The organism is Streptomyces sp. NPDC029164, from assembly GCF_055563995.1.
Window position 1 is genome coordinate 57,672 of sequence record NZ_JBVHWW010000032.1, and the last position, 47,594, is coordinate 105,265.

General features: G+C 72.0%; 39 protein-coding genes (1 of these 39 only partly in view). 28 read left to right on the forward strand and 11 right to left on the reverse strand.

From position 1 onward, the window contains the following. From dxr to ACZ4VT_RS27940, 6 genes are all read left to right on the forward strand, one after another. Positions 1 to 353: the end of a 1-deoxy-D-xylulose-5-phosphate reductoisomerase gene (dxr, locus tag ACZ4VT_RS27915; protein WP_467953684.1), read on the forward strand. 901 nt of this gene lie to the left of the window's left edge; 353 of the gene's 1,254 nt are visible here — the last part of the coding sequence; its start codon lies off the left edge, out of view; its stop codon occupies positions 351 to 353. Beyond that, complete coding sequence (locus tag ACZ4VT_RS27920; protein WP_467953686.1) at positions 350 to 1,651, forward strand: M50 family metallopeptidase; 1,302 nt, start codon at positions 350 to 352, stop codon at positions 1,649 to 1,651. Before dxr ends, ACZ4VT_RS27920 begins: the two co-directional genes overlap by 4 nt. 176 nt (positions 1,652 to 1,827) lie before the next feature. Further along, positions 1,828 to 2,985 (forward strand): flavodoxin-dependent (E)-4-hydroxy-3-methylbut-2-enyl-diphosphate synthase, encoded by a 1,158-nt coding sequence (gene ispG / locus ACZ4VT_RS27925; RefSeq protein WP_362804243.1) that lies wholly within the window; start codon positions 1,828 to 1,830, stop codon positions 2,983 to 2,985. 152 nt (positions 2,986 to 3,137) lie between these two features. Continuing rightward, a complete protein-coding gene (locus ACZ4VT_RS27930) occupies positions 3,138 to 3,983 on the forward strand; it encodes a GNAT family N-acetyltransferase (RefSeq protein WP_467953688.1) in 846 nt (281 codons plus the stop codon). A 98-nt stretch (positions 3,984 to 4,081) separates the two neighbouring features. Next, positions 4,082 to 4,624 carry a GNAT family N-acetyltransferase gene (locus ACZ4VT_RS27935; RefSeq protein WP_467953690.1) on the forward strand — a complete coding sequence of 181 codons (543 nt, stop codon included), beginning with the start codon at positions 4,082 to 4,084 and terminating at the stop codon, positions 4,622 to 4,624. Positions 4,625 to 4,666: 42 nt separating this feature from the next. After that, positions 4,667 to 6,364, forward strand: a complete 1,698-nt coding sequence (locus tag ACZ4VT_RS27940; protein WP_467953692.1) for a proline--tRNA ligase — start codon at positions 4,667 to 4,669, stop codon at positions 6,362 to 6,364. 134 nt (positions 6,365 to 6,498) lie between these two features. Here the strand turns inward: ACZ4VT_RS27940 and ACZ4VT_RS27945 are convergent, their stop codons facing one another. From ACZ4VT_RS27945 to ACZ4VT_RS27960, 4 genes are read right to left on the reverse strand one after another with little or no spacing between them, the layout of a single operon-like run. After that, positions 6,499 to 7,428, reverse strand: a complete 930-nt coding sequence (locus tag ACZ4VT_RS27945) for a slipin family protein (RefSeq protein ID WP_467953694.1) — start codon at positions 7,426 to 7,428, stop codon at positions 6,499 to 6,501. 42 nt (positions 7,429 to 7,470) lie between these two features. After that, positions 7,471 to 8,373: an aminoglycoside phosphotransferase family protein gene (locus ACZ4VT_RS27950; RefSeq protein WP_467953696.1), complete on the reverse strand. Its 903-nt coding sequence runs from the start codon at positions 8,371 to 8,373 to the stop codon at positions 7,471 to 7,473. A gap of 16 nt (positions 8,374 to 8,389) precedes the next feature. Further along, positions 8,390 to 8,857 (reverse strand): ferritin-like domain-containing protein, encoded by a 468-nt coding sequence (locus ACZ4VT_RS27955; RefSeq protein ID WP_362804226.1) that lies wholly within the window; start codon positions 8,855 to 8,857, stop codon positions 8,390 to 8,392. Further along, positions 8,854 to 9,396, reverse strand: coding sequence for a hypothetical protein (locus ACZ4VT_RS27960; RefSeq protein ID WP_467953699.1), 543 nt, complete (start codon positions 9,394 to 9,396; stop codon positions 8,854 to 8,856). Before ACZ4VT_RS27960 ends, ACZ4VT_RS27955 begins: the two co-directional genes overlap by 4 nt. 156 nt (positions 9,397 to 9,552) lie before the next feature. Here ACZ4VT_RS27960 and rimP point away from each other — a divergent pair, with 156 nt between their 5' ends. From rimP to ACZ4VT_RS28005, 9 genes are all read left to right on the forward strand, one after another. Then, a complete protein-coding gene (rimP, locus tag ACZ4VT_RS27965; RefSeq protein WP_401613145.1) occupies positions 9,553 to 10,065 on the forward strand; it encodes a ribosome maturation factor RimP in 513 nt (170 codons plus the stop codon). A gap of 2 nt (positions 10,066 to 10,067) precedes the next feature. After that, positions 10,068 to 11,108: a transcription termination factor NusA gene (gene nusA / locus ACZ4VT_RS27970; protein ID WP_467953701.1), complete on the forward strand. Its 1,041-nt coding sequence runs from the start codon at positions 10,068 to 10,070 to the stop codon at positions 11,106 to 11,108. Positions 11,109 to 11,276: 168 nt separating this feature from the next. After that, a complete protein-coding gene (locus tag ACZ4VT_RS27975) occupies positions 11,277 to 11,564 on the forward strand; it encodes a YlxR family protein (protein WP_351288780.1) in 288 nt (95 codons plus the stop codon). A 148-nt stretch (positions 11,565 to 11,712) separates the two neighbouring features. Then, positions 11,713 to 14,844: a translation initiation factor IF-2 gene (infB, locus tag ACZ4VT_RS27980; RefSeq protein ID WP_467953703.1), complete on the forward strand. Its 3,132-nt coding sequence runs from the start codon at positions 11,713 to 11,715 to the stop codon at positions 14,842 to 14,844. Positions 14,845 to 15,004: 160 nt separating this feature from the next. Further along, positions 15,005 to 15,298, forward strand: a complete 294-nt coding sequence (locus tag ACZ4VT_RS27985; RefSeq protein ID WP_030651158.1) for a DUF503 domain-containing protein — start codon at positions 15,005 to 15,007, stop codon at positions 15,296 to 15,298. A 28-nt stretch (positions 15,299 to 15,326) separates the two neighbouring features. Beyond that, positions 15,327 to 15,779 carry a 30S ribosome-binding factor RbfA gene (gene rbfA / locus ACZ4VT_RS27990; RefSeq protein ID WP_281211222.1) on the forward strand — a complete coding sequence of 151 codons (453 nt, stop codon included), beginning with the start codon at positions 15,327 to 15,329 and terminating at the stop codon, positions 15,777 to 15,779. After that, positions 15,776 to 16,684 (forward strand): tRNA pseudouridine(55) synthase TruB, encoded by a 909-nt coding sequence (gene truB, locus ACZ4VT_RS27995; protein ID WP_351593368.1) that lies wholly within the window; start codon positions 15,776 to 15,778, stop codon positions 16,682 to 16,684. Before rbfA ends, truB begins: the two co-directional genes overlap by 4 nt. A gap of 225 nt (positions 16,685 to 16,909) precedes the next feature. Further along, positions 16,910 to 20,719 (forward strand): hypothetical protein, encoded by a 3,810-nt coding sequence (locus tag ACZ4VT_RS28000; RefSeq protein WP_467953706.1) that lies wholly within the window; start codon positions 16,910 to 16,912, stop codon positions 20,717 to 20,719. A gap of 129 nt (positions 20,720 to 20,848) precedes the next feature. Next, positions 20,849 to 21,805, forward strand: a complete 957-nt coding sequence (locus ACZ4VT_RS28005) for a bifunctional riboflavin kinase/FAD synthetase (protein WP_467953708.1) — start codon at positions 20,849 to 20,851, stop codon at positions 21,803 to 21,805. 112 nt (positions 21,806 to 21,917) lie between these two features. On the opposite strand, the gene ACZ4VT_RS28010 is transcribed toward ACZ4VT_RS28005, so the two are convergent. From ACZ4VT_RS28010 to eccE, 3 genes are all read right to left on the reverse strand, one after another. Beyond that, positions 21,918 to 24,434 (reverse strand): SCO5717 family growth-regulating ATPase, encoded by a 2,517-nt coding sequence (locus tag ACZ4VT_RS28010; RefSeq protein WP_467953710.1) that lies wholly within the window; start codon positions 24,432 to 24,434, stop codon positions 21,918 to 21,920. Positions 24,435 to 24,541: 107 nt separating this feature from the next. Further along, complete coding sequence (locus ACZ4VT_RS28015) at positions 24,542 to 25,240, reverse strand: hypothetical protein (protein ID WP_351288767.1); 699 nt, start codon at positions 25,238 to 25,240, stop codon at positions 24,542 to 24,544. After that, positions 25,237 to 26,517: a type VII secretion protein EccE gene (eccE, locus tag ACZ4VT_RS28020; protein ID WP_467953713.1), complete on the reverse strand. Its 1,281-nt coding sequence runs from the start codon at positions 26,515 to 26,517 to the stop codon at positions 25,237 to 25,239. The genes ACZ4VT_RS28015 and eccE overlap by 4 nt, the downstream gene beginning before the upstream one ends. Positions 26,518 to 26,802: 285 nt before the next feature. Here eccE and eccB point away from each other — a divergent pair, with 285 nt between their 5' ends. From eccB to ACZ4VT_RS28040, 4 genes are all read left to right on the forward strand, one after another. Continuing rightward, complete coding sequence (gene eccB, locus ACZ4VT_RS28025) at positions 26,803 to 28,386, forward strand: type VII secretion protein EccB (protein ID WP_467953715.1); 1,584 nt, start codon at positions 26,803 to 26,805, stop codon at positions 28,384 to 28,386. 11 nt (positions 28,387 to 28,397) lie between these two features. Beyond that, positions 28,398 to 29,654 carry a type VII secretion-associated serine protease mycosin gene (gene mycP / locus ACZ4VT_RS28030; RefSeq protein WP_467953717.1) on the forward strand — a complete coding sequence of 419 codons (1,257 nt, stop codon included), beginning with the start codon at positions 28,398 to 28,400 and terminating at the stop codon, positions 29,652 to 29,654. Positions 29,655 to 29,870: 216 nt separating this feature from the next. Next, positions 29,871 to 30,212 carry a hypothetical protein gene (locus ACZ4VT_RS28035; RefSeq protein ID WP_467953719.1) on the forward strand — a complete coding sequence of 114 codons (342 nt, stop codon included), beginning with the start codon at positions 29,871 to 29,873 and terminating at the stop codon, positions 30,210 to 30,212. Positions 30,213 to 30,261: 49 nt separating this feature from the next. After that, the gene (locus tag ACZ4VT_RS28040) at positions 30,262 to 30,573 is read left to right on the forward strand and encodes a WXG100 family type VII secretion target (RefSeq protein ID WP_467953721.1); all 312 of its coding nucleotides are present in this window, start codon (positions 30,262 to 30,264) and stop codon (positions 30,571 to 30,573) included. Between the two features lie 121 nt (positions 30,574 to 30,694). Here the strand turns inward: ACZ4VT_RS28040 and ACZ4VT_RS28045 are convergent, their stop codons facing one another. Next, positions 30,695 to 30,940, reverse strand: a complete 246-nt coding sequence (locus ACZ4VT_RS28045; protein WP_030708695.1) for a DUF397 domain-containing protein — start codon at positions 30,938 to 30,940, stop codon at positions 30,695 to 30,697. A 142-nt stretch (positions 30,941 to 31,082) separates the two neighbouring features. Further along, positions 31,083 to 35,039: a type VII secretion protein EccCa gene (gene eccCa / locus ACZ4VT_RS28050; protein ID WP_467953724.1), complete on the reverse strand. Its 3,957-nt coding sequence runs from the start codon at positions 35,037 to 35,039 to the stop codon at positions 31,083 to 31,085. 195 nt (positions 35,040 to 35,234) lie between these two features. On the opposite strand from eccCa, the gene eccD reads away from it, so the two are divergent. The 6 genes from eccD to ACZ4VT_RS28080 all read left to right on the forward strand — a co-directional run bounded on the left by eccD (position 35,235) and on the right by ACZ4VT_RS28080 (position 42,353). After that, entirely contained in the window at positions 35,235 to 36,740 is a 1,506-nt protein-coding gene (gene eccD, locus ACZ4VT_RS28055) for a type VII secretion integral membrane protein EccD (RefSeq protein WP_467953726.1), read from the forward strand. 183 nt (positions 36,741 to 36,923) lie between these two features. Next, the gene (rpsO, locus tag ACZ4VT_RS28060; protein ID WP_030011220.1) at positions 36,924 to 37,211 is read left to right on the forward strand and encodes a 30S ribosomal protein S15; all 288 of its coding nucleotides are present in this window, start codon (positions 36,924 to 36,926) and stop codon (positions 37,209 to 37,211) included. A 305-nt stretch (positions 37,212 to 37,516) separates the two neighbouring features. Continuing rightward, a complete protein-coding gene (locus ACZ4VT_RS28065) occupies positions 37,517 to 39,739 on the forward strand; it encodes a polyribonucleotide nucleotidyltransferase (RefSeq protein ID WP_467953742.1) in 2,223 nt (740 codons plus the stop codon). Then, positions 39,736 to 41,115: a M16 family metallopeptidase gene (locus ACZ4VT_RS28070; RefSeq protein ID WP_467953728.1), complete on the forward strand. Its 1,380-nt coding sequence runs from the start codon at positions 39,736 to 39,738 to the stop codon at positions 41,113 to 41,115. Before ACZ4VT_RS28065 ends, ACZ4VT_RS28070 begins: the two co-directional genes overlap by 4 nt. A 25-nt stretch (positions 41,116 to 41,140) precedes the next feature. Next, entirely contained in the window at positions 41,141 to 41,893 is a 753-nt protein-coding gene (gene dapB / locus ACZ4VT_RS28075; RefSeq protein WP_361766140.1) for a 4-hydroxy-tetrahydrodipicolinate reductase, read from the forward strand. A 7-nt stretch (positions 41,894 to 41,900) separates the two neighbouring features. Then, positions 41,901 to 42,353, forward strand: a complete 453-nt coding sequence (locus tag ACZ4VT_RS28080; RefSeq protein WP_362804174.1) for a tetratricopeptide repeat protein — start codon at positions 41,901 to 41,903, stop codon at positions 42,351 to 42,353. 35 nt (positions 42,354 to 42,388) lie between these two features. Here ACZ4VT_RS28080 and ACZ4VT_RS28085 read toward each other — a convergent pair whose 3' ends face one another. Both ACZ4VT_RS28085 and ACZ4VT_RS28090 read right to left on the reverse strand, forming a co-directional pair. Then, complete coding sequence (locus ACZ4VT_RS28085; RefSeq protein ID WP_467953731.1) at positions 42,389 to 42,961, reverse strand: hypothetical protein; 573 nt, start codon at positions 42,959 to 42,961, stop codon at positions 42,389 to 42,391. 48 nt (positions 42,962 to 43,009) lie between these two features. Then, the gene (locus tag ACZ4VT_RS28090) at positions 43,010 to 43,249 is read right to left on the reverse strand and encodes a hypothetical protein (RefSeq protein ID WP_467953733.1); all 240 of its coding nucleotides are present in this window, start codon (positions 43,247 to 43,249) and stop codon (positions 43,010 to 43,012) included. 212 nt (positions 43,250 to 43,461) lie between these two features. On the opposite strand from ACZ4VT_RS28090, the gene thyX reads away from it, so the two are divergent. The 3 genes from thyX (at position 43,462) to ACZ4VT_RS28105 (ending at position 47,139) form a co-directional block, all read left to right on the forward strand. Continuing rightward, a complete protein-coding gene (thyX, locus tag ACZ4VT_RS28095; RefSeq protein ID WP_362804169.1) occupies positions 43,462 to 44,202 on the forward strand; it encodes an FAD-dependent thymidylate synthase in 741 nt (246 codons plus the stop codon). Between the two features lie 229 nt (positions 44,203 to 44,431). Then, positions 44,432 to 45,331, forward strand: coding sequence for a 4-hydroxy-tetrahydrodipicolinate synthase (dapA, locus tag ACZ4VT_RS28100; protein WP_467953735.1), 900 nt, complete (start codon positions 44,432 to 44,434; stop codon positions 45,329 to 45,331). Positions 45,332 to 45,453: 122 nt separating this feature from the next. After that, entirely contained in the window at positions 45,454 to 47,139 is a 1,686-nt protein-coding gene (locus tag ACZ4VT_RS28105; RefSeq protein ID WP_362804164.1) for a ribonuclease J, read from the forward strand. The last annotated feature ends 455 nt before the right edge of the window (positions 47,140 to 47,594 follow it).

Below are 47,594 nucleotides of genomic sequence, written 5' to 3' on the forward strand. Positions count from 1 at the left end.
GGATCCCGGACGCGGCCCCCGCCTTCGACTGGACCAAGGCCTCCACCTGGGAGTTCTTCCCCCTGGACACCGAGGCCTTCCCCGCCGTGGACCTGGCCCGGCACGTGGGCACCCTGGGCGGCACCGCCCCGGCCGTGTTCAACGCGGCCAACGAGGAGTGCGTGGAGGCGTTCCTGACCGGGCGGCTGCCGTTCACAGCAATCATGGATACCGTCTCTGCCGTGGTCGATGAGCACGGGACACCGGAGTCGGGAACTTCCCTGACCGTCCAGGACGTCCTTGAAGCTGAGGCCTGGGCCAGGGCCCGGGCGCGGGAGATGGCGGCGCGGGCCGCCGTGGAGGCGCGCGCATGACACTACTGATGACGGTGCTCGGGGTCGTGGTCTTCGCGGTCGGCCTGCTGGTCTCCATCGCCTGGCACGAGCTGGGGCACCTGTCCACGGCCAAGCTCTTCGGCATCCGCGTGCCGCAGTACATGGTGGGCTTCGGCCCGACCATCTGGTCGCGGCGCAGGGGCGAGACCGAGTACGGGATCAAGGCCATCCCCATGGGCGGCTACATCCGCATGATCGGGATGTTCCCGCCCGGCGAGGACGGCAAGGTCACCGCCCGCTCCACCTCGCCGTTCCGGTCGATGATCGAGGACGCGCGCTCGGCCGCGTACGAGGAGCTCCAGCCCGGGGACGAGAGCCGGCTCTTCTACACGCGCAAGCCGTGGAAGCGCGTGATCGTGATGTTCGCCGGCCCCTTCATGAACCTGATCCTGGCCGTGGCGATCTTCCTCACCACGCTGATGGCCTTCGGGCTGAACACCCAGACCACCTCGGTCGCCACCGTCTCGGACTGCGTCATCCAGCAGAGCGAGAAGCGCGACAAGTGCGCCCCCGGGGACCCGGCCGCCCCCGCCAAGGCAGCGGGCCTCAAGGCCGGCGACAAGATCGTCGCCTTCGACGGCCGCGCGGTCCGGGACTGGTCCGCCCTGCAGAAGGACATCCGCGCCACCGTCGGCCCCGCCACGATCACCGTGGAGCGGGCCGGGGAGCGCGTGGACCTCACGGCGAACCTGATCGAGAACAAGGTCGCCAAGACCGACGGCAGCGGCCGCTACGTCAAGGACGAGTACGTCACCGCCGGCTTCCTCGGCTTCGCCCCCGCCTCCGGCTACGTCCCGCAGTCCTTCGGCCAGTCCGTCGACCGCATGGGCGAGATGATGGAGGCCGGCGTGCAGTCGCTGGTCCAGCTGCCGTCCAAGGTCCCGGACCTGTGGAACGCGGCCTTCAACGGGGCCGAGCGCAAGCAGGACAGCCCGATGGGCGTCGTCGGCGCGGCGCGGGTCAGCGGTGAGATCTTCACCCTCGACATTCCCGCCCAGCACCAGCTGGTGTTCTTCCTCAACCTGCTGGCCGGTTTCAACCTCTCGCTGTTCCTCTTCAACATGCTGCCGCTGCTCCCCCTCGACGGCGGGCACATCGCCGGCGCCCTGTGGGAGTCGCTGCGGCGGGGCGTCGCGCGGGTCTTCCGGCGTCCCGACCCCGGCCCCTTCGACGTGGCGAAGCTGATGCCCGTCGCGTACGTGGTCGCCGGTCTGTTCATCTGCTTCACCCTGCTGGTGATGGTCGCGGACGTCGTGAACCCCATCAAGATCACCTAGTCGGCGCGGGGCCGTACCCCCCATCCACGGGAGCCGGGCACACATCGTGCCCGGCTCCCTACGTTCGGGTGGCTCACCCCCTCGGATGCACGGGGCGCCCCGTGCTTGGCGTAATCTCGAAGCCTGGAGCCCGCCGAATTCGGGACCTTGATCCACACCTTGGGGTTGCACAGCAGATGACTGCCATCTCTCTCGGAATGCCGGCCGTGCCGACGAAGCTTGCCGACCGCAGGGTCAGCCGCAAGATCCAGGTCGGCAAGGTGGCCGTCGGTGGCGACGCACAGATTTCCGTGCAGTCGATGACCACCACCAGGACCTCGGACATCGGGGCGACGCTCCAGCAGATCGCCGAGCTGACCGCCTCCGGCTGCGACATCGTCCGCGTGGCGTGCCCGACGCAGGACGACGCCGACGCCCTCGCGGTGATCGCGAAGAAGTCGCAGATCCCGGTGATCGCCGACATCCACTTCCAGCCCAAGTACGTGTTCGCCGCGATCGACGCCGGCTGCGCCGCGGTCCGCGTGAACCCGGGCAACATCAAGCAGTTCGACGACAAGGTCAAGGAGATCGCGCGGGCCGCCAAGGACGCGGGCACCCCGATCCGGATCGGTGTCAACGCGGGCTCGCTCGACGCGCGACTGCTGAAGAAGTACGGCAAGGCCACCCCCGAGGCGCTGGTCGAGTCCGCGCTGTGGGAGGCCTCCCTCTTCGAGGAGCACGGCTTCAGCGACATCAAGATCTCGGTCAAGCACAACGACCCGGTCGTCATGGTCAACGCCTACCGCCAGCTCGCCGCCGCCTGTGACTACCCGCTGCACCTGGGCGTCACCGAGGCAGGCCCCGCCTTCCAGGGCACCATCAAGTCCGCCGTCGCCTTCGGCGCGCTGCTCTCCGAGGGCATCGGCGACACCATCCGCGTCTCCCTCTCGGCCCCGCCGGTCGAGGAGATCAAGGTCGGCATCCAGATCCTGGAGTCGCTCAACCTCAAGCCGCGCCGCCTGGAGATCGTCTCCTGCCCGTCCTGCGGGCGCGCCCAGGTGGACGTCTACAAGCTGGCCGAGGAGGTCACGGCGGGCCTGGAGGGCATGGAGGTCCCGCTGCGCGTCGCGGTCATGGGCTGCGTCGTCAACGGCCCGGGCGAGGCCCGCGAGGCCGACCTCGGCGTCGCCTCCGGCAACGGCAAGGGCCAGATCTTCGTGAAGGGCGAGGTCATCAAGACCGTCCCCGAGTCGAAGATCGTGGAGACCCTCATCGAAGAGGCGATGAAGATCGCCGAGCAGATGGAGAAGGACGGCGTCGCGAGCGGCGAGCCCAGCGTCGCCATCGGAGTCTGAGCATCGGAGCCTGAGCACCCGAAGCTGCCGCCCCGGCCCCGTTCCCGCAGTTCGCGGGCGGGGCCGGGGCCTTTACGTGACCTGCGACGCGGCATCGCCAGGCATCGCCGGGTACAGTGCGGAGATCAGCAGACTTGCATGGTGAGGCCCCAGTGTTGACGCAGACCACCACCCGGGTCCTTGAGCCCAGTGATCTCGACGCCGCGCTCGACATCCTCGGACGCGAGCCGGTCGAGAACGCCTTCGTCACTTCCCGGGTCCAGGTCGCCGGACTCGACCCCTGGCGCCTGGGCGGCGAGATGTGGGGCTGGTACGCCGACGGCGAGCTCCGCTCGCTCTGCTACGCCGGCGCCAACCTGGTCCCCGTCTGCGCAGAGCCCGACGCCGTACGCGCCTTCGCCGACCGCGCCCGCCGCACCGGCCGCCGCTGCTCGTCCATCGTCGGCCCCGCCGAGGCCACCCGGCTGCTGTGGCAGCTCCTGGAACCCAGCTGGGGACCGGCCCGCGAGGTCCGCTCCCACCAGCCGCTCATGGTCATCGAGCGCCCGTCCACCACGGTCGAGGCCGACCCGTGGGTCCGCCGGATCCGCAAGGACGAGATGGACCTGATCATGCCCGCCTGCGTGGCCATGTTCACCGAGGAGGTCGGCATCTCGCCGATGGCCGGGGACGGCGGGCTGCTCTACCAGGCCCGCGTCGCCGAGCTCGTCGCCGGCGGCCGCTCCTTCGCGCACGTCGACGACGGCAAGGTCGTCTTCAAGGCGGAGATCGGCGCCGCCACCGCCCGCGCCTGCCAGATCCAGGGTGTGTGGGTGGCCCCCGAGTTCCGCGGCCGCGGGCACTCCGAGACCGGGATGGCCGCCGTCGTCGCCTACGCGCTGCGGGACGTCGCTCCCGTGGTCAGCCTCTACGTGAACGACTTCAACACCGCAGCGCGGGCCGCCTACCGGCGGGTCGGCTTCCGCGAGGTCGGCGCGTTCATGAGCGTGCTGTTCTGAGCGGGCCACCGGCTCCCGACCGCCCTGATCGAAAGGGCGGCCCCCGGACCCCGCCGGTGGCATTCCGGCACGCCCCTACCGCGAAGTAAGGTCGCCGCATGCTGCCTTCCGGACTCCGCATCGGCCCCCTCGACCTCGCCGCCCGCGTGGACGAGGCCCTGCGCGTGCAGGCCGTCGCCTTCGGCCTCAGCGAGGAGGAGGTGGGCATCCGGCGCTACATCGTCCAGCGCCACATGACCTGCCGCGGCGCCCGCGCCCTCGGGGCGTTCGCCGAGGACGGGGCGCTCACCGGGTTCGTGTACGGGATGCCGAACGACCGGACCCACTGGTGGTCCACCATCGTCGAGCCCTACCTGCGCGCCGGCGGACACGAGGGCTGGCTCGACGACTCCTTCGTGATCACCGAACTGCACGTCCACCCCGGCTTCCAGGGCCACGGAGTGGGCCGCGAGCTGATCACCCGGATCACCGACGCCGCGGTCGAGCCGCGCTCGATCCTCTCCGCGATCGACACCGAGAGCCCCGCCCGCGGGCTCTACCGGGCCCTCGGTTACACCGACCTCGCCCGCCAGGTCCACTTCCCGAGCGCGAGCCTCCCGTACGCCGTCATGGGCGCCACACTGCCGCTGAGCAGGCACTGAATTGATTACCGGGGCCCGCGCGGGCCCCGGTAACCTCCCGGCATGTCTACGCAACACGTGCAGCGCATGTCCCGCCTGATGGCCAAGACCCTCCGCGAGGACCCGGCCGACGCCGAAACCCTCAGCCACCGGCTCCTGGTCCGCGCCGGCTACGTCCGGCGCAGCTCGGCCGGGGTGTGGACGTGGCTGCCGCTCGGCAAGCGGGTCCTCGACAGCGTCTCGCGCATCGTCCGCGAGGAGATGGACGCCATCGGCGCCCAGGAAGTGCTGCTGCCCGCGCTGCTGCCGAAGGAGCCGTACGAGGTCAGCGGGCGCTGGTCGGAGTACGGCGACCTGCTGTTCCGGCTCAAGGACCGCAAGGGCGCCGACTACCTCCTCGGCCCCACCCACGAGGAGATCTTCACCCTGGTCGTGAAGGACCAGTGCACCTCGTACAAGGACCTGCCGGTCATGCTGTACCAGATCCAGACCAAGTACCGCGACGAGGCGCGGCCCCGGTCCGGCGTGCTGCGCGGGCGCGAGTTCCAGATGAAGGACTCGTACTCCTTCGACGTGTCCGACGAGGGGCTGGAGGAGTCCTACCGGCTCCACCGCGAGGCGTACGTCCGCATCTTCGAGCGGCTCGGCCTCGACCACCGGATCGTGTCGGCGGTGTCGGGGGCGATGGGCGGCTCCGCGTCGGAGGAGTTCCTGGCCCCGGCCGGTGCCGGCGAGGACACCTTCGTGGACTGCCCGTCCTGCGACTACGCGGCGAACACCGAGGCCGTGACCTTCGCCCTGACCCCCGTCAGCGCCGAGCACCCGGCACTGGAGGAGGTGGACACCCCGGACACCCCGACCATCGAGACCCTCGCGGCGCACCTGGGCGTCCCCGCCTCGGCGACCCTGAAGAACCTCCTCGTGAAGGTGGACGGCGAGATCGTGGCCGTGGGCGTGCCGGGGGACCGCGAGGTGGACCTCGGCAAGCTGGGCGAGCACCTGGCCCCGGCGGTGGTCGAACTGGTCACGGCCGAGGACTTCACGGACCGGCCCGACCTCGTACGCGGCTACGTGGGCCCGCAGGGCCTGGACAAGGTCCGCTACCTGGCCGACCCGCGGGTCGCGCCCGGCACGGCCTGGGTGACCGGGGCCAACCGGGCGGACACGCACGCGCGGAACGTGGTCTGCGGCCGCGACTTCGAGGTGGACCGGTACCTCGACGTGGTCGTCGTCGAGCCCGGCGACCCCTGCCCGAACTGCGGCGCCGGACTGCGCCTGGACCGGGCCATCGAGATCGGCCACATCTTCCAGCTGGGCCGCAAGTACGCGGACGCCTTCGGCCTCGACGTCCTCGGCAAGGAGGGCAAGCCGGTCCGCGTCACCATGGGGTCCTACGGCATCGGCGTCTCGCGGGCGGTGGCGGCGCTGGCCGAGCAGACGGCGGACGAGCGGGGGCTGTGCTGGCCGGCGGCGGTGGCCCCGGCCGACGTCCACGTGGTGGCGGCGGGCAAGGCCGTGCCGCTGGCGCTGGCGGAGGAGGCGGCGACGGCCCTGGCGGGCTCCGGCCTGCGGGTCCTGCTGGACGACCGGCCCGGGCTGTCGCCGGGCGTGAAGCTGACGGACGCGGAGCTGATCGGCGTGCCGTGGATCCTCGTGGCGGGCAGGCGCTCCGCGGAGTCGGTGGTCGAGCTCCAGGACCGCGCGTCCGGCACCCGCGAGGAACTCCCCCTGGCCGAAGCCCTCGCCCGCCTGACGTCGTAACGCCGGGCGCGGCCGGGCTCCCGGGCCGCCGCCCAGGACCCCGCGCCTCACACGCCGGCGGGGCTGGATCTTTCAGCCCGTCCGGCGTTTGGGGGCCGGGTCCGGGCAGCGCCCTGGGGGCACCTCCCCGCGGACTACGGGGGCGACTCGTCCGGGTCCGGCGGCGGGGCGTCCGGCACGAGGCCGGGCTCCGGGGCGTCGAGCGCGGCAGGCGGCGGCGCGTCGGCGACCTCGGCCGGCCCGGGGCCTTCGGAAGCCGGGCCGGCCGGGGCCGGTTCTTCGGGCGCGGCCGTCGCCGGAGGCGAAGGGGCCGCGCGTTCCAGGAACCGCAGCAGTTCCACCGGAAACGGCAGCACCAGCGTCGAGTTCTTCTCGGCGGCGACCGCCACGACCGTCTGCAGCAGCCTCAGCTGCAACGCCGCCGGCTGCTCCGACATGACCTCCGCCGCCTCGGCCAGCTTGTGCGAGGCCTGCAGCTCCGCGTCCGCGTTGATCACGCGCGCCCGCCGCTCACGGTCGGCCTCCGCCTGCCGGGCCATCGACCGCTTCATCGTCTCCGGCAGGGAGACGTCCTTGATCTCGACCCGGTCGATCTGCACGCCCCAGCCCACCGCCGGGCTGTCGATCATCAGCTCCAGACCCTGGTTCAGCATCTCCCGGTTGGACAGCAGATCGTCCAGGTCCGACTTTCCGATGATCGACCTGAGCGAGGTCTGCGCCATCTGCGAGACCGCGAACCGGTAGTCCTCCACGGCCACGATCGCGTTCGCCGGGTCGACGACCTTGAAGTACACGACCGCGTCCACCCGCACGGTGACGTTGTCCCGGGTGATGCCCTCCTGCGCGGGCACCGGCAGCGTCACGATCTGCATGTTCACCTTGTGGAGCCGGTCGATGACCGGAACCACCATCGCGAAGCCGGGCGGCCGGATCTCCTCGCGCAGCCTGCCGAAGCGGAAGACCAGGCCCCGCTCGTACTGCTTCACCACCCGGGCCGCCGCGCCCACGTAGACGGCGACGCCCACACTTGCGGCGATCGCCGCTGTCAGCAGTTCTTCGACCATGACGGCCCCCTGCCGGACATACCCTGTTATCTACGGTATGCCCTACAACCAGGCCGCGAACTCCAGCAGCAGCTCCGCGTCCCGGCGCCGTCCGGCGGCCAGGGCCCGGTTGCCCGACTCCACCGCCCGGAACAGCGTCCAGCCCCGCAGCCGGTCCCGGTCCACCTCCAAGGCGTCGGCCAGCTTGTTCACCCGGCGCCGGGCGCCCGCAGCGCCCGCCGAGGAGGCCACCTGGTCCTCCAGCCGGTCCCGGACCAGCCGCGCCAGGTCGTACGCCCGCTCGCCGACCAGCGGATCGGGGCCCACCGTCAGCCACGGCGCCCGCTCGCCCGCGAGGACCTTGCCCTGCCGGAAGTTGCCGTGCAGCAGCAGCTCCTCCGGCGGGGCCGCGACCAGTTCCTCACGCATCGTCAGCGCCGTGTCGGCCAGGGCCCGCACCTCCGCCGGCGCCGCGCGCAGCGCCGCCGCCTGCTGCCCGGTGCGCTCCGCCACCGTCTCCCAGACGTGCCCGGCCGGCGGGGCCACCCACAGCCTGCGCAGGGTGCCGCTGGCCTCCAGCAGCGCCTTCGCCTCGGGCAACGACCGCAGCGACACCTCCGGGTGCAGCCGCTCCAGCAGCAGCGCCCCGTCGTCCTCGTGATGCCGGGTGTCGAGGATCCGTACGGCGCCGAAACCGCCCCAGTGGGCCAGCGCGGCCAGTTCCCGGTCGGGCCGGGCGTGCGGCGGCGCCAGCTTCAGCGCGGCCGGGGTCCCGTCCGCGTACGTGACGAGGACCACCAGGCTGCTGCGGCCGCCCGGGGCCTGCACGCGCTGCGCGCGTACCCCGCGCCGGGACAGCGCGGCCTCGGTGAGTCGGGGCAACTGCCCCAGCCAGTCCTCGTCCTGCGCCGTTTCCGGCATCTCGCCGAGCGCCCGTACAAGCCGCTGCGGCGGTTCGAAAGCCATGCGTGCGTGGTCCCTTTCAGCTGTGCTGGGCCCGTTGCGCCTCGTCAGCGCGTTCCGCGAGCCCAGGGAAGGCTACGCCGACACCGCGCCAGCGTGCCGCGCGCACGGCCGCGGCGCTCAGCGCGTCGGCCGCCTCGCGGCGCAGCGGACCCTCCGCCGCGCGCACCAGATCGGAGTACGCGCCCGCCACCCGGTCCTCGACCACGGCGGCCAGCCGCTCGGCGTCGGCCTGGCCGCGCACCTCGAACGGCAGCGTGTACGCCGCCTCCGCGGGCCGGGGCGCACCGCCCAGTTCCCGTACGGTCCGGGCGAGCGCGTCACGGCGCGCGAGGTGGGCGCCGTACGCCTCCCGGGCCTCGTTCGCGCGGGCGCCGGTGCTGCGGGCGCCGATCACCCCGTAGCCGTAGGCGGCCGCGTGCTCGGCGGCGAGTGCGGCCTGGGCGGCCTCCAGGGCCCGGCCGGCGGCGGGGGGTTCGGGCTTCACGACGCGGCTCCGGGGGTCGAGGTCAGCAGGTACGCGTGGACGGCGCCGCAGGCGGCGACCGAGGCCAGCATCCGGGCCAGCTCGCCCGGGGCCCCGGCCAGATCGATGGTGCGGGCCTGCGACAGGCTCCGCTCGGCGTCCGCGAGGGCGGTCAGGGCTTCCGCGGGCTTCGGGGGCACCGGCTCGCCGCCCGCCGAGGGCGCGGCGGCCCCCGTACCGCCCGACGGGGAAGCGGAGGGCGGGCGCGAGCCCGCCGGGGCGAGGGCCAGGGCCGCGGAGTGCGCGGCGACGGCGGCGCGCAGCGGCGCCAGCCGGGCTGCCAGGGCCGGATGGGCGGCGGCCGTGGCGTCGTAACGTTCCAGCAGGCGCGCACTGTCACGAACGGCCGCCTCCCGCATCCGCCGTTCGAGTGGAATCCCGCTCTCGCCGCCGGCCGGGCGGTCGTCGGAGCACCCCGTCAGCAGCGCGGCGCCGGCCACGCCGGCGGCTCCGGCGAGCAGGCTCCGGCGCGAGGGTCTCGAAGGCAGAGTCCAGGGCACGGCGACGTCCTCGGGGGTGATGGCGGGGCAGGGTGTGATCACGGTACCCGGGGCCCCGTCCACAGGGCGGACGGCAACACCCTCCGACACCGGATACCCTTTGACCTGACACACGACGGAAATCACAACAGCACACGCGGCCGAGGAGTCACCCGGATGAGCACCACCCAGAGCGACAGGCTGCGCGGACTGCTGGAGCCGCTCGTCGCCGCCAAGGGCCTGGACCTCGAAGAGATCGAGATGTCGCGGGCGGGCAAGCGCCGGATGCTGCGGATCATCGTGGACTCCGACGAGGGCGTGGAGCTGGACGCGTGTGCCGAGCTGAGTCGCGAGGTCTCCGACAAGCTCGACGAAACCGATGTGATGGGTGAGGACGAGTACGTCCTCGAAGTGAGCTCGCCGGGCGCCGACCGCCCGCTGACCGAGCACCGTCACTACGTACGGGCCATCGGCCGTCTCGTGAAGTTCCAGCTGTCCGCCGAGGACGACAAGGCCGCCGGGGAACTGGTCGCCCGCATCCTCGACGTCGACGACGAGGGACTGGACCTCGAAGTCCCGGGCGTGAAGGGCCGCAAGGCGACCGCCCGCCGTATTGCTTTCACCGACATCGCCAAGGCGCGTGTCGAGATCGAGTTCAACCGCAAGGACAAGAAGGAAGAGGAGGCGTAGCCGTGGACATCGACATGAGTGCCCTGCGGGGTCTGGTCCGGGAGAAGGAGATCTCCTTCGACCTGCTCGTCGAGGCGATCGAGTCGGCCCTCCTCATCGCGTACCACCGGACCGAGGGGAGCTTCCGCCGCGCTCGCGTCGTGCTGGACCGCACCAACGGTCACGTGGTCGTGTGGGCGACGGAAGACCCGAGGGATCTCGAAGAGGGCCAGGAGCCCAAGGAGTTCGACGACACCCCGTCGGACTTCGGCCGGATCGCCGCGACGACCGCCAAGCAGGTGATCCTGCAGCGTCTGCGCGACGCCGAGGACGACCTGACCTTCGGCGAGTTCGCCGGCCGTGAGGGCGACGTCATCACCGGAGTGGTGCAGCAGGGCAAGGACCCGAAGAACGTCCTCGTCGACATCGGCAAGCTGGAGGCCATCCTGCCGGTGCAGGAGCAGGTCCCCGGTGAGGAGTACACGCACGGTCTGCGCCTGAAGGCGTACGTCGTGCGGGTGGCGAAGGGTGTCCGCGGTCCGTCCGTGACCCTCTCCCGCACCCACCCCAACCTGGTGAAGAAGCTCTTCTCGCTGGAGGTCCCGGAGATCGCCGACGGCAGCGTCGAGATCTCGGCGATCGCACGTGAGGCCGGTCACCGCACCAAGATCGCCGTACGGTCCACCCGCTCGGGCCTGAACCCCAAGGGCGCCTGCATCGGCCCGATGGGCAGCCGTGTGCGCAACGTGATGGCCGAGCTGCACGGCGAGAAGATCGACATCGTCGACTGGTCGGACGACCCGGCGGAGATGGTCGCGAACGCGCTGTCACCCGCCCGGGTGAGCAAGGTCGAGGTCGTCGACTGGGACACCCGGTCCGCCCGGGTGACCGTGCCGGACTACCAGCTGTCGCTGGCCATCGGCAAGGAGGGCCAGAACGCCCGCCTCGCCGCGCGGCTCACCGGCTGGCGCATCGACATCCGCCCCGACACCGAGGTGTCCCCGGACGCCGACCGGGACCGGGACCGGGACCGGGACCGGGACCGGAACCGGGACGGGGAATAAACCGGTACCGGCCGGGGCTACCCGGACGGTAGACAGGGCGTACGGCCGCCGCCGAGGCGGTGCCGTACGGCCGCTGCGAAGGCAGCGGATCAAGACAACACAACAGCCGTTCGATCTCTCGCCCGCACTTGTCGGGAGAGAGGTCGGTGCGGGGAGGTAGACTTAGGCGTGTCTGGCCGGACGCAAGCCCGCGCATGCCCCGAACGCACCTGTGTGGGGTGTCGGGAGCGAGCGGCCAAGAGCGATCTGCTGCGCATCGTGGCGATCGAGGACGAATGCGTCCCCGATCCTCGCGGTACGCTGCCCGGCCGGGGTGCCTACGTGCACCCCGCCGTGGTCTGCCTCGACCAGGCGGTCCGCCGCCGAGCGTTCCCCCGGGCCCTTCGGTCCGCCGGAGCACTCGACACGGCGGAACTGCGCAAAGCCCTGGTCGACGAGGCCGGGGCCACACCGTAAGACGTAGAACGGCACGGATACCCCGTGCGGTCAGGTACCTCGCGAGTTGGAAGTAGGTCGAGATTGCGATGAGCACTCGATGAGTACGCGATGAGTACGCCCATGAAGTAGCAACGGTCCGGCGTAACCCGGACCTAAAAGGAGCGAAGTGGCTAAGGTCCGGGTATACGAACTCGCCAAGGAGTTCGGAGTTGAGAGCAAGGTCGTCATGGCCAAGCTCCAGGAACTCGGTGAGTTCGTCCGTTCGGCGTCCTCGACGATCGAGGCGCCGGTTGTGCGCAAGTTGACCGATGCACTGCAGGGGCCCGGCGGCAACGCCGGCAAGTCCGCTGCCAAGCCTGGTGCGCCCCGCAAGGCGGCGCCCGCCAAGCCCGGGGCTCCGACCCCGGGTGCCGTTGCACGTCCCGCTGCGCCGAAGCCCGGCGCACCGGCCCCCAAGCCGGTCGTCGCGGAGGCTCCGGCCGCCGCAGCGCCCGCCCCGGTGACTCCGGCCGCCTCCGGCCCGCGTCCCGGCCCGAAGGCTCCGGCCGCCCCGAAGCCCGCTCCGGCGGCGCCCGTGGCGACCGAGTTCTCCGCGCCTCCGGCGGCTCCGGCCGCCCCGGCGCGCACCGAGCGTCCCGCCGCCGCGGCTCCCGGTCCCCGTCCGGCGCAGCAGCGTCCGGCCCAGGGTGGCCAGGCCGGCGCCCGTCCCGGCGCCCCGCGCCCGGCCGGCGCCACCCCCGGTGGCCAGGGCCAGCGGTCCGCCGGTGCTCCCGGCTCCGGCGCCCCGCGTCCCCAGGGCGCCCGTCCGGCCGGTCCCCGTCCGGGCAACAACCCCTTCACCTCTGGTGGCTCCACCGGCATGGCGCGCCCGCAGGCGCCCCGTCCGGCCGGCGCTCCCCGTCCCGGTGCCCCCGGCGCCGGTGGCGGCCAGGGTGCTCCCCGCCCGCAGGGCGGCCCCGGCGGCGCCCCGCGTCCGCAGGGTCCCGGCGGCGCCCGTCCGACCCCGGGCGGCATGCCGCGTCCGCAGGCCGGCGCCCCGCGTCCGGGTGGTGCCCCCGGTGGCAACCGTCCGAACCCGGGCATGATGCCGCAGCGTCCCGCTGCCGGTGGTCCCGGTCCCCGTCCCGGTGGCGGCCCCGGTGGCCGTGGTCCCGGTGCGGGCGGCGCCCGTCCCGGTGGCGGCGCTGGTCGTCCCGCGGGCGGCGGCTTCGCCGGCCGTCCGGCCGGTCCGGGCTCGCGTCCCGGCGGCGGTGGCGGCTTCGGTGGCCCCCGTCCCGGTGGCGGCGGCTTCGGTGGCGGTCCGGCCGGTGCCGGTGGCGGCGGTCGTCCCGGCTTCGGTGGTCGTCCCGGCGGTCCCGGTGCCCGTGGTGGCACGCAGGGTGCCTTCGGCCGTCCCGGTGGTCCGGCCCGTCGTGGTCGCAAGTCCAAGCGTCAGAGGCGCCAGGAGTACGAGGCCATGCAGGCCCCGTCCGTCGGCGGCGTGATGCTGCCCCGCGGTGGCGGCGAGACCGTTCGCCTGTCGCGCGGTGCGTCCCTCACCGACTTCGCGGAGAAGATCAACGCCAACCCGGCGTCGCTCGTCGCCGTGATGATGAACCTCGGCGAGATGGTCACTGCCACGCAGTCCGTCTCCGACGAGACGCTCGAGATGCTGGCCGGCGAGATGAACTACGTCGTCCAGATCGTCAGCCCGGAGGAAGAGGACCGCGAGCTCCTCGAGGGCTTCGACATCGAGTTCGGCGAGGACGAGGGCGGCGAGGAATACCTCATGCCGCGTCCGCCGGTCGTGACCGTCATGGGTCACGTCGACCACGGTAAGACCCGACTGCTCGACGCCATCCGCAAGACGAACGTCGTTGCGGGCGAGGCCGGCGGCATCACGCAGCACATCGGTGCGTACCAGGTCTCCACCGAGGTCAACGACGAAGAGCGTCGCATCACCTTCATCGACACCCCGGGTCACGAGGCGTTCACCGCCATGCGTGCCCGTGGTGCGAAGTCGACCGACATCGCGATCCTCGTGGTCGCGGCCAACGACGGCGTCATGCCGCAGACGATCGAGGCGCTCAACCACGCCAAGGCCGCCGGCGTCCCGATCGTCGTCGCGGTCAACAAGATCGACGTCGAAGGTGCCGACCCGGTCAAGGTGCGCGGTCAGCTCACCGAGTTCGGTCTGGTCGCCGAGGAGTACGGCGGCGACACGATGTTCGTCGACATCTCCGCCAAGCAGGGTCTGCACATCGACTCCCTGCTGGAGGCCGTCGTCCTCACCGCCGACGCCTCGCTCGACCTCCGCGCCAACCCGGAGCAGGACGCTCAGGGTATTGCGATCGAGTCCCACCTCGACCGCGGCCGCGGTGCCGTCGCCACCGTCCTCGTCCAGCGCGGTACCCTCCGCGTCGGCGACACGATGGTCGTGGGCGACGCCTACGGCCGAGTGCGCGCCATGCTCGACGACAAGGGCAACAACGTCGAGGAAGCGGGTCCGTCGACCCCCGTCCTGGTCCTGGGTCTCACCAACGTCCCCGGCGCCGGCGACAACTTCCTCGTCGTCGACGAGGACCGTACGGCCCGTCAGATCGCCGAGAAGCGTGCTGCGCGTGAGCGCAACGCCAACTTCGCCAAGCGCGTCCGTCGCGTGTCCCTCGAGGACCTCGACTCCGTGCTCAAGGCCGGTCTGGTCCAGGAACTCAACCTCATCATCAAGGGCGACGCGTCCGGTGCGGTCGAGGCTCTCGAGTCCTCGCTGCTCCAGCTCGACGTCGGTGAAGAGGTCGACATCCGGGTCCTGCACCGCGGTGTGGGTGCGGTCACCGAGTCCGACATCTCGCTGGCGATGGGCTCCGACGCCATCGTCATCGGTTACAACGTCCGTGCGGCCGGCCGTGCCGCGCAGATGGCGGACCGCGAGGGCGTCGACGTCCGTTACTACTCGGTGATCTACCAGGCCATCGAGGAGATCGAGGCGGCCCTGAAGGGTCTCCTCAAGCCGGAGTACGAAGAGGTCGAGCTCGGTACGGCGGAGGTCCGCGAGGTCTTCCGCTCGTCCAAGCTGGGCAACATCGCCGGTGTCCTCATCCGGTCCGGCGAGGTCAAGCGCAACACCAAGGCGCGGCTCCTGCGCGATGGCAAGGTCATCGCCGAGAACCTCACCATCTCCGGTCTGCGCCGCTTCAAGGACGACGTCACCGAGATTCGCGAAGGCTTCGAGGGCGGTATCAACCTCGGCAGCTACAACGACATCAAGATCGACGACGTCATCGCGACGTACGAGATGCGCGAGAAGCCCCGCGCGTAAGCGCGAGGCGGTTCGCACCGTGTCGTAACTCGTAACACCGGGGCCGGTCGGCGGAATATCCGTCGATCGGCCCCGGCCGTTGCGTGTACGGTTCTGGTGACCCTGCCGAGCGACGGCCGGCAGGCCACCGAACCCGCACCGGCGGGATATCCGGAACTGCATGTACGTGGGGACTCTGTCCTTCGATCTGCTCCTCGGCGACGTTCACTCGCTGAAGGAGAAACGCTCCGTCGTCCGGCCCATCGTCGCCGAGCTCCAACGCAAGTTCTCCGTGAGCGCGGCTGAAGTGGGCGACCAGGACCTGCACCGAAGGGCCCGTATAGGGGTCGCTCTGGTGAGCGGGGACGCGGGGTTCCTCTCGGATGTACTGGACCGCTGCGAGCGGCTGGTCGCGGCACGTCCGGAAGTGGAGCTGCTGTCCGTACGACGGCGCCTCCACGGTGATGAAGACTGACAGCAAGACATAAGAAGGAGACGGACCAGTGGCCGACAATGCGCGGGCGAAGAAGCTGGCGGACCTCATCCGGGAGGTGGTGGCGGAGAAGCTGCAGCGTGGTGTCAAGGACCCACGCCTCGGTACGCACGTGACCATCACGGACACCAGGGTCACCGGCGACCTGCGGGAGGCCACGGTCTTCTACACGGTCTACGGCGACGACGAGGACCGTGCCAGCGCGGCAGCGGGCCTGGAGAGCGCCAAGGGCGTCCTGCGCTCCGCGGTCGGCCGGGCGGCGGGCACCAAGTTCACGCCCACCCTGACCTTCGTCGCGGACGCCCTCCCGGAGAACGCCAAGACCATCGAGGACCTCCTCGAGAAGGCGCGCACCTCCGACGCCCAGGTGCGCGAGGTGTCCTCCGGCGCGAAGTACGCCGGCGACGCCGACCCGTACAAGAAGCCGGGCGACGAGGACGACGAGGACGCAGCCGCGGAATGAGCACCAACGCAGGAAAGACGCCGGACGGCCTTGTCATCGTCGACAAGCCGTCCGGCTTCACTTCGCACGACGTGGTCGCCAAGATGCGCGGGATCGCCAGGACCCGCCGCGTCGGCCACGCCGGCACGCTCGACCCGATGGCGACGGGCGTGCTGGTCCTGGGCGTGGAGAAGGCCACCAAGCTCCTCGGCCACCTGGCGCTCACGGAGAAGGAGTACCTCGGCACGATCCGCCTGGGCCAGAACACCCTGACGGACGACGCCGAAGGCGAGATCACCTCCTCCACGGACGCCACCGGGGTCACCCGGGACGCCGTGGACGCGGGCATCGCCAAGCTGTCCGGCGAGATCATGCAGGTCCCGTCCAAGGTCAGCGCCATCAAGATCAAGGGCGTGCGCTCCTACAAGCGCGCCCGGGACGGCGAGGACTTCGAGATCCCGGCCCGTCCGGTGACCGTCTCCTCCTTCCAGGTGTACGACATGCGGGAGGCGGAGGCCGAGGACGGCACCAAGGTCGTCGACCTCGTCGTCTCCGTCGTCTGCTCCAGCGGTACGTACATCCGCGCCCTCGCCCGCGACCTGGGCGCCGACCTCGGCGTCGGCGGGCACCTGACCGCGCTGCGGCGCACCCGGGTGGGCCCGTACAAGCTCGACCGGGCGCGGACCCTGGACCAGCTCCAGGAGGAGCTGACCGTCATGCCCATCGGCGAGGCGGCCGCCGCTGCCTTCCCGCGCTGGGACCTGGACGCCCGGCGGGCCTCGCTGCTCGCCAACGGCGTGCGGATCGACATGCCGGAGGAGTACGAGGCCGGCCGCACCGTCGCGGTCTTCGGACCGCAGGGCCAACTGCTGGGCCTCGTCGAGAGCAAGAACGGGAAGGCGAAGTCCCTCGCGGTCTTCGTCTGATCCCTTGACGTGGAGCGGTGAGCGCACATGGACTGTGCTCACCGCTCCACGACCCCCCTCGGGTAGGTCTCTATCCACCCGGACCCCCGTATTCACCCGTCCGAGCAGGCGCTCGGAGTGAATGGAGGGAGCGTAAGGGGGCGCGTTCGCCTCACGTGCTTTTCGTGCTGATCTTCACCTGCCTACCGTCGTGACCACGGGGCGTTGCGGGGGAGTGGTGCGGCCATGGCGGAGCTCGTCAAGATCAGCGATCCCGCCGGGCGGGTGCGCGGCAGTGGATTCGTCGCCGACGACCGAGGCACGGTGATCACCAGCCACGAGGCCGTCGCCGGCCTGACCCGGGTGCTCCTGCACGGCCCCGGACGGACCTGGCTGGCCGAGGCGGCCGACGTGACCGCGCTGCCGGGGCTGGCGCTGGCGCTCGTACGGACCGACGGGCTCGGCATGCGGCCGCTGCCGGTGGCGATGCGCGAGGCGATCGATCCCGGGACCTACGTACGGCTGCCCGCGCGCGGCTGGCGCCAGGCGCGGGTGCTGGGGGGCGCGGAGGCCGCGTACCCGGCGGTGGAGCTGGCGATCGGCACGGACGGCCGGGACGCGCTGCTGCTCGGCGGGGAGGCCTGCGGGGGCCCGGTCCTCGACGCCGCGACCGGAGCGGTGCTCGCGGTCCTGGGCTCCGCTCTCCCGGCGGAACACCGCTCGGCCCCCCTCGCGGTGGCCCTCCGCACGGCCGCCGCTGCCGACCCCTCCGGCCCCCTGGCCGCCCTGCTGGAGCGCAACGCCGCCACCGTGCCGGGCCACGGCCCCGACCTGAACCTCGCCGGGGCACTGGAACTCACCGCGACCACCCTGGAGCCGCCCTCCCCGCATCCGGTGGAACGACCGGGAATCACCTCCGCACTGACGGAATTCACGGAGGGCGACAGGCCGGTCCTGGCCCTGGTCGGAGACCCCGGCTCGGGCCGCACCACCACACTCGCGGCCCTGGCCGCACGCCGAGCCCACGGCCCCCGCCCCGCCCCGACCCTCTGGCTCCGCGGCGCGGACCTCCACCCCACCGACACCTCCCTGTCCGAAGCCCTCACCCGAGCCCTGACCACAGCCACGTCCGACGGGTCGCAGGGCGGTTCCGGCGGGGCCGGGTATGTGTCGGGACGCCCCCCGCAGGGCGCCCGCAACGAGCCCGGGCTGTCCGACCCCCTGGGCGGTTCCGGCGGGGCCGGGTGCGTGTCGGGGCGATCCCCGCAGGGCGCCGAACGCAACGAGCCCGGGCTGTCCGACCCCCTGGGTGGTTCCGGTGGGGCCGGGTGTGTGTCGGGACGATCCCCGCAGGGCGCCGCCCGCAACGAGCCCGGGCTGTCCGACCCCCTGGGAGGTTCCGGTGGGGCCGGGTGTGTGTCGGGGCGATCCCCGCAGGGCGCCGAACGCAACGAGGCTCCGCTCCCCGACCCCTCGTCACGTTCGGCGTCCGAGGAGACGTCCCGGCGCGCGCCCGGCCCCACCGGAACCGCCCCCGCCCCGCCCGGCAGGGCAACCGGCGGGCCCGGCCCCGCCGGAACCGCCCCCGCCCCGCCCGGCAGGGCAACCGGCGGGCCCGGCCCCGCCGGAACCGCCCCCACCGAACCCGGCCCCGCTCCGTCGGCGGCACCCGCCGGAACCGACCCGGCCGCGCACCTGGCCCACGTGGCCGCCCGCGCCGGACGCCCCCTGCTCGTCGTACTCGACGCCCCCGAGGAGATGCCGCCGGAACTCGCCCACCGCCTCGGGCCCTGGACCGAGGCCACCACCGCCTGGCTGCGCGGCACCGGCGCCCGCCTCGTCGTCGCCGCCCGGCCCGAGTACTGGGAGCGGGCCGGCGCCCTCTACCCGCCCGACGCACTGCACACCCCGCCCCGCCCGGCCCGCCGGCTGCCACCCGCGCTCCCGATCGGCGACCTCACCCCCGCCGAGGCCGAGACCCTCCGCGACCGCCTCGGCGTCCCCGCCGACGCCGTCCACGCCGCCGACGCCCGCCACCCGCTCACCCTCGGCCTGCTGGCCGGCATCCGCGCCGCCGGGGTCACCGCCGGCCGCCCCGGCCGGGACGAGGTCTTCGCCGCCCACCTGGACCTGCTGTGCCTGCGCACAGCCCTCCGCACCGCCGCGGTCTGCGTCGGCGCCGGCGGAGCCAGGGTGCACGGCCCCGGGATCCGCCGGCTCGCCGCGCGCATCGCCGGCAGCGTCCACGAGGCCGCGCGCCGCTGCCTGGGGCCCGGGCAGGGGCAGCTGGACCGGGCCGCCTTCGAGGAGCTGTTCCCGTGGCGCACCGGCTGGGCCTCCGCCGTGCTCGCCGAGGGCCTGCTGGTGTCCGCCGGATCCGGCTACCGCTTCGCCCACGAGGAGCTGTCCGACTGGATCCAGGCCGGCCACCTGGACGTCCCGACGGCCCTCGGCCACCTCGTGCACGGCCCCGCCGGGCCGGGCCTGCCCGTGCCCCGGCACCGGATCGGCCCCGTCCTGGAGGCCCTGCGCAGGCTCGCTCCGGACCGGCTGCGCCACGAGCTCACCCGGCTGGTGCACGCCCTGAACGGCTTCGCCGAGGAACCGGCGCAGGCCGGCCCGGACCGCGTCTGGTGGGCCACCCGGCTGCTCCGCGAGAGTCTGCTCCGGGCCCACGACGCGCACCCCCACCTGCCCGTCCTGCACGCCCTCGCCGAACACGTGGCCCGCGCCGGCCCGGGGGAGTTCGGCGGCTGGTTCTGGAACCGGCTCCGGCTGCCCGAGCCCGACCGCCTCGACCTGCTGCGCCGCCTGCTGCCCGCCGACCCCGCCGAGGCGGTCCCCGGCGACCGCTACCTCGACGCCGCGGCCCGCCGCCTCGCCCGGGACCCGCGGCGCGCGCAGCCGCTGCTCTGCGCCTGGTTCGCCGACGGCCGCCGGCTGCGCGGCCGCCCCGGGGCCACCGTCGCCACCGCCGCGCAGGCCCTGCTGCACACCCACCGCCGCCTCGCCGTGGACGACCTCACGGAGGCGCTCGTCACGGCCGCGCACCCCCGCGCCGACGAGCTGCTGGCCGTACTCGCCGAGGAGGAGCCTTCCGCGATGTCCCGGGCCGTGGACCGGTGGGCGCACGACGAACGGCCCGGGCGACGGGTCGCGGCGGCCGCCTACGGGCTCGCCACCGCCCCGCACGTGCGCACCCCCGCCGACCGCGACCTGCTGCGCTACGCCGCCCAGGCGCTGCTCGCCCGGCCCGCGGACGCCACCCTGCACGCAAGCGCCCTCGCCGTGCTGCTGCGCGACCCGCACGTGCGCGGCCGCTACCTGCCCGAGGCCCTCGCCTGCTTCCGCGACCCCGAGCACGGCTCCCGGCTGCCCGCGGCGGCGCTGGTCGCGGCCCTGCCCGTACTGCCCGACCCGGACGCGGTGTTCGCCGCCCTGCGGGCCCGGGCCGACGGGGAGGTGGTGCGCGCCCTGGCCGCGCTCACCACGCCGGGGCTGGCCCGCCGCGCGGGTGACCTCGTACGGGAACACCTCGCGCGGCGGCCCGGGGACGCACCGCACGCCGCCGTCTTCGTGGACCGGCGGCTCGAACAGGGCCCGGCCGCCGGTCCCGTGCTGCGCCCGCTGGTCCTGGACCTGCTGCGGAACGCCCCGGCGGGGGTCAGGGCGGAGCTCGCCGCCGTGCTGGCCGCGCCGGGCGGGGAGTGCTCGTATCCGCTGCGGGGCGAGCTGGCCGGCGTGCTGCTGCGCGAGGAGGCCGATCCGCAGGTCCTCGGCGCGTTCCTCGCGGGGCTCGCGGCCGGGACCTCCGGGCGCCCGGAGGCCCGTACGCGGGAACTGCTGCGGCGCACCGGGCGGCAGCTGCTGCGGGCCCCCGGCGGGCCGGCGGTCTTCGAGCGGCGGACGGTGGAGCTGGCCCGCGCCGAACCGGCCTTCGGGGCGCTGGTCGCCCGCTGGCTGGCGGAGGCGCGCGCGGAGGCCGCGGCCCTGCTGGGGCCGAGCGCGCGGCGGACGGTGGAGACCCTCAGCAGGACGGCGCCGGACGTGACGTGACGATATGCCGCGGCGGCGGACCCCACCCCCGACGCCGATGCGGGGCACCGGCCACCGGCATGGCAGTCTTAGACCTGCAATCGGCAATCAGTTCAAGGACCAACCGGGTTCGGGCGAGGAGCGGTCACAGTGCAGCGCTGGCGTGGCTTGGAGGACATCCCCCAGGACTGGGGACGCAGCGTCGTCACCATCGGCTCCTACGACGGCGTGCACCGGGGACATCAGCTGATCATCGGACGGGCCGTGGCCACGGCGCGTGAGCTCGGCGTCCCGTCCGTCGTGGTCACCTTCGACCCGCACCCGAGCGAGGTCGTCCGCCCCGGCAGCCACCCGCCGATCCTGGCCCCGTACGACCGGCGCGCCGAGCTGATGGCCGGGCTGGGCGTGGACGCGCTGCTGATCCTGCCGTTCACGGCGGAGTTCTCGCAGCTGTCCCCGGCCGACTTCATCGTGAAGGTGCTCGTCGACAAGCTGCACGCGCGGTCCGTCATCGAGGGCCCGAACTTCCGCTTCGGCCACCGGGCCGCCGGGAACGTCGACTTCCTGCGCGAGCTGGGCGCCACGTACGACTACGAGGTCGATGTCGTGGACCTGGTCGAGCGGGGCGCGGCGGGCGGCGGCGTGCCGTTCTCCTCGACGCTGGCGCGCCGGCTGGTCGCCGAGGGCGACATGGACGGCGCGGCCGAGATCCTGGGACGCCCGCACCGGGTCGAGGGCGTGGTGGTGCGCGGTGCGCAGCGCGGGCGCGAGCTCGGCTACCCGACGGCGAACGTGGAGACGGCGCCGCACACCGCGATCCCGGCGGACGGGGTCTACGCGGGCTGGCTGACGGCGGACGGCGAGCGGATGCCGGCGGCGATCTCGGTGGGGACGAACGTGCAGTTCGACGCCACCGAGCGGACCGTGGAGGCGTATGCGATCGACCGGGTCGGGCTGGACCTGTACGGGAAGCACGTGGCCGTCGACTTCCTCGCGTACGTGCGGGGGATGGCGAGGTTCGAGTCGCTGGACGGGCTGCTGGAGGCGATCGCGGACGACGTGAAGCGGGCGCGGGTACTGACGGACACGTACGACCTGCGCCGCTGACGGACGGACGTACGGGCGAGGGCCCGTACTGCCCCGGGACCGGATCCTTCTCGATCCTGCCCGGGGCGGTACGGGCCCTTCCCGTTGTGCCGCTCCGCTCCGCCGGCTCCGCTCAGCCGAGGCGCGGGTCGCGCGGGGGCTGCGGCGGCTGCTGCGTGGCCGGGGGCTGCTGCCAGGGCTGGCCGGGCTGCGGGTAGGGCTGGCCGTACGGCTGCGGCTGCTGAGGCGGCTGCTGGTACGGGGGCTGGCCCTGGGGCTGTCCGTACGGCTGCGGCTGCTGGTGGGGCTGCGGCTGCGGCGGCTGGGGGTGCGGGTGCGGGTGCGGGGAACGCTGGGGCTGCTGGGGTGCGCCCCAGTGGCCCTGCGGGGCCTGCTGCTGGGCCCGCAGGAAGTCCTCGGCCACGAGCGCGGAGAGGTTGAAGTACGCCTCGCGCGTCTTGGGCCGCATCATGTCGAGATCGACCTCGGCGCCGGCCGCGAGGTGTTCGTCGAACGGCACCACGACGACACCGCGGCAGCGGGTCTCGAAGTGCTGCACGATGTCCTCGATCTTGATCATCTTGCTCGTCTCGCGGACCCCCGAGATGACGGTGAGGGAGCGGGAGACGAGGTCCGCGTACCCGTGTGCGGAGAGCCAGTCGAGGGTGGTGCTCGCACTGCTGGCGCCGTCCACGGACGGGGTCGAGATGATGATCAGCTGATCGGCCAGGTCCAGGACCCCGCGCATGGCGGAGTAGAGGAGGCCGGTGCCCGAGTCGGTGAGGATGATCGGGTACTGGCGGCCCAGCGTCTCTATGACGCGGCGGTAGTCCTCGTCGTTGAAGGTCGTGGACACGGCCGGGTCCACGTCGTTGGCGATGATCTCCAGACCGGAGGGCGCCTGCGAGGTGAACCGGCGGATGTCCATGTACGAGTGCAGGTACGGGATCGCCTGGACCAGGTCGCGGATGGTGGCACCGGTCTCGCGGCGCACGCGGCGGCCGAGGGTACCGGCGTCGGGGTTCGCGTCGATGGCCAGGATCTTGTCCTGGCGCTCGGTGGCGAGGGTGGCGCCGAGCGCGGTGGTGGTCGTGGTCTTGCCGACGCCGCCCTTGAGGCTGATGACGGCGATGCGGTAACAGGACATGACCGGGGTGCGGATCAGCTCCAGCTTGCGCTGGCGCTCCGCTTCGGCCGCCTTGCCGCCGAAGCGGAAGCGGCCGCCGACGTTGCTGTTGTTCTTGGGCTTCTGCTTGTTGCGCAGCAGGCGGTCCGAGGACAGCTCGACCGCGGCGGTGTAGCCGAGCGGCGCCCCGCCGCCGGTCGGGCCGGCCGAGTAACGCGGGTCGTGCGGCTGGGGCGGCTGTTGCTGCTGCTGGCCGGGTCCCACGGGCCACTGCCCGGCGGCACGGGGGTCGTAGTGCTGTGGCTGTGGCTGCGGCTGGGAAGGCTGAGGCTGCTGCTGCGGGGCAGGTGCCGGCGGCTGGAAGGGGTAGGCGTCCTGCGTCGCGAACGAGGGCGGCAGAGACGGCGGTTCACCGACGGGCGCCCCGAACGGGTTCTCCTCGCCGGTCTGTGCCGGAGCCGGAGCCGTCGCCTGCTCGGCGGGAGGCAGCACGGGCACCCCGTCGGCGGGGGTGTCCCGCGGACCGGCCCAGCCTCCGGACGAAGCCTGCGCCGCCGGGGCCGCGAACGGCGCCGGCGCGTCGGGCGCCGGCCGAACGTCTTCGGCCGGAGCGGAAGCCGGAGTCACGGTCTCGCGAGGTGCCGGTTCCAGGGCGGGGGCCGCGAACGGCGCGGGGGCGTCGAGCGCGGGCCGGGCGTCCTCGACCGGGGCCGGAGCCTCGAACGGTGCCGGGTCCGGTACGGGAGCCGCGTGGGGCGGAGCCGCTTCGGCGGGAGGGCCGAACGGCGCGACGGGGGCCGGGGCGTCGGGAGCGGGCAGGGCGCTCTCGGCCGGAGGAGCAGGAGCAGGAGCCGGGGCCGAAGCCTCGACGGGGGCCGGGGCCGGGTCCGTGTAAGGGGACACCGGAGCCGGGTACGCCGGGAGCGCGTCGGCCGAAGCCGCCGCCTCGGTCGGAGCCGGAGGCTCGGCAGGCGCCGGAGCCGGGGCCGGATACGGGGGAAGGGCGCCGACCGGGGCTGGAGCAGGAGCCTCGGCAGCCGCCGGGCCCGGAGCCTCGATCGGAGGCAGCGCCGCAAGAGGCGCCTCGATCGGCGCCGGAGCAGGAGCAGGAGCAGGAGCAGGAGCGGGGGTCGGCGCCGGCGCCGGGTACGGCGGGACGGCGTCGAGCGGGGCCGGGGCGGAGGCCTCGAACGGGGCCGGGGCCGGGGCCGGAAGAGGGGGCTCGGCCGGCGCGGGCGCCGGGAACGGGACGGGCAGGCCCGCACCGTCGGACGGGGTGCGCGGCGCCGGCGGAGCGACCCGCATCGTCGAGGGGGACTCCACGTCCGAAGGCCGGTGCGGCTCGAAGCCGCTGCCCTCGGGGAGCCCCGGCACCTGCGCGGCCGGGGCCGCGCCCTGCGTGTACCAGGCCGGCGGGGTGTAGTCGATGGTGAACTCGCCCGTCAGCTCGGGCTCCGCATCGGACTGATCGTCCGTCGGGACGTCCCACGTCCCGCCGCGCCTCTCGTTCCGATCGCCGCTCACTGGTCCTCCTGGTCTGTCGAACACCGGTCCGGCGTCCACCTCGCCGCGCCCGCACCCAGCCTAATCGCGCCCCGACACCACTGTCCGCCCCCCTCAGGGGGCCGTGCTCAGTCGATGCGCCGGGCTCCGCCGAGCAGGCCCGTCTCCGCTTCCGTCCCCTGCGTCATCACGAACTGCCGGTCCCGTGGCGTGCACCACAGCGTCACCCCGTCGCCGAGCGTCGGCAGCGAGGCCACCGCCTGCCGCGGCAGCTGCATCAGGCGGCCGATCTGCTCCGCCTCGTCCGGGGACACCCGCTGCACGCCCACCAGCGAGGACTGCTGGAGCAACCGGGGCGCCGTCGGGCTCAGATACGGCAGCAGGGTCAGCACCGACTGCCACGGCCCGGCCACCACACGCCCGCGCGGCGGCCGCATCCCGCAGTCGCGGACGACCAGCACCGGGCTGCCGGCCGAGGCGCCCTGCGGCGGGACCCGGCCCACCTCGTGCAGGGTCACGCACTGCTGCCCGCCGCCCGCCGCCTGGGCCAGCCCGGACCACACCTGGCCGCGCCCGGTCTCCACCGCCACCCGCGCGCCCGTGGCCGCCGCGCGCAGCGCCAGCACCTGCGCCGTCCACAGGCCGCCGATCAGCGTCACCTCGTACGGCGTGGGCCGGTTGATGCCGAGCACCGCCGGCCGCCCCTCGGCGTCCACGCCGATGACGACCCCGTCGTCCCCGACGGGCAGCGCCAGCGCGTCCAGGTCCGCCGAGGGCACCACGTGCCGTTCCCGTCGCGGGCCGACCAGCCCGAAACCGCCCCTCATCGCGCCCCTCCCAGCGGCAGCGAAGCCAGCAGCCCCGGTACCTGTTCACGGTCGAGCCGGACCAGCCCGGCCTTCACGCCCCGCGCCGTCCTCTCCAACTCCCGACGCGCGACGACGAGTTCCTCGTCGCTGCGGCCGGTCACCCGTACGTGTCCGGTCAGGGTCACGCCCTGTCGCTCAGCCGGGGCCATCGTCAGGCTGAAGTTCGTGGCGAGCGCGGGCAGCGAGGTCAGCAGCGCCACGAACTGCGGCAGCGCCGCCGCTCCGGAACCGCCCAGCTGTGGCCATCGGCCTATCCAGTACGTCGTGTGGCGCCGGTCGTCGCAGCGCCAGGTCCGCGGGGTCTCCTCGGTGCGCCGCCCGGTGCTGGCCGACCGCCCGGCCTGGGTGATCGCCATCGGGTTCGCGCACGAGGACGTGGCCAGCGCCGCGGTCAGCTCCTGCTCGGTCAGCACGGTTGCCGTGAACCCGGCCCCGGCCAGCCGGCTCGCCAACTGGTCGGCCGCGCGCACCACGCACCGCTGCGCCCCCGCCAGCCCGCCACCGCGCGCGGCGACGGCCTCGGGGCACAGCTCCGGGTCGAGCTTGAGGGCGATCCAGGTCAGCCGCACCGCCGGGGTCCCGGTCCGGGCCTGCAGCGGCGCGTAGTTGCGGGTGGCCATCGACTGGGCGGGCAGGTGCGGGGCCGGCGCCGGCTGGGTGTGCTGCACCAACTGGGCGGACTCCAGCCGGATGCCGTCGACCTCGAGGATGTCCCGTACGAGCCCGAGCGGCAGCGGTCGCGCCGCCCGGTCCGGCCGCAGCGCGGTGGCGTCCGTGTCCACCTGGACGACCGCGGTCAGGAAGGTCCCGTCGCCGATCATCCCGACCGGACGCCGCTCGCGGTCGCTGAACGTCAGCGTGCGCAGCGCCGGATCGGCCTCGACCAGCGGGGCCAGCCCGGGCTCGGTGCCCGCGGGCACGACGAGGGAAGCGGCACGTCCGCGGCGCGCACGCAGGGCGAGCGCGCCGCCGATCCACTCCGGCAGGGAGCGCTGGTGGCGGCGTACGACCGCGAGTACCACCAGCACGAGCGCCAGTACGCCGACGGGAACCAGCAGCATCGGTTCGACCACCCAGGCCACCAGCAGCGCGGCCGCCGCGACCTGGAGCAGTACGAGCTGTTGCAGTCGGAACGGACCGAAGCGGCCGGGGCTCGACTTCGGCTGCGGCGTCACACCGCCGCGGGCGGGTGCGGGCGCAGGTGCGCCGGTCTGCGGCTCCGTCGCGGTTGCCATCACTCGCGCACTTCCCCTCTCTCCCCCAGCCACGCTGGGTGGTGCCCCCAGGGCCAGAACCCATGAGTCCGGGCGCTGCGCGACACCTGCCGCACGACCCCGGAATCTCCCCAATCCACCTCAACAAGCCCTGATTACCCCGGTGTGGGAGGCGCTGAGCGGCAGCCTCACCCTACCCGGCCCGTGCATACCGTCGGTCAAGAGGCATAGTAGGTGCCCGGTCCGACAATCGAGGCCCGGGGACCGTACTCACCGGCCGGGCCGTTCGGGGAGAAACAGGCGGTCATGGCATCACGACGTGATGAGCTCAACGCGTACACCTTTGCGAAGCGGCGCACGGTGGCCGCGTTCCTCCAGCCGTCCGCCACGGGCACCGAGGAGGGCGCGCCGCGCCCGCTGCGCGCGGTCCTGCCGGGCCTGATCGTGGGTGCGCTCGTGCTCGCCGCGTTCGGCGCCTGGGGCATGTTCAAGCCGACGGCGCCCAAGGGCTGGGCGGAGCCCGGGACCCGGGTCATCGTCGGCAAGGACTCGACGACCCGGTACGTGGTCCTGACCACGAAGGTCAACGGCAAGGACCAGACGCGGCTGCACCCGGTGCTGAACCTCGCCTCCGCGCGACTCCTGCTGGATCCGCAGAAGTTCAAGGTGATCCAGGTCGAGGACAAGGTGCTCGACGCGGGCAAGCCGCCGCGCGGCCCCATCATCGGCATCCAGTACGCCCCGGACCGGCTCCCCTCCAAGGAGGACGCCGGCAAGGCCAAGCGCTGGGCCGTCTGCCAGCAGCCGGGCGGCAACGGCCGCGGCGTGCAGACCGCCACCTTCGTCCTCGCCGACCGGGAGGCGGCCAAGACGGACGACGCCCGCAGGCTCACCGAGACCCAGTCGCTGTACGTGCAGAGCACCGGCCCGGGCAAGGAGCGCTACCTGGTCGACTGGACCGGGACGAAGTACAAGTTCCCGGAGGGCACGCCCGCCGCCGGGACGATGACCAACGCGCTGGTCGGCACCGGCGCCACCCCGCAGCAGGTCACCCCGGAATGGCTGGGGACCCTCAACTCCGGCGATGACCTGGCCTTCCCGGCGCTCCCCGGCAAGGCCGGCGCCGCCGCCGACGTCAAGGGCCTGGTCACCGCCGACAACAAGGTCGGCATGGTGCTCAAGGCCCAGACCGGCTCCGGCGCGCAGCACTACGTGGTGCTCCCGGGGAAGGTCGCACCGGTCTCCGACTTCGTCGCCTGGCTGCTGATCTCGGCGCCCGCGACCGACGGCCTCAACATGCACGGCAAGCCCCGCGAGGTCGACCTCCAGTCGCTCAGCCCGGACGCCGCCCCGTTCGCCGGCGGCGTCAAGTGGCCGCAGGAGAAGTCCGACCGCATCAACCAGACGGCGCCGGCCGCCGGCACCCAGACGGGCGGCGGCTCCAACAACCGCGACACCGTCTGCAACGTCCTGCGCTCCGTCGACGGCCAGGGTAACCAGACCCTGAGCACCTGGGCGGGCACCGGCTTCCCCATCGACATCACCGCCAGCGGCACCAGCGCGTACGTCACCCCGGGCTCCGGGCTGCTCTACATGCAGGTGCAGGGCAAGCAGACCACGGCCGGCGGCTCGCTCTTCCTGGTCACCGACACCGGCCTGCGGTACGCCGTCCAGGCCAACGGCGACAGCGACGCCGAGAAGTCGAAGATCGGCGCGCCCGACCCGCAGGCGAAGGGGGGCGCCGACGGCCGCCCCGAGGCCAGCCAGGCGCAGGTCCGGCTCGGCTACGGAAGCATCACCCCGGCCATGGTGCCCATCGCCTGGTCGGAGTTCCTCTCCAAGGGCCCGCGCCTGGACACCAACTCCGCCCGTCAGCCCCAGGGTTCGTGAGGAAGCCGCCGATGTCCCAGCCCCAGACGCCCCGGAGCGCGCTCCTCGCCGCCGCCTTCGCCCTCACCCTGGTCTCCGGCGGCGCGGGCGCGGCCGCCGCGGCCGAAGCCCCCGCGCCGCGGCCTCCGTACGCCCTGCGCCCGGACGGCGCGGGGGAGTGCACCTTCCCCATGAAGAAGCAGATCGCGGACCGCCCCTGGGCCCTGCAGAGGCTGCTGCTCGACGAGCTGTGGGCGCAGACCAAGGGCAAGGACAAGAACGGCGCCAGTGTCCGCGTCGCCGTCATCGACACCGGCGTGGACCGGGCGAACCCGCAGCTCAGCGGCGCCCTCGACACCGGCGCCGGCAAGGACTTCGTCGACCCCAAGGGCGCCGACGGTACGAACGACACGGTCGGCCACGGCACGAAGGTCGCCGGGCTGATCGCGGCCCGCCCCCAGGAGGGCACCGGCTTCGTCGGCCTGGCCCCGGACGCCACGATCATCCCGATCCGGCAGAACGACGGGCAGGGCAAGGGCAACGCCCTGTCGCTGAGCCAGGCGATCGACCACGCGGTCGCCAAGGGCGCCCAAGTGATCAACATCTCCCAGGACACCGACGCGCAGCTGTCCCCGGACTCCGAGCTCGGGAAGTCGGTCCAGAAGGCCCTCGCCGCCAACGTCGTGGTGGTGGCCTCGGCCGGCAACGACGGCATGACCGGCGAGAAGCGCAAGACCTACCCGGCGGCCTTCCCCGGAGTGCTCGCCGTCGCCGCCTCGGACCGCAACAACGAGCGCGCCCCGTTCTCCCAGCCCGGCGACTTCATCGGGGTCGCGGCGCCCGGCGTCGACATGGTGTCCACCGTCCCGGGCTTCGGCCAGTGCATCGACAACGGCACCAGTTTCTCCGCCCCGTACGTCGCCGGGGTCGCCGCCCTGCTGCGCGCCGAGCACGGGGACTGGTCCGCCGAGCAGATCGTCTGGCAGATCCAGAACACCGCCGAGCGATCGATCAACGGTCATGACGACTACGTCGGTTGGGGCATCGTCGACCCGGTGCGCGCGCTCAGCCAGGACCAGGAGGTCCCCAAGGCCCCGGTCCCGGACCCCGGACCGCCCCCGGCGGCGGCCCCCGAGGCGGCGGCGCTCCAGCTCACCGAGACGGCCCAGGAGCGTGAGGAGCGGTTCGGCACGTACGCTCTCGGCATCGGCGCCGTCCTCATCGCCGTCATCGCGGGCACCGCGACGGTCATCCGGGATGCACGCGGCCGCCGACGCCGTTTGCAGTGAACGGTCACAGTTCATCAACGGAAGCGGCCTACCGGTGTTGGGACTGGGCGCTGAACTGGCTAGAGTGACACCAGGCTTCACGAGTGTGATCGGGGGATCGCGTGGAGCGGAGGGGGGAAGGCCCGAGGCGCGTGGCTCAAAACCGCGCCGGGGCCGGATCCGCTCCGCCACGCAATCCGCCGGTTCTGCCGGCGAATTGAGAAGTGAGGAGCTTCGATGAGCACGAACACCTTCGGACTTGCGGACGATCCGGTTGTCAAGGCGAAGAACAAGATCGAGGAGACGGCCAACGCCGTCACCAGGCAGGCCCGCGAGCTCGCCGACATCCTCGCGACCGTGAGCGCCGGCTGGACGGGTGTGGGTGCCTCCGGGTTCATCACCGCGCAGAGCACGGTCAACGACGACCACGACGAGATCCGCCGTCTGCTCGGCGTCCTGCACAACGCGGTGGCGCAGACCAAGAACCTCAGCAACGCACAGGACGACGAGGTGCGCGCCGCGTTCAAGGCTGTCCAGTCGAGTGGCGGAGGCAACAACTCCGGCCTCAACAGCATCTGACACCAGCGTCGTTCACGAGTTACCGCAGCGCAGCGAGAAGGAGAAGAACATGTCGGGCGGCAATGACGGACACACCAAGGTCCGGTATGAGACGGTCCAGCAGATGGCGGACCGTATCCGGGTCGTTTCGGGCAACATCGTCACGGACCTGAAGGAGATGGAGACGGCCCTCAAGGTCGTCACCGACACCTGGGACGGTGACGCGCACCAGGAGTACGTCAACCTCCAGACGAAGTACAAGGCCAAGGCCGACCACATGCAGAAGACGCTGGAGCAGGTCGCCCGCCTCATCGAGCAGGGCAAGGGCGACTACCGTGCCACCGACGTGAAGGCCTCGCGCCTGTTCACCGAGGCCTACTGAGCCCGGTAGCACGTCCAGGACGTCCAGCACGTCCGGCACGTCGTTTCCGCATGCGCCGAAGGGGCGCGCCCGCACCGGGCGCGCCCCTTCGGCGCATCGTCATGCCGGCCGTGCCGTCCCCTCAGGGGCGGTGCCGGTCCAGGTCGAACTCGCCGTCCCTGGCGCCCAGTACGAACGCCTCCCACTCGGCGGCGGTGTAGCGCAGCACCGTGTCCCGGTCCAGCGAGGAACGCATCGCCACCGCGCCCTCGGGGAGCCGGGCGATCTCGACCCGCTCCTCGTCCGGGCTGGTCCCGGGCGGCCCCTCCCACTCCACACCGCTGATGTCCAGCGCGTACAGCTCGTCCTTCTCCTGCTGGGTGCCCATAGGAGGCCTTTCCCTCGGTGGCGCGGTCTTCACCGCCGATTATCGGGGCTGCGCCGCCGGCCGGGACCGGTTTCCACCGGATGCCCCCTGCCGGGGCCCTGGTGACCGGCGCCTCGGCGGCCGGCCACCAGGGCCCGGGGACTCACATGCCGCCCGGCATCCGCCCGAGCTGGACCAGCGAGGTCCCCCGCCTGCGCGAGGCGAAGTACGCCCGGCCCGGCGGCATCGGACGGGGCCGGACGTTGCCGACCAGGTCGCCCTCGGACGGATCGCCGGACAGTACGAGGCCCTGCGCGCCCAGCTCCTTGATCCGCTGCATGAACGGCTCGTACAGCGAACGCGAGGCACCCGCCGAGTTGCGCGCGATGATGAAGCGGACACCCGTGTCCCGGGCGAAGGGCAGGAACTCCACCAGCGGCGCCAGCGGATTGCCCTGGCTGGTGGAGACCAGGTCGTAGTCGTCGATGACGATGAACACGTCCGGGCCCGTCCACCAGCTGCGGTCGCGCAGCTGCTGCGGGGTGACGTCGGTCGGCGGCTGCCGCCGCGAGAACACCCCGCCCAGCGCCTCCATGTGCATCTGCAGGGAGCTCGCCATCGGCGCGTACTCCAGCAGGTGCTCCTCCGGCAGCGCCCCGAGCAGGCTGCGCCGGTAGTCGCCCACGACCAGCCGCGCCTGGTCCGGCGTGTAGCGCTCGGAGATCTGCTTGGCGATGAGCCGCAGCAGGTTCGTCTTGCCCGACTCGCTCTCGCCGAACACGAGGAGGAAGGGGTCGGACTCGAAGTCGACGAAGACCGGCTCCAGGTCGTTCTCGTCGATGCCGATCGCGATCCCGCGGCCGGGGAACTCCCCGCCCTTGGGCAGCTGGTCCGAGTGGAGCAGCCGCGGCAGCAGCCGTACGCCCGGAGCCGCCTGGCCCGGCCAGTTCTGCTTCACCGCCTCCACGAAGGCCGCCGTGGCCTCCGACAGGTCCCCGGCCTCGTGCGAGCCGTCGATCCGCGGGAGCGCGCCCAGGAAGTGCAGTTTCTCCGCCACCTGGCCGCGGCCCGGCATCCCCGCGGGGACGTTCGCCGCGACCTTGCGGTCGAACTCGGAGTCCATCGTGTCACCGAGGCGCAGCTCCAGCCGGCTGAGCATCTGGTCCTTGAGCGCGGCCCGCACCTCCATGTACCGCGCCGCGGTGATCACCACATGGATGCCGTACCCCAGACCGCGGGAGGCGATGTCCGTGACGATCTGCTCCAGGCCGTCGTACTCGCCCCGGAAGTTGCCCCAGCCGTCGACGACCAGGAACACGTCGCCCCACGGCTCGTGGGGCAGCTCACCGGCCGCCCGGCGCCGCCGGTAGGTGCCGATCGAGTCGATGTTGTTCGCGCGGAAGAACTCCTCGCGGCGGTTGAGGATGCCCCCGACCTCCGCGACCGTACGCCGTACCCGCTCGGGGTCCAGACGCGAGGCGATCCCGCCCACGTGCGGCAGCTCGGCCACCGCCGACAGGCTGCCACCACCGAAGTCCAGCCCGTAGAACTGCACTTCGCGCGGGGTGTGGGTGAGTGCGAAGGAGGAGATCAGCGTCCGCATCAGCGTCGACTTGCCCGACTGCGGACCGCCGACGACCATCATGTGGCCCGCCGCACCCGAGAAGTCCCGGTACAGCACCTCGCGCCGCTGCTCGAAGGGCTTGTCGATGAGGCCGAGCGGCACCACGAGCCCGCCGGGCCGCGTGTACCCGTCGGCGTGCAGCCCGCGCTCCGCGCTCGGCGCCAGCGCCGGCAGCAACTGGTCCAGCGGCGGGGCCTGGTCGAGCGGCGGCAGCCACACCTGGTGCGCCGGCACCCCCTGCCCCTCCAGCCGGCTCACGATCACGTCGAGCACCGTGTCGGCGAGCGCGTCGTCCTCCCGCGGGGTCTGCGCCGCCAGGTACGCCGGGTCCGGGGCCGCGTACACCACCGGCACCGGAGCCGCCGTGAACAGCGCGGGCCGCCGCTCCACCGGGAACAGCCCCACCGACAGGTCGGGCCCGCCCGAGCGGTAGGTGCCCGACACGTACGCCGCCTTGAAGCGGGTCATCTCGTCCGTGCCGAACTTCAGGTAGCCCGAACCGGGCACCGACGGCAGGTGGTAGGCGTCCGGCACGCCGATCGCGGTCCGCGACTCCGCCGCCGAGAAGGTCCGCAGACCGATCCGGTACGACAGGTACGTGTCGAGGCCGCGCAGCTTGCCCTCCTCCAGGCGCTGCGAGGCCAGCAGCAGGTGCACACCCAGCGACCGGCCGATGCGGCCGATCTGGATGAACATGTCGATGAAGTCTGGCTTCGCCGTCAGCAGCTCGCTGAACTCGTCGATGACCAGCACCAGCGAGGCCAGCGGCTCCAGCGGGGCGCCGGCCGCGCGGGCCTTCTCGTAGTCGTGGATATTGGCGTAGTTGCCCGCCGAACGCAGCAGCTCCTGACGGCGCTGCAGCTCACCGCGGATCGAGTCGCCCATGCGGTCCACGAGCGTGAGGTCGTCCGCCAGGTTGGTGATGACGGCCGCGACGTGCGGCATCTGCCCCATGCCGGTGAAGGTCGCACCGCCCTTGAAGTCGGCGAGCACGAAGTTCAGCGTCTCCGAGGTGTGCGTGACCGCCAGGCCCAGCACCAGCGTGCGCAGCAGCTCCGACTTGCCGGAACCGGTCGCGCCCACGCACAGGCCGTGCGGGCCCATGCCCTCCTGCGCGGCCTCCTTCAGGTCCAGCATGACCGGGGCGCCGTCCTCGCCGACGCCGATCGGCACGCGCAGCCGTTCACCGGCCGACCTCGGCCGCCAGGTCCGCGCCACGTCCACCGCGGCCGCGTCGCCCAGGTTCAGCAGGTCCGTGAAGTCCAGGTTGGCGAGCAGCGGCTCGTCGTCGTCCCCGCCGCCCGTGCGCAGCGGCGCCAACTGCCGGGCCAGCGCCTCGGCCGCGGGCAGCGACAGGGTGTCCGGGACACCCTCGTACGCGACCCCCGCGCCCGACTCCAGGCGCAGCCGGCCCGGCCGCACCACGACCGACAGCCCGCCGCGCGGCTCGTCCAGCTCGCCCGCGACCACCTCGACCATGGTCACGCCCTGCAGCCCCTCGGCCGCCGCGAACACCGAATCGGGCGGCACCATCCCCCCGTCCAGCACGACCACCAGGTGCGGCTGGTCCAGGACCGGGGACACGTCACGGCTGAACCGCGGCCGGCCCTCCAGCCGGGGCCCCAGCAGCCCCTCCAGCTCGGCGAGGTCGTCGCCGAACAGCCGCTTCGTACCGGCACCGTCGACCTGACCCGGGATCTGCGTGTGCGGCAGCCACTTCGTCCAGTCCCACGAGGCCACCGCACCCGGCGCGGCCACCACGGCCACCATCAGGTCCTCGGGGGAGTGCAGCGTCGCCAGCTGCGCGACCATCGCCCGCGCCGTACTGCGCGCCGAGTCCGGCTCCCCGGACACCGTCACGTGGTAGAACGCCCGCATCGACAGCGCCACCGGCAGCCCGTCCAGCGTGGAGTGCACCTTCAGGAAGCGCTGCATCGCGCCCGCGGTCAGCGGCTCCAGCTCGTCCACCGGCGCCGTCTCCGGCGCCACCAGCGTGGTCGCCAGCCGCTGCGCGCCCAGCCCGAGCCGGGCCTGCCCGAAGTCCGGGTCGCCGACCCGCCGCTCCCACAGCCGCGAACCCTCCGCCACGACCGACCACAACTGCTCCGGGGCCGGGTGCAGATACAGCTGCGCGTCGCGCTGCGCCCGCGCGGTCCTGCGTACCTGACGGCGCGTCTGCGCAAGGTATTTGAGGTAGTCCCGGCGCACATCGGCCATTTGCCCCTGTGTACCGCGCCGGTGGCGCGCCAGCTGGGCGATGACCATGCCGACGGTCGACACGAGCATCAGCACACCCATGATGCGCATGAAGGGCGCCGCGCCCGGCATGAAGAAGAAGACGACGGAAGAGCCCATGCCGAGCATCGGCAGGAGCTGCATCAGCATGCCCTCCTGCTGCCCGCGCGGAAGTTCGGGCGGAGCTTCCAGCCTCAGCTCGTCCGAGGGAACCTCGGGCGGCAGGGACCGCGGCGGGCGTTTGACGACGATCTGGCTCACCGGAGCATCAATCCCTCGAAAACGGACGGGACGTCATAACCGGCGCCCCCAAGTCCCGGGCGCGAAGGGGGTTCCCCCACGCGACGGTGATCCTACTTGCCGACAGTAGGCCAGGCGCCCGGTAGGGTGGCGCGCGCAGCATGCGCATCCGCGAATCGTCCGCCGGTGCGGGCACCAACCAGGGGGGTCACACAGGTGAGTACGGCCGCAACGACGGGCTTCTGCAGGGTCACCGTCGTGGCTCCTGACAGCCGGATCGACGTCGCCCTCCCCGAGGACATCGCCGTCGCCGACGTCTATCCCGAGCTGCTGCGCCTCACCGGCCAGACCCAGCCCGTGGGCGCCCCGACCGGCTTCCACCTCGTACGCCGCTCCGGCACCGTCCTCGACGGCGCCCGCACCCTCGCCGCCCAGCAGGTCCTCGACGGCGAGGTGCTGAGCCTGCGCCCCTTCGCCGAGTCCCTGCCGCCCGCGGTGTTCGACGACGTCTCCGACGCCGTCGCCTCCGCCGTGGTCCGCGACAGGCACCGCTGGAGCGACGACATGCTGCGCGGCGCGGGCCTGGCCGGCGCCGCCCTGCTGCTCGTCATGCTCGGTTTCGTCCTCTGGTACGCCGACCCGGTCCGCCACGACATGCACGGCCTGCCCGGGATCATCGCCGGGGCCGTCGGCGTCCTGCTCACCGGCGTGGCCGGGGTCCGGGCCCGTGTCTACCGCGACCGCCTCTCCGCCGTGGCCCTCGGCCTCGGCGCCCTCCCGCACCTGCTGATCGCCGGCTCCGGGATCATCGCCCCCGGCGTCGGCGAGGGCCCCGGCCGGCTCCAGTTCCTGCTCGGCTGCGTCTGCGTCCTGGTCGCCTCCGTCGCCCTGGTCGCACTCACCCCCAGTGGCGACGCCCCCTTCGTCGCGGCCACCTTCGTCGCCGCCACCGGAACCCTCGCCACGTTCGTCGCCATCGCCACCGAGGCCTCCGCGACCCACACCGCCGCCGCCTGCGCCCCCGTCGCCATCGGCCTCGTCGCCTTCCTCCCCGGCCTCTCCGCCCGCTTCGCCCGCCTGCCCATCGGCTACGCCGCCCCGCAGAGCGCCACCGAGGATTACGAGACCCCGGACCGCTACGAGACCGAGCCGTACGGTGACCAGCCCGGCTCCGACCAGCACGAGCAGGGCGCCCCGCTCGACGCCGAGGCGATCGCCGCCCAGGCCCGCCGCGGCCACGAGATGCTCCTCGGCCTGGTCGGCGGCTGCGCCGCCGTCGCCGTCGGGTCCGCCGCCGTCCTCGGCTTCTCCGACAACACCTGGGGCCGGCTGCTCGCCCTCGCCACCGGCCTCGCGATGCTGCTGCGCGCCCGCCTCTTCCGTTACACCTCGCAGGTCGTCTGCGCCCTGGCCGCCGGCCTGGCCGCCATCGCCCTGCTGATCCTGGGCATGGCCCTGCACCCGCCGACCGACCTGATCGAGGCCCTGGTCGTCGAGCAGGACCGCAGCGGCCTGGACCTCCGTACGATCTGGCTGACCGCCGCCGTCGCCGCCGGCGCGGCCCTCCTCGCGGGAATAGCGCTTGTCATCCCGCGCAAGGGTCTGTCACCCTTCTGGGGAAGGCTGCTCGACCTCACCGAGGCGGCGGTCCTGCTCAGCCTGGTCCCCCTGACCCTGGCCGTGCTGGACGTTTACTCCCGGGCCCGCGCTCTCACCAGCTGAGACGCCGCGTCCCGGCAGCCTGGTACGCTGTGTGACGGCCGTTTGTGTACGCGTCCCCCGGATTCCTTTCCCAAGGGTCTGTGGACTGCGCTCAGCGGACCCCGCCTCCCGAGTTACGGAAGCTCCCCAGAGACTCAGACCTGGGGCACTCGGTGGCAACGAAGACCTAAACGAGGAGTACGCGTGCCGCTCGACGCCGCTACGAAGAAGCAGATCATCACCGAGTTCGGTGCCAAGGAGGGCGACACCGGCTCCCCCGAGGTCCAGGTTGCGATGCTCTCCCGCCGCATCTCGGACCTGACCGAGCACCTCAAGACGCACAAGCACGACCACCACTCCCGTCGTGGTCTGCTGATCCTGGTCGGCCAGCGTCGCCGCCTGCTGCAGTACCTGGCCAAGAAGGACATCCAGCGCTTCCGTACGCTGGTCGAGCGCCTCGGCATCCGCCGCGGTGCGGCCGGCGCCAAGTAACACGCCGTGAAGGGAGCGGTTCCCACATCAGGGGGCCGCTCCCTTTGCTGTACGTGCGCACCGGACCGGACCCTTTGTAGTCTGGAACGGACGCACGTGCGCGTCTGAGGAAGACGCGCACCACTGAAGAGGAGGAGCGCCCTCCCACGCCGCCGGTCCTCGGTAGTGGCACCCGGAATGCCCCCAGGGGGCAACGAACCGGATGCTTCGATCGAAGACCGGCCCGCACGCCAGGAGCGCTTCTCCGCAACCGTCCACCGCCACACGGGCGGCGGACGGAGACGACGAAAATGGAGAAAACGCTAGTGGAGAACGAGACCCACTACGCCGAGGCCGTCATTGACAACGGTTCCTTCGGCACCCGCACCATCCGCTTCGAGACGGGCCGTCTGGCCCGCCAGGCCGCCGGCTCCGCCGTTGCCTACCTGGACGACGACACGATGGTGCTGTCCGCCACCACCGCGTCGAAGAAGCCCAAGGACCAGCTCGACTTCTTCCCCCTGACGGTGGACGTCGAGGAGCGGCAGTACGCGGCCGGCAAGATCCCCGGCTCCTTCTTCCGCCGTGAGGGCCGGCCCTCCGAGGACGCGATCCTCACCTGCCGCCTGATCGACCGCCCGCTGCGCCCGTCCTTCAAGAAGGGCCTGCGCAACGAGATCCAGGTCGTCGCCACGATCATGGCGCTCAACCCCGACCACCTGTACGACGTCGTCGCGATCAACGCCGCGTCCGCGTCCACGCAGCTGGCCGGCCTGCCCTTCTCCGGCCCGATCGGCGGCGTCCGCGTCGCGCTGATCCGCGGCCAGTGGGTGGCCTTCCCGACGCACACCGAGCTCGAGGACGCCGTCTTCGACATGGTCGTCGCGGGCCGCGTCCTGGACGACGGCGACGTCGCGATCATGATGGTCGAGGCCGAGGCCACCGAGAAGACCATCGCCCTCGTCAAGGGCGGCGCCCAGGCGCCGACCGAGGAGATCGTCGCCGCGGGTCTCGACGCCGCGAAGCCGTTCATCAAGGTCCTCTGCAAGGCCCAGGCCGACCTGGCCGCCAAGGCCGCGAAGCCCGAGGGCGAGTTCCCGGTCTTCCTGGACTACCAGGACGACGTGTACGAGGCCCTCTCGGCCGCCGTCAAGGGCGAGCTCTCCCAGGCGCTGACCATCGCGGGCAAGCAGGACCGCGAGGCCGAGCTGGACCGCGTCAAGGAGATCGCCGCCGAGAAGCTCCTCCCGGCCTTCGAGGGCCGCGAGAAGGAGATCTCCGCCGCCTACCGCAGCCTGACCAAGGCCCTGGTGCGCGAGCGCGTCATCAAGGACAAGGTCCGCATCGACGGCCGCGGGATCACGGACATCCGTACCCTCGCCGCCGAGGTCGAGGCCATCCCGCGCGTGCACGGCTCGGCGCTGTTCGAGCGTGGCGAGACCCAGATCCTGGGCGTCACCACCCTCAACATGCTCCGCATGGAGCAGCAGCTGGACACCCTCTCCCCGGTGACCCGCAAGCGCTACATGCACAATTACAACTTCCCGCCGTACTCCGTCGGTGAGACCGGCCGCGTCGGTTCGCCGAAGCGCCGCGAGATCGGCCACGGCGCGCTCGCCGAGCGCGCGATCGTGCCGGTCCTCCCGACCCGCGAGGAGTTCCCGTACGCGATCCGCCAGGTGTCCGAGGCCCTCGGCTCCAACGGTTCGACGTCCATGGGCTCGGTCTGCGCCTCCACCATGTCGCTGCTGAACGCCGGTGTGCCCCTCAAGGCCCCCGTCGCCGGTATCGCCATGGGTCTGATCTCCCAGGAGATCGACGGCAAGACCCACTACGTCGCCCTCACCGACATCCTCGGTGCGGAGGACGCCTTCGGCGACATGGACTTCAAGGTCGCCGGCACCAAGGAGTTCGTCACCGCGCTCCAGCTGGACACCAAGCTCGACGGCATCCCGGCCTCGGTCCTGGCCGCCGCCCTCAAGCAGGCCCGCGACGCCCGCCTCCACATCCTCGACGTGATGATGGAAGCGATCGACACGCCGGACGCCATGTCCCCGTTCGCCCCGCGGATCATCACCGTCAAGATCCCGGTGGACAAGATCGGTGAGGTCATCGGGCCCAAGGGCAAGATGATCAACCAGATCCAGGAGGACACCGGCGCCGAGATCACGATCGAGGACGACGGCACCATCTACATCGGTGCCGCCGACGGCCCGGCCGCCGAGGCCGCCCGCGCCACGATCAACTCGATCGCCAACCCGACCATGCCGGAGGTCGGCGAGCGCTACCTGGGTACGGTCGTCAAGACCACCACCTTCGGTGCCTTCGTCTCCCTGATGCCCGGCAAGGACGGCCTGCTGCACATCTCGCAGATCCGCAAGCTCGCCGGTGGCAAGCGCGTGGAGAACGTCGAGGACGTGCTCGCGGTCGGCACCAAGGTCCAGGTGGAGATCGCCGAGATCGACTCGCGCGGCAAGCTCTCCCTGATCCCCGTGATCGACGGCGAGGCCGCCGGCGACGAGGCTGACAAGGACGACTCCGACAAGTGACGTCGCGTAGTTCCCGTGTGACGGCCCGCCCCTCTTCGGAGGGGCGGGCCGTCGCCCGTACCCAAACACTCCTCAAGGGCCAGAGCGGCATCGGCACCGTCCGGCGCACGGTCCTTCCCGGCGGACTGCGCGTCGTCACCGAGACGCTGCCCTCCGTCCGGTCCGCCACCTTCGGCATCTGGGCACACGTCGGCTCCCGGGACGAGACGCCCACGCTGAACGGCGCCACGCACTACCTGGAGCACCTCCTCTTCAAGGGCACCGCCAAGCGCACCGCCCTCGACATCTCCTCCGCGATCGACGCGGTCGGCGGCGAGATGAACGCCTTCACGGCGAAGGAGTACACCTGCTATTACGCCCGGGTGCTCGACACCGACCTGCCGCTCGCCATCGACGTGGTCTGCGACATGCTCACCGGCTCGCTGATCCGCGAGGAGGACGTCGACGCCGAGCGCGGCGTCATCCTCGAAGAGATCGCGATGACCGAGGACGACCCGGGCGACGTGGTCCACGACCTGTTCGCGCAGACCATGTACGGGGACACCCCCCTGGGCCGCCCCGTCCTCGGGACCGTCGACACGATCAACGCCCTGGGCGCCGACCGGATCCGCCGCTTCTACAAGAAGCACTACGACCCGACCCACCTCGTCGTGGCCGCCGCCGGCAACGTCGACCACAACAAGGTCGTACGCCAGGTCCGCGCCGCCTTCGAGAAGGCCGGCGCCCTCGGCCGCACCGACGCCGAGCCGATCGGCCCGCGCGGCGGCGCCAAGCGCCTGCGCACCGCCGGCCGCGTCGAGCTGGTGAACCGCAAGACCGAGCAGGCCCACGTGGTTCTCGGCATGCCGGGCATCGCCCGCACCGACGAGCGGCGCTGGGCGCTCGGCGTGCTGAACACCGCCCTCGGCGGCGGCATGTCCTCCCGGCTCTTCCAGGAGGTCCGGGAAAAGCGCGGCCTCGCCTACAGCGTGTACTCGTACACCTCGGCCTTCGCCGACACCGGACTCTTCGGCGTGTACGCGGGCTGCCGGCCCAACCAGGTCCACGACGTGCTCCGGATCTGCCGCGACGAGCTCGACAAGTGCGCGAACGACGGGCTCGCCGACGACGAGATCAAGCGGGCCATCGGCCAGCTGTCCGGCTCCACCGTCCTCGGCCTGGAGGACACCGGCGCCATCATGAACCGGATCGGCAAGAGCGAGCTGTGCTGGGGCGACCAGATGTCGGTCGACGACATGCTGGCCCGGATCGCCGCGGTGACCCCGGACGACGTCCGCTCGGTCGCACAGGATGTACTGGCCCAGCGCCCCTCGCTCGCGGTGATCGGCCCGCTGAAGGAGAAGCAGGCCGCCCGTCTCGACGAAGCGGTCGCCTAGTTCCGTACGTGAGTAAGGAAGCAACATGAGCAAGCTGCGCGTGGCAGTCCTCGGCGCCAAGGGCCGCATCGGCGCCGAGGCGGTCAAGGCGGTCGAGGCCGCCGACGACATGGAGCTGGTGGCCGCCCTCGGCCGCGGCGACAAGCTGGAGACGCTGGCCGAGGCCGGCGCCCAGGTCGCGGTCGAGCTGACCACCCCGGCCTCGGTGATGGGGAACCTGGACTTCCTCATCCGCCACGGCATCCACGGAGTGGTCGGCACCACCGGCTGGACCGAGGACCGCCTCGCCCAGCTGAACACCTGGCTCGCCGGCTCCCCGGAGACCGGTGTGCTCATCGCCCCGAACTTCTCCATCGGTGCCGTCCTCACCATGAAGTTCGCCGCCCAGGCCGCCCGCTACTTCGAGTCCGTCGAGGTCGTCGAGCTGCACCACCCCAACAAGGTCGACGCCCCCTCCGGTACGGCGACCCGCACGGCGCAGCTCATCGCCGCCGCCCGCGCCGAGGCCGGCCTCGGCGCGCAGCCCGACGCCACCGCCACGGCCCTCGACGGGGCCCGCGGCGCGGACGTCGACGGCGTACCGGTGCACGCCGTCCGCCTGCGCGGACTGCTGGCCCACCAGGAGGTGCTCCTCGGCGGTGAGGGCGAGACCCTGACCATCCGTCACGACTCCCTGCACCACAGCAGCTTCATGCCGGGCATCCTGCTCGGCGCGCGCCGCGTGACGCAGACCCCGGGCCTCACCTTCGGCCTGGAACACTTCCTCGACCTGGGCTGATTCCACGATGCGCGCGAAGATCACGTACTTCCTCACGGCCGCCGTCCTGGTCGTCTACTTCGTCCTGGTCGGCAGCCGGGGCCTGATGCTGATCGGGCACGGCACCTGGCTCACCGTCACCTTCGGAGTGGCCGTGCTGATCCTGCCGGTCATCGGTGTCTGGTTCCTCTGGAAGAACACCCAGTTCGTCACCCGGGCCAACCACCTCGCCACCGAACTGGAGGCCGAGGGCGGACTGCCCGTCGACGAGCTGGAGCGGGACGCGTACGGGCGGATCCTGCGGGATTCCGCCGACGAGGTCTTCGCGCGCCGCAAGGCCGAGACCGAGGACGCGCCGGGGGACTGGCGCAGCTGGTTCCGGCTCGCCGTCGCCTACCACGACGCCCGGGACACCCCGCGGGCGCGCAAGGCCATGCAGCGGGCGATCGCCCTGCACGACAAGAAGCCCGTACAGGTCTGACTCCTGTACGGGCTTCCCGGGCGCGCCGCGGCGGATCAGGCGGGCACGGGCCGGTACTCGTCGGCCCAGGCAGCCACCGTGTCGGCCGCCCGGTCGAAGGCCTCGGCCCGCGACAGGAAATCGGCGTTGTGGTCGGTCAGCAGCACCGGCGCGGCGAACTGCGCGCCGCCGTGCCCGGACATCGTCAGCGCCTGCCCCTGCACGGTCCTCGGCAGTCCGAGCCAGCGCACCGGCTGCTGCACCGTCCGGAGCTCCGCGATCTCGCTCCACTTGACCGTGCGGGTCACGAAGAACCCCACCCGGCGCAGTCCCGCACGGCTCACCCACACGCCCACGCGCAGCGTCTGCACGGCCGACGCGACGACCGCGAGGGCGGCCGCCAGGCAGATGACGGCACCGCTCCACGCGCCCGCGAACGCGATGATCATCGTGGCCAGCAGCATGAAGGCGGACAGCAGGAGCAGCAGCGCGGAGATGGCCACGCGCCAGGGGCCGGGGCGGTAGGGCCGGCGCCAGCGGTCGTGGTCGGCATGGGCCAGGACATCGTCGCCGTCGCCGTCGTCATCCGCATCGGATACGCCGTCGGCCGTCAGGAAGGGCAGGGGCACGGCTGGACCTCACTCACATGCACGTTCGGTTGGGCTGTGCCCGTGAGGCTACCGCCCCTCGGCCGCCTCCGACTGCTGCGACTTCTCCGGTGCCTTGCTCGGCTGCAGTGCGGGCATACCGAAGAGCAGTGAGCCGGCGAGCCCCGCAACCACGGTCAGTCCGACCAGACTACGGGCGGCCATCTGGGTCCGGCTCAGACGCTCGCGCGGCGGCGGAGTGACGTTGCTTCGGAAACGGTCGGCCTCGGAGACGAAGGCGAACGGGACGGCTTCACGCCGGAGGAACATCAGAGCGAATCTCCTCGGGATGGATGGGTGTGCGTTCTCCTGGTAGGACGAACGAGCCGGTCAATCGGTGCCGGATTTCGGGACATTCACCAGATTTCATGGCTGTGCGTCAGCTGTGCGGGGTCCGCCGTTCGCGTGCGATTGCGCGAGGACCCGCGAGGGGCGCCGTAGAGTGGGCGCGCCCCAGGAACGCACGTTTGGAAGGACCCCCGGTGAGCGAGACCGCCGCTTCAGATCTGAAACCCAGCTTCCGCAGTGACGTGACGGTGGAGCTGGTGAAGCACTCCGCCGCCGACTCCGACGTACTGTGGGCCGCGCGCGTCTCCACCGCCGGCGAGCAGTCCCTGGAGGAGCTGCAGAAGGACCCGGAGCGCTCCAAGGGCCTGATCAACTACCTGATGCGGGACCGCCACGGCAGCCCCTTCGAGCACAACTCGATGACCTTCTTCATCAGCGCCCCGATCTTCGTCTTCCGCGAGTTCATGCGCCACCGCGTGGGCTGGTCGTACAACGAGGAATCGGGCCGCTACAGGGAGCTCGAGCCGGTCTTCTACGTCCCGGACGCCGAGCGCAAGCTGGTCCAGGAGGGCCGCCCGGGCAAGTACGTCTTCGTCGAGGGCACCCAGGCGCAGCAGGAGCTGACCGGCCGCGTCATGGAGGACTCCTACGTGCGGGCCTACGAGGCCTACCAGGAGATGCTCGCGGCAGGCGTGGCCCGGGAGGTTGCCCGTTCGGTCCTGCCGGTCGGTCTTTTCTCCTCGATGTACGCGACCTGCAACGCGCGCTCGCTGATGCACTTCCTCGGCCTGCGCACGCAGCACGAGCTCGCGGCGGTGCCGTCCTTCCCGCAGCGGGAGATCGAGATGGTCGGCGAGAAGATGGAGCAGCACTGGGCGAAGCTCATGCCGCTCACGTACGCGGCCTACAACGGCAACGGGCGCGTTGCCCCGTAAGGCCCGTTGCTCCTGCGGCGTACAGATGTGCTGCGCCAAGTCCTAAGTGTCCGTATTGCGACGTTTCGTAAACTTCATCTAGGCTGATCAAACGGACCCGGCACTGCTTGAACCCCCGAGCAGGCAGTGCCGGCGTCCAAGACCTCCCCCCGGCCGCCGCCGGGCGGCACACCCCGTTGACGTCCCCCGAGGGGACACCGCGAGCATGGCAGCGAGTAGCGTGTTACCCATGGCTCCGATCTCGACTCCGCAGACCCCCTTCGGGCGGGTCCTCACCGCCATGATCACGCCGTTCACGGCGGATGGCGCACTCGACCTCGACGGCGCGCAGCAGCTCGCCGTCCACCTGGTGGACGCAGGCAACGACGGCCTGATCATCAACGGCACCACCGGTGAGTCGCCGACCACCACCGACGCGGAGAAAAACGACCTCGTACGAGCCGTGCTCGAAGCCGTCGGAGACCGCGCCCACGTGGTCGCCGGCATCGGTACCAACGACACCCGGCACACCCTGGAACTGGCCCGCCAGGCCGAGCGCACCGGCGCCCACGGCCTGCTCGCCGTCACCCCGTACTACAGCAAGCCGCCGCAGGAGGGCCTCTACCGGCACTTCACGGCCATCGCCGACGCCACCGAGCTGCCGGTCATGCTCTACGACATCCCCGGCCGCAGTGGTGTCCCGATCGAAACGGAAACTCTGGTACGGCTGGCCGAGCACCCCCGTATCGTTGCCAACAAGGACGCCAAGGGCGACCTCGGCCGCGCCGGCTGGGCCATCGCGCAGAGCGGACTGGCCTGGTACTCGGGCGACGACATGCTGAACCTGCCGCTCCTGTCGGTCGGCGCGGTCGGCTTCGTCTCCGTGGTCGGCCACGTGGTCACCCCCGAGCTGCGCGCCATGCTGGAGGCCCACCTGGGCGGAGACGTCCAGAAGGCCGCCGAGATCCACCAGAAGCTGCTCCCGGTCTTCACCGGCATGTTCCGCACCCAGGGCGTCATGACGACCAAGGGCGCGCTGAACCTGCAGGGCCTGCCCGCGGGCCCGCTGCGGCTCCCGCTGATCGAACTGACCGCCGAAGAGACGGCGCAGCTCAAGATCGATCTTGCCGCCGGCGGGGTACAGCTCTGACAACAGACTTCACAACTGAATAAGCAAGACGAACAAATACAGAACAGACGACAGCAAGTGCACGAATGACATGCGCGCCACGTGCCTTCCGGGTACGTGGCGTGCGTGGTGAGGAGAAACTTTTGAGCCATCCGCATCCGGAACTCGGTCCGCCGCCGAAGCTGCCCAAGGGCGGCCTCAGAGTCACCCCCCTGGGTGGTCTCGGCGAGATCGGCCGCAACATGACCGTCTTCGAGTTCGACGGTCGCCTGCTGATCGTCGACTGCGGCGTCCTCTTCCCCGAGGAGGAGCAGCCGGGCATCGACCTGATCCTGCCGGACTTCTCGTCCATCAGGGACCGCCTCGACGACATCGAGGGCATCGTCCTCACGCACGGTCACGAGGACCACATCGGCGCCGTCCCCTACCTCCTCCGGGAGAAGCCGGACATCCCGCTGATCGGCTCCAAGCTGACGCTGGCCCTCATCGAGGCGAAGCTCCAGGAGCACCGCATCCGCCCCTACACCCTTGAGGTGAAGGAAGGCGAGCGCGAGGCCCTCGGCCCCTTCGACTGCGAGTTCATCGCGGTCAACCACTCCATCCCCGACGCCCTGGCCGTCGCGATCCGGACCCCCGCGGGCCTGGTCGTCGCCACCGGCGACTTCAAGATGGACCAGCTCCCGCTGGACAAGCGCCTCACCGACCTGCACGCCTTCGCGCGTCTGAGCGAAGAGGGCATCGACCTCCTCCTCTCGGACTCGACGAACGCCGAGGTCCCGGGCTTCGTCCCGCCCGAGCGCGAGATCTCCAACGTCCTGCGCACGGTCTTCGCGAACGCCCACAACCGGATCATCGTGGCCAGCTTCGCCAGCCACGTGCACCGCATCCAGCAGATCCTCGACGCAGCCCACGAGTACGGCCGCCGGGTCGCCTTCGTCGGCCGCTCGATGGTCCGCAACATGGGCATCGCCCGCGACCTCGGCTACCTGAAGGTCCCGGCCGGTCTCGTCGTGGACGTCAAGACCCTCGACGACCTGCCGGCCCACGAGGTCGTCCTGGTCTGCACGGGTTCCCAGGGCGAGCCGATGGCGGCCCTGTCCCGCATGGCCAACCGCGACCACCAGATCCGGATCGTCCCCGGCGACACCGTGATCCTGGCGTCGTCCCTGATCCCGGGCAACGAGAACGCGGTCTACCGCGTGATCAACGGCCTGACCCGCTGGGGCGCCAACGTCGTGCACAAGGGCAACGCCAAGGTGCACGTCTCGGGCCACGCCTCGGCCGGCGAGCTGCTGTACTTCTACAACATCTGCAAGCCGCGGAACCTGATGCCGGTCCACGGCGAATGGCGCCACCTGCGTGCCAACGCCGAGCTCGGCGCCATGACGGGCGTTCCGAAGGACCGCATCGTCATCGCCGAGGACGGCGTGGTCGTCGACCTGATCGACGGCAAGGCCCGGATCTCCGGAAAGGTCCAGGCCGGCTACGTGTACGTGGACGGCCTCTCGGTCGGCGACGTCACGGAAGTCCACCTCAAGGACCGCAAGATCCTCGGTGACGAGGGCATCATCTCGGTCTACGTCGTGGTCGACAGCAGCACCGGCAAGGTCGTCAGCGGCCCGAACATCCAGGCCCGCGGCTCCGGCATCGACGACTCGGCCTTCGGAACGGTCATCCCGAAGATCGAGGAAGCCATCGCCCGCGCCGCGGCCGACGGCGTCGCAGAGCCGCACCAGATCCAGCAGCTGATCCGCCGCACGATGGGCAAGTGGGTCTCGGACGGCTACCGCCGCCGCCCGATGATCCTCCCGGTCGTCGTCGAGGTCTGAGCCTCGCCGTAACGCCGGACGGGGAGCGGGGCAACCGGATTTGCATCCGGGGGCCCCGCTCCAGTACGTTTACGTCTCCACCTCGCACGACATCCGGGCACACACGTGTGTCCGGCCGATCCGCGCGAGCGGGTGTGAATCCAGACCAGGGAGACCTGATAAAGTCTGCTCCGCCCGATAAGGGAAAGGCCCTCCGAAGGCCATCGGAATTCGAATCCAGCCGGAAACGGCCCGGAAAGAATCTGATAGAGTCGGAATCGCCGGAAAGGGAAAGCGCGAAAGCGCAGGAACTGGAAAGCACCGAGGAAGTCGGACACGAAAGAGTCTGATAGAGTCGGAAACGCAAGAACACAGCAAGACACAGAACGAAAGCCCGGAGGAAAGCCCCAGCGAATGTAGCTGTGGGTGAGTACAAAGGAAGCGTCCGTTCCTTGAGAACTCAACAGCGTGCCAAA

Excerpts from the sequence above, each read along its gene's own strand:
- ACZ4VT_RS27935 (WP_467953690.1), top strand. The coding sequence starts at position 4,082 with ATGCTGCCTTCCGGACTCCGCATCGGCCCCCTCGACCTCGCCGCCCGC.
- ACZ4VT_RS28090 (WP_467953733.1), bottom strand. The coding sequence starts at position 43,249 with ATGTTCCTCCGGCGTGAAGCCGTCCCGTTCGCCTTCGTCTCCGAGGCC.
- ACZ4VT_RS28040 (WP_467953721.1), top strand. The coding sequence starts at position 30,262 with ATGTCGGGCGGCAATGACGGACACACCAAGGTCCGGTATGAGACGGTC.
- ACZ4VT_RS28015 (WP_351288767.1), bottom strand. The coding sequence starts at position 25,240 with ATGAGGGGCGGTTTCGGGCTGGTCGGCCCGCGACGGGAACGGCACGTG.
- ACZ4VT_RS27950 (WP_467953696.1), bottom strand. The coding sequence starts at position 8,373 with ATGGCTTTCGAACCGCCGCAGCGGCTTGTACGGGCGCTCGGCGAGATG.
- ACZ4VT_RS28045 (WP_030708695.1), bottom strand. The coding sequence starts at position 30,940 with ATGGGCACCCAGCAGGAGAAGGACGAGCTGTACGCGCTGGACATCAGC.
- dapA (WP_467953735.1), top strand. The coding sequence starts at position 44,432 with ATGGCTCCGATCTCGACTCCGCAGACCCCCTTCGGGCGGGTCCTCACC.
- ACZ4VT_RS28035 (WP_467953719.1), top strand. The coding sequence starts at position 29,871 with ATGAGCACGAACACCTTCGGACTTGCGGACGATCCGGTTGTCAAGGCG.
- ACZ4VT_RS27985 (WP_030651158.1), top strand. The coding sequence starts at position 15,005 with ATGTACGTGGGGACTCTGTCCTTCGATCTGCTCCTCGGCGACGTTCAC.
- mycP (WP_467953717.1), top strand. The coding sequence starts at position 28,398 with ATGTCCCAGCCCCAGACGCCCCGGAGCGCGCTCCTCGCCGCCGCCTTC.
- ACZ4VT_RS27945 (WP_467953694.1), bottom strand. The coding sequence starts at position 7,428 with ATGGTCGAAGAACTGCTGACAGCGGCGATCGCCGCAAGTGTGGGCGTC.
- eccE (WP_467953713.1), bottom strand. The coding sequence starts at position 26,517 with ATGGCAACCGCGACGGAGCCGCAGACCGGCGCACCTGCGCCCGCACCC.
- eccB (WP_467953715.1), top strand. The coding sequence starts at position 26,803 with ATGGCATCACGACGTGATGAGCTCAACGCGTACACCTTTGCGAAGCGG.
- truB (WP_351593368.1), top strand. The coding sequence starts at position 15,776 with ATGAGCACCAACGCAGGAAAGACGCCGGACGGCCTTGTCATCGTCGAC.
- ACZ4VT_RS27940 (WP_467953692.1), top strand. The coding sequence starts at position 4,667 with ATGTCTACGCAACACGTGCAGCGCATGTCCCGCCTGATGGCCAAGACC.
- dapB (WP_361766140.1), top strand. The coding sequence starts at position 41,141 with ATGAGCAAGCTGCGCGTGGCAGTCCTCGGCGCCAAGGGCCGCATCGGC.
- ACZ4VT_RS28080 (WP_362804174.1), top strand. The coding sequence starts at position 41,901 with ATGCGCGCGAAGATCACGTACTTCCTCACGGCCGCCGTCCTGGTCGTC.
- ACZ4VT_RS28000 (WP_467953706.1), top strand. The coding sequence starts at position 16,910 with ATGGCGGAGCTCGTCAAGATCAGCGATCCCGCCGGGCGGGTGCGCGGC.
- ispG (WP_362804243.1), top strand. The coding sequence starts at position 1,828 with ATGACTGCCATCTCTCTCGGAATGCCGGCCGTGCCGACGAAGCTTGCC.
- rimP (WP_401613145.1), top strand. The coding sequence starts at position 9,553 with ATGAGCACCACCCAGAGCGACAGGCTGCGCGGACTGCTGGAGCCGCTC.
- ACZ4VT_RS27920 (WP_467953686.1), top strand. The coding sequence starts at position 350 with ATGACACTACTGATGACGGTGCTCGGGGTCGTGGTCTTCGCGGTCGGC.